Annotated in this window: 52 protein-coding genes and 1 pseudogene (1 of these 53 cut by a window edge); 28 read left to right on the top strand and 25 right to left on the bottom strand. The window is 71.2% G+C overall.

What is annotated here, in order from left to right; translation table 11 throughout:
• The 3 genes in view from uvrA to ACFWRT_RS00255 are tightly spaced (at most 55 nt apart) and all read right to left on the bottom strand, a layout consistent with a single transcriptional unit that may run on beyond the window.
• On the bottom strand, positions 1-1,944 hold the 5' portion of the coding sequence (gene uvrA, locus ACFWRT_RS00265; protein WP_380948758.1) for an excinuclease ABC subunit UvrA. It extends 480 nt beyond the left edge of the window; 1,944 of the gene's 2,424 nt are visible here — the first part of the coding sequence; its start codon is at positions 1,942-1,944; its stop codon lies beyond the left edge, outside the window.
• 55 nt (positions 1,945-1,999) lie between these two features.
• The gene (locus ACFWRT_RS00260) at positions 2,000-2,200 is read right to left on the bottom strand and encodes a hypothetical protein (protein WP_380948757.1); all 201 of its coding nucleotides are present in this window, start codon (positions 2,198-2,200) and stop codon (positions 2,000-2,002) included.
• Positions 2,201-2,237: 37 nt separating this feature from the next.
• A complete protein-coding gene (locus ACFWRT_RS00255) occupies positions 2,238-3,248 on the bottom strand; it encodes an MsnO8 family LLM class oxidoreductase (protein WP_380948756.1) in 1,011 nt (336 codons plus the stop codon).
• Positions 3,249-3,334: 86 nt separating this feature from the next.
• Here ACFWRT_RS00255 and ACFWRT_RS00250 point away from each other — a divergent pair, with 86 nt between their 5' ends.
• A complete protein-coding gene (locus ACFWRT_RS00250) occupies positions 3,335-3,823 on the top strand; it encodes a phosphatase domain-containing protein (protein ID WP_380948755.1) in 489 nt (162 codons plus the stop codon).
• On the opposite strand, the gene ACFWRT_RS00245 is transcribed toward ACFWRT_RS00250, so the two are convergent.
• Positions 3,824-4,039: a dodecin gene (locus ACFWRT_RS00245; RefSeq protein WP_380948754.1), complete on the bottom strand. Its 216-nt coding sequence runs from the start codon at positions 4,037-4,039 to the stop codon at positions 3,824-3,826.
• Between the two features lie 203 nt (positions 4,040-4,242).
• On the opposite strand from ACFWRT_RS00245, the gene ACFWRT_RS00240 reads away from it, so the two are divergent.
• The 3 genes from ACFWRT_RS00240 to ACFWRT_RS00230 all read left to right on the top strand — a co-directional run bounded on the left by ACFWRT_RS00240 (position 4,243) and on the right by ACFWRT_RS00230 (position 7,501).
• The gene (locus ACFWRT_RS00240; RefSeq protein WP_380948753.1) at positions 4,243-5,496 is read left to right on the top strand and encodes an extracellular solute-binding protein; all 1,254 of its coding nucleotides are present in this window, start codon (positions 4,243-4,245) and stop codon (positions 5,494-5,496) included.
• Between the two features lie 215 nt (positions 5,497-5,711).
• Positions 5,712-6,509: a GNAT family N-acetyltransferase gene (locus ACFWRT_RS00235; RefSeq protein WP_380948752.1), complete on the top strand. Its 798-nt coding sequence runs from the start codon at positions 5,712-5,714 to the stop codon at positions 6,507-6,509.
• A 92-nt stretch (positions 6,510-6,601) separates the two neighbouring features.
• Positions 6,602-7,501, top strand: a complete 900-nt coding sequence (locus ACFWRT_RS00230; protein WP_380949006.1) for a lysophospholipid acyltransferase family protein — start codon at positions 6,602-6,604, stop codon at positions 7,499-7,501.
• Here ACFWRT_RS00230 and egtD read toward each other — a convergent pair.
• The 5 genes from egtD to ACFWRT_RS00205 form a co-directional block, all read right to left on the bottom strand.
• A complete protein-coding gene (gene egtD / locus ACFWRT_RS00225; RefSeq protein ID WP_380948751.1) occupies positions 7,444-8,406 on the bottom strand; it encodes an L-histidine N(alpha)-methyltransferase in 963 nt (320 codons plus the stop codon). The two genes, ACFWRT_RS00230 and egtD, sit on opposite strands and share 58 nt — an antisense overlap.
• Positions 8,403-9,158: an ergothioneine biosynthesis protein EgtC gene (egtC, locus tag ACFWRT_RS00220; protein ID WP_380948750.1), complete on the bottom strand. Its 756-nt coding sequence runs from the start codon at positions 9,156-9,158 to the stop codon at positions 8,403-8,405. The genes egtD and egtC overlap by 4 nt, the downstream gene beginning before the upstream one ends.
• On the bottom strand, positions 9,158-10,525 hold the full coding sequence (gene egtB / locus ACFWRT_RS00215) for an ergothioneine biosynthesis protein EgtB (RefSeq protein ID WP_380948749.1): 1,368 nt from the start codon (positions 10,523-10,525) through the stop codon (positions 9,158-9,160). The genes egtC and egtB overlap by 1 nt, the downstream gene beginning before the upstream one ends.
• Positions 10,522-11,868: an ergothioneine biosynthesis glutamate--cysteine ligase EgtA gene (gene egtA / locus ACFWRT_RS00210; protein ID WP_380948748.1), complete on the bottom strand. Its 1,347-nt coding sequence runs from the start codon at positions 11,866-11,868 to the stop codon at positions 10,522-10,524. Before egtA ends, egtB begins: the two co-directional genes overlap by 4 nt.
• A gap of 217 nt (positions 11,869-12,085) precedes the next feature.
• Positions 12,086-12,553: a type II toxin-antitoxin system PemK/MazF family toxin gene (locus ACFWRT_RS00205; RefSeq protein WP_380948747.1), complete on the bottom strand. Its 468-nt coding sequence runs from the start codon at positions 12,551-12,553 to the stop codon at positions 12,086-12,088.
• A gap of 119 nt (positions 12,554-12,672) precedes the next feature.
• Between ACFWRT_RS00205 and ACFWRT_RS00200 the strand changes: the two genes are divergently transcribed.
• Together ACFWRT_RS00200 and ACFWRT_RS00195 are read left to right on the top strand one after the other, a co-directional pair.
• Positions 12,673-13,695 carry a LacI family DNA-binding transcriptional regulator gene (locus ACFWRT_RS00200; RefSeq protein ID WP_380948746.1) on the top strand — a complete coding sequence of 341 codons (1,023 nt, stop codon included), beginning with the start codon at positions 12,673-12,675 and terminating at the stop codon, positions 13,693-13,695.
• A gap of 142 nt (positions 13,696-13,837) precedes the next feature.
• Positions 13,838-14,104 carry a hypothetical protein gene (locus ACFWRT_RS00195; RefSeq protein ID WP_380948745.1) on the top strand — a complete coding sequence of 89 codons (267 nt, stop codon included), beginning with the start codon at positions 13,838-13,840 and terminating at the stop codon, positions 14,102-14,104.
• Positions 14,105-14,186: 82 nt separating this feature from the next.
• Here ACFWRT_RS00195 and trxA read toward each other — a convergent pair whose 3' ends face one another.
• Positions 14,187-14,585, bottom strand: coding sequence for a thioredoxin (gene trxA, locus ACFWRT_RS00190; RefSeq protein ID WP_073876374.1), 399 nt, complete (start codon positions 14,583-14,585; stop codon positions 14,187-14,189).
• Between the two features lie 116 nt (positions 14,586-14,701).
• Between trxA and ACFWRT_RS00185 the strand changes: the two genes are divergently transcribed.
• On the top strand, positions 14,702-16,141 hold the full coding sequence (locus ACFWRT_RS00185; protein ID WP_380948744.1) for a dihydrolipoyl dehydrogenase family protein: 1,440 nt from the start codon (positions 14,702-14,704) through the stop codon (positions 16,139-16,141).
• A gap of 691 nt (positions 16,142-16,832) precedes the next feature.
• On the opposite strand, the gene lysA is transcribed toward ACFWRT_RS00185, so the two are convergent.
• Both lysA and ACFWRT_RS00175 read right to left on the bottom strand, forming a co-directional pair.
• Positions 16,833-18,167 (bottom strand): diaminopimelate decarboxylase, encoded by a 1,335-nt coding sequence (gene lysA / locus ACFWRT_RS00180; protein ID WP_380948743.1) that lies wholly within the window; start codon positions 18,165-18,167, stop codon positions 16,833-16,835.
• 38 nt (positions 18,168-18,205) lie between these two features.
• Positions 18,206-18,538: an SAV_915 family protein gene (locus ACFWRT_RS00175; protein ID WP_380948742.1), complete on the bottom strand. Its 333-nt coding sequence runs from the start codon at positions 18,536-18,538 to the stop codon at positions 18,206-18,208.
• Between the two features lie 199 nt (positions 18,539-18,737).
• On the opposite strand from ACFWRT_RS00175, the gene ACFWRT_RS00170 reads away from it, so the two are divergent.
• Positions 18,738-19,250 (top strand): universal stress protein, encoded by a 513-nt coding sequence (locus ACFWRT_RS00170; protein ID WP_380948741.1) that lies wholly within the window; start codon positions 18,738-18,740, stop codon positions 19,248-19,250.
• Complete coding sequence (locus ACFWRT_RS00165) at positions 19,247-19,765, top strand: hypothetical protein (protein WP_380948740.1); 519 nt, start codon at positions 19,247-19,249, stop codon at positions 19,763-19,765. The genes ACFWRT_RS00170 and ACFWRT_RS00165 overlap by 4 nt, the downstream gene beginning before the upstream one ends.
• A 178-nt stretch (positions 19,766-19,943) precedes the next feature.
• Here ACFWRT_RS00165 and ACFWRT_RS00160 read toward each other — a convergent pair whose 3' ends face one another.
• Positions 19,944-20,228: a hypothetical protein gene (locus ACFWRT_RS00160; RefSeq protein ID WP_380948739.1), complete on the bottom strand. Its 285-nt coding sequence runs from the start codon at positions 20,226-20,228 to the stop codon at positions 19,944-19,946.
• 54 nt (positions 20,229-20,282) lie between these two features.
• Here ACFWRT_RS00160 and ACFWRT_RS00155 point away from each other — a divergent pair, with 54 nt between their 5' ends.
• Positions 20,283-21,014 (top strand): MerR family transcriptional regulator, encoded by a 732-nt coding sequence (locus ACFWRT_RS00155; RefSeq protein ID WP_380948738.1) that lies wholly within the window; start codon positions 20,283-20,285, stop codon positions 21,012-21,014.
• A gap of 413 nt (positions 21,015-21,427) precedes the next feature.
• Here the strand turns inward: ACFWRT_RS00155 and ACFWRT_RS00150 are convergent, their stop codons facing one another.
• Positions 21,428-23,308, bottom strand: coding sequence for an APC family permease (locus tag ACFWRT_RS00150; RefSeq protein WP_380948737.1), 1,881 nt, complete (start codon positions 23,306-23,308; stop codon positions 21,428-21,430).
• Positions 23,309-23,775: 467 nt separating this feature from the next.
• Here ACFWRT_RS00150 and ACFWRT_RS00145 point away from each other — a divergent pair, with 467 nt between their 5' ends.
• From ACFWRT_RS00145 to ACFWRT_RS00115, 7 genes are all read left to right on the top strand, one after another.
• Positions 23,776-24,015, top strand: coding sequence for a hypothetical protein (locus ACFWRT_RS00145; protein WP_380948736.1), 240 nt, complete (start codon positions 23,776-23,778; stop codon positions 24,013-24,015).
• Complete coding sequence (gene kdpF / locus ACFWRT_RS00140; protein WP_380948735.1) at positions 24,012-24,101, top strand: K(+)-transporting ATPase subunit F; 90 nt, start codon at positions 24,012-24,014, stop codon at positions 24,099-24,101. Before ACFWRT_RS00145 ends, kdpF begins: the two co-directional genes overlap by 4 nt.
• Positions 24,102-24,109: 8 nt before the next feature.
• A complete protein-coding gene (kdpA, locus tag ACFWRT_RS00135; RefSeq protein ID WP_380948734.1) occupies positions 24,110-25,774 on the top strand; it encodes a potassium-transporting ATPase subunit KdpA in 1,665 nt (554 codons plus the stop codon).
• A complete protein-coding gene (gene kdpB / locus ACFWRT_RS00130) occupies positions 25,771-27,879 on the top strand; it encodes a potassium-transporting ATPase subunit KdpB (RefSeq protein ID WP_380948733.1) in 2,109 nt (702 codons plus the stop codon). The genes kdpA and kdpB overlap by 4 nt, the downstream gene beginning before the upstream one ends.
• Positions 27,880-27,885: 6 nt before the next feature.
• Positions 27,886-28,557 (top strand): potassium-transporting ATPase subunit C, encoded by a 672-nt coding sequence (locus ACFWRT_RS00125; protein WP_380948732.1) that lies wholly within the window; start codon positions 27,886-27,888, stop codon positions 28,555-28,557.
• 98 nt (positions 28,558-28,655) lie between these two features.
• On the top strand, positions 28,656-29,339 hold the full coding sequence (locus ACFWRT_RS00120; protein WP_380948731.1) for a response regulator: 684 nt from the start codon (positions 28,656-28,658) through the stop codon (positions 29,337-29,339).
• 34 nt (positions 29,340-29,373) lie between these two features.
• Positions 29,374-31,896, top strand: coding sequence for a DUF4118 domain-containing protein (locus tag ACFWRT_RS00115; RefSeq protein WP_380948730.1), 2,523 nt, complete (start codon positions 29,374-29,376; stop codon positions 31,894-31,896).
• A gap of 169 nt (positions 31,897-32,065) precedes the next feature.
• Here ACFWRT_RS00115 and ACFWRT_RS00110 read toward each other — a convergent pair whose 3' ends face one another.
• A complete protein-coding gene (locus tag ACFWRT_RS00110) occupies positions 32,066-33,349 on the bottom strand; it encodes a glutaminase (RefSeq protein WP_380948729.1) in 1,284 nt (427 codons plus the stop codon).
• 293 nt (positions 33,350-33,642) lie between these two features.
• On the opposite strand from ACFWRT_RS00110, the gene glgA reads away from it, so the two are divergent.
• Together glgA and glgC are read left to right on the top strand one after the other, a co-directional pair.
• Positions 33,643-34,806: a glycogen synthase gene (gene glgA / locus ACFWRT_RS00105; protein ID WP_380948728.1), complete on the top strand. Its 1,164-nt coding sequence runs from the start codon at positions 33,643-33,645 to the stop codon at positions 34,804-34,806.
• Positions 34,807-34,843: 37 nt separating this feature from the next.
• Positions 34,844-36,061 carry a glucose-1-phosphate adenylyltransferase gene (gene glgC / locus ACFWRT_RS00100; protein WP_380948727.1) on the top strand — a complete coding sequence of 406 codons (1,218 nt, stop codon included), beginning with the start codon at positions 34,844-34,846 and terminating at the stop codon, positions 36,059-36,061.
• Positions 36,062-36,138: 77 nt separating this feature from the next.
• Here the strand turns inward: glgC and ACFWRT_RS00095 are convergent, their stop codons facing one another.
• Positions 36,139-39,495: a S8 family peptidase gene (locus ACFWRT_RS00095; protein WP_380948726.1), complete on the bottom strand. Its 3,357-nt coding sequence runs from the start codon at positions 39,493-39,495 to the stop codon at positions 36,139-36,141.
• Between the two features lie 89 nt (positions 39,496-39,584).
• Positions 39,585-39,893 carry an SCO4225 family membrane protein gene (locus tag ACFWRT_RS00090; protein WP_380948725.1) on the bottom strand — a complete coding sequence of 103 codons (309 nt, stop codon included), beginning with the start codon at positions 39,891-39,893 and terminating at the stop codon, positions 39,585-39,587.
• A gap of 344 nt (positions 39,894-40,237) precedes the next feature.
• On the opposite strand from ACFWRT_RS00090, the gene ACFWRT_RS00085 reads away from it, so the two are divergent.
• The 3 genes from ACFWRT_RS00085 to ACFWRT_RS00075 all read left to right on the top strand — a co-directional run bounded on the left by ACFWRT_RS00085 (position 40,238) and on the right by ACFWRT_RS00075 (position 43,637).
• Positions 40,238-42,526 (top strand): sensor histidine kinase, encoded by a 2,289-nt coding sequence (locus ACFWRT_RS00085; RefSeq protein ID WP_380948724.1) that lies wholly within the window; start codon positions 40,238-40,240, stop codon positions 42,524-42,526.
• Positions 42,523-43,203, top strand: coding sequence for a response regulator (locus ACFWRT_RS00080; RefSeq protein WP_380948723.1), 681 nt, complete (start codon positions 42,523-42,525; stop codon positions 43,201-43,203). The genes ACFWRT_RS00085 and ACFWRT_RS00080 overlap by 4 nt, the downstream gene beginning before the upstream one ends.
• A gap of 110 nt (positions 43,204-43,313) precedes the next feature.
• Entirely contained in the window at positions 43,314-43,637 is a 324-nt protein-coding gene (locus ACFWRT_RS00075; protein WP_380948722.1) for an SCO4225 family membrane protein, read from the top strand.
• Positions 43,638-43,655: 18 nt separating this feature from the next.
• On the opposite strand, the gene ACFWRT_RS00070 is transcribed toward ACFWRT_RS00075, so the two are convergent.
• The 3 genes and pseudogenes from ACFWRT_RS00070 to ACFWRT_RS00060 form a co-directional block, all read right to left on the bottom strand.
• On the bottom strand, positions 43,656-44,123 hold the full coding sequence (locus ACFWRT_RS00070; protein WP_380948721.1) for a hypothetical protein: 468 nt from the start codon (positions 44,121-44,123) through the stop codon (positions 43,656-43,658).
• 145 nt (positions 44,124-44,268) lie between these two features.
• Positions 44,269-44,841 carry a VOC family protein gene (locus tag ACFWRT_RS00065; RefSeq protein WP_109980583.1) on the bottom strand — a complete coding sequence of 191 codons (573 nt, stop codon included), beginning with the start codon at positions 44,839-44,841 and terminating at the stop codon, positions 44,269-44,271.
• Positions 44,838-45,209, bottom strand: a pseudogene (locus ACFWRT_RS00060) (fumarylacetoacetate hydrolase family protein); the annotation flags it as partial. The gene ACFWRT_RS00065 and the pseudogene ACFWRT_RS00060, both read right to left, overlap by 4 nt.
• Before the next feature lie 9 nt (positions 45,210-45,218).
• Here ACFWRT_RS00060 and ACFWRT_RS00055 point away from each other — a divergent pair.
• Together ACFWRT_RS00055 and ACFWRT_RS00050 are read left to right on the top strand one after the other, a co-directional pair.
• Positions 45,219-45,659 (top strand): hypothetical protein, encoded by a 441-nt coding sequence (locus ACFWRT_RS00055; RefSeq protein ID WP_380948720.1) that lies wholly within the window; start codon positions 45,219-45,221, stop codon positions 45,657-45,659.
• 176 nt (positions 45,660-45,835) lie between these two features.
• The gene (locus ACFWRT_RS00050; protein WP_380949005.1) at positions 45,836-46,594 is read left to right on the top strand and encodes an IclR family transcriptional regulator; all 759 of its coding nucleotides are present in this window, start codon (positions 45,836-45,838) and stop codon (positions 46,592-46,594) included.
• Between the two features lie 85 nt (positions 46,595-46,679).
• On the opposite strand, the gene ACFWRT_RS00045 is transcribed toward ACFWRT_RS00050, so the two are convergent.
• Together ACFWRT_RS00045 and ACFWRT_RS00040 are read right to left on the bottom strand one after the other, a co-directional pair.
• Positions 46,680-47,702, bottom strand: a complete 1,023-nt coding sequence (locus ACFWRT_RS00045) for a hemolysin family protein (RefSeq protein ID WP_380948719.1) — start codon at positions 47,700-47,702, stop codon at positions 46,680-46,682.
• Positions 47,699-49,000: a hemolysin family protein gene (locus ACFWRT_RS00040; protein WP_380948718.1), complete on the bottom strand. Its 1,302-nt coding sequence runs from the start codon at positions 48,998-49,000 to the stop codon at positions 47,699-47,701. Before ACFWRT_RS00040 ends, ACFWRT_RS00045 begins: the two co-directional genes overlap by 4 nt.
• A gap of 731 nt (positions 49,001-49,731) precedes the next feature.
• Here ACFWRT_RS00040 and ACFWRT_RS00035 point away from each other — a divergent pair.
• The gene (locus ACFWRT_RS00035) at positions 49,732-49,950 is read left to right on the top strand and encodes a hypothetical protein (RefSeq protein WP_380948717.1); all 219 of its coding nucleotides are present in this window, start codon (positions 49,732-49,734) and stop codon (positions 49,948-49,950) included.
• 142 nt (positions 49,951-50,092) lie between these two features.
• Here ACFWRT_RS00035 and ACFWRT_RS00030 read toward each other — a convergent pair whose 3' ends face one another.
• A complete protein-coding gene (locus tag ACFWRT_RS00030; RefSeq protein ID WP_380948716.1) occupies positions 50,093-51,565 on the bottom strand; it encodes an MFS transporter in 1,473 nt (490 codons plus the stop codon).
• 159 nt (positions 51,566-51,724) lie between these two features.
• Between ACFWRT_RS00030 and ACFWRT_RS00025 the strand changes: the two genes are divergently transcribed.
• Entirely contained in the window at positions 51,725-52,372 is a 648-nt protein-coding gene (locus tag ACFWRT_RS00025) for a TetR/AcrR family transcriptional regulator (protein ID WP_380949004.1), read from the top strand.
• Between the two features lie 28 nt (positions 52,373-52,400).
• Here ACFWRT_RS00025 and ACFWRT_RS00020 read toward each other — a convergent pair whose 3' ends face one another.
• Positions 52,401-53,645: a DUF6357 family protein gene (locus ACFWRT_RS00020; RefSeq protein ID WP_380948715.1), complete on the bottom strand. Its 1,245-nt coding sequence runs from the start codon at positions 53,643-53,645 to the stop codon at positions 52,401-52,403.
• Between the two features lie 120 nt (positions 53,646-53,765).
• Complete coding sequence (locus tag ACFWRT_RS00015) at positions 53,766-54,779, bottom strand: saccharopine dehydrogenase family protein (RefSeq protein WP_380948714.1); 1,014 nt, start codon at positions 54,777-54,779, stop codon at positions 53,766-53,768.
• Positions 54,780-54,864: 85 nt separating this feature from the next.
• On the opposite strand from ACFWRT_RS00015, the gene ACFWRT_RS00010 reads away from it, so the two are divergent.
• Both ACFWRT_RS00010 and ACFWRT_RS00005 read left to right on the top strand, forming a co-directional pair.
• Positions 54,865-55,446 carry a TetR/AcrR family transcriptional regulator gene (locus tag ACFWRT_RS00010; RefSeq protein ID WP_380948713.1) on the top strand — a complete coding sequence of 194 codons (582 nt, stop codon included), beginning with the start codon at positions 54,865-54,867 and terminating at the stop codon, positions 55,444-55,446.
• Between the two features lie 149 nt (positions 55,447-55,595).
• Positions 55,596-55,885 (top strand): FCD domain-containing protein (locus ACFWRT_RS00005; protein ID WP_381121204.1); only part of this gene is annotated, 290 nt, incomplete at its 3' end.

Genomic DNA, 55,885 nt, shown 5'->3' with positions numbered 1-55,885 from the left:
CAGCCCGCGCAGCGTGACCTCCAGCGTCTCCGGGTTGTAGCGCGCGCCGTGGCAGTCCGGGCAGGGCGCGTACGTGCTGGGCAGGAAGAGCAGCTCCACCGAGACGAACCCCTCGCCCTGGCACGTCTCGCACCGCCCGCCGCTCACATTGAACGAGAACCGTCCCGCCGTGTAGCCCCGCTCCCGCGCTGTTTCGGTCCGCGCGAACAACTTCCGTACGGTGTCGAAGAGGCCGGTGTACGTGGCCAGGTTGGACCGGGGTGTCCGCCCGATCGGCTTCTGGTCGACCTGGACGAGCCGGTCCACCGCCTCCAGTCCGCTGACGGAAGTGCAGAACTGCTCGCCCGCCCCGGCAGCCTCCTCACCCGCCTCCCGGTCCGCCAGCACCCCGGCGAGCACCTGCCCCACCAGGGTCGACTTGCCCGACCCGGACACGCCGGTCACCGCCGTGAACACCCCGAGCGGGAACGCCGCGTCGACCCCGCGCACATTGTGCCGCTCCACCCCGGAGAGCCGGATCCACCCGGTCGGGGTGCGCGGCTCGCGTACGGGCGGCGCCTCGGCCTCCGCCGGGAACAGGAACCGCCGCGTCGCCGACTCCGGCACCCCGGCCAGCCCCTCCGGCGGCCCGCTGTGCAGCACCCGCCCACCGTGCTCCCCGGCCAGCGGCCCCACATCCACCAGCCAGTCCGCCCGCCGCACCACATCCATCTGGTGCTCCACCACGAAGACCGAGTTCCCGGCCTCCTTCAGCCGGCCGAGCACCCCGAGCAGCGACTCCGTATCGGCGGGGTGCAGCCCGGCCGACGGCTCGTCCAGGACGTAGACCACCCCGAAGAGCCCCGAACGCAACTGGGTCGCCAGCCGCAGCCGCTGCAACTCGCCCGAGGAGAGCGTCGGGGCCGTCCGGTCCAGGCTCAGATAGCCGAGCCCCAGCTCCGTCACCGTCCCGATCCGGGCCAGCAGGTCACCCGTCAGCACCCGGGCGGTCTCCTCACCGCCCGCCCCGGCACCGGCCAGCACCTCCGCCAGCGCCGAGAGCGGCAGCGCGGCCAGCTCCGCGATGGTCCGCCCCGCGAAGGTCACCGCCATCGCCTCCGGCCGCAGCCTGCTTCCGCCGCACACCGGACACGGCACACTCGTCAGGAAGCGCTCGGCCTTCGCCCGCAGCGTGCGGCTCCTGGTGTCGGCGAAGGTGTGCAGCACATAGCGCCGGGCGCTCATGTACGTTCCCTGGTACGGGCGTTGGATCCGGCCCGCGTCCCGCACCGGGTGCACCGTCACCACCGGCTGCTCGTCGGTGAACAGGATCCACTCCCGGTCCTTCGCCGCCAGCTCACGCCACGGCCGGTCGACGTCGTATCCGAGTGTGTCCAGCACATCGCGCAGGTTCTTCCCCTGCCAGGCCCCCGGCCACGCGGCGATCGCCCCCTCCCGGATCGAGAGCGAGGGGTCGGGGACGAGCAGTTCCTCGTCCGTCCGGTGGATCCGCCCGAGCCCGTGGCACTCGGGGCAGGCTCCGGCCGCCGTGTTGGGGGAGAAGGCGTCGGAGTCGAGCCGCTCGGCGCCCGCCGGGTAGTCCCCGGCCCGGGAGAACAGCATCCGCAGCGAGTTGGAGAGCGTGGTCACCGTCCCCACCGAGGAGCGGGCGCCGGGCGCCGAGCGGCGCTGCTCCAGGGAGACGGCGGGCGGCAGCCCGGTGATCTCCCCGACGGCCGGCGCGCCCACCTGGTGGATGAGCCGGCGCGCGTAGGGGGCGACCGACTCGAAGTAGCGGCGCTGGGCCTCGGCGTAGATCGTGCCGAACGCCAGCGAGGACTTGCCGGAGCCGGAGACCCCGGTGAAGACCGTGAGGGTGTCGCGCGGGATGTCGACGTTCACGTCCTGGAGGTTGTGCTCGCGCGCGCCGCGCACCCGGACGTACGGATCGTGGGGGGAGTGCATGGGCTCGGCTCCGTACGGGGTGGGGGCGACACCTGAAGGGACAAACGGTTTGATTCTAGGCGCGGGTGTCCGGGCGGGCCGGTCGGGCGGGTCCGTCGGCCGTGCGGACCGCGAAGAAGGCCGGTACGGCAAGGGCCGCCGTGCCCGCCGCCACCAGGAAGGCGCCCGGCAGGCCGGCGGCCCTACCACCGTCCGGCTGCGTGAGGTGCGCTCCCGCCCCCGCCGGTGCGCGACCCGCGAGCGGGTGGCAGCCCACCGGCGGCAGGCGGCGGACCGGGGCTGAGCCGGGCGGGTCAGCCCTCGCGTCGTACGATCCCGGCCAGCCGCCGCAGCGACTCCGCCAGCGCCTCACGGTCGTACGTACTCGTCGTCACGAGCACCTCGTCCGCCCCGGTCTCCTTGATCGCCGTCTCCAACTGCTCCGTCACCTGCTCCTCGGTGCCGTGGATATGGCCCTCGAGGCCGCGCTCGTACAGGCCACGCTCCTTCGCCGTCATCGTGCGGCTCTCGATCTCCTCGGCGGGCGCCAGCGGGGGGAAGCTGCCGTGGGTGCGCGCGTACGCCATGGCCCAGGCCTCGGGGATCAGCAGGCGCCGGGCGGCCTCCTGGGTGGCGGCGACCGCGACCGTGCCGGAGACGATCACCTCGGGGCGCTCGGCGCGGGCGGAGGGCCGGAAGTCCCTGCGGTACACCTCGACGGCGCGGAGCACCTTCTCCCGGCCGCGCAGGTCGCCGATGACGAGGGGCAGGCCGGCGGCGGCCGCGACCGCGGCGCCCTCGCCGATCGCCAGGACGTACGCGGGGATGTCCAGGCCCTCCGCCGGGCGGGCGTGCACCTGAGGGTGGGCCTGCTGGGTGCCGTCGATCCAGCCGAGCAGCTCGGCGAGGCGGCCGGGGAAGTCCTCCGCGTCCTCCTTGCCGTGGCCGAGCGCCCGGCGTACGCCGTCGGTGAACCCCACGGAACGGCCGAGCCCCATGTCGATCCGGCCGGGGAAGAGCGAGGCGAGGACCCCGAACTGCTCGGCCACGACGAACGGCTGGTGGTTGGGGAGCATCACCCCGCCGGTCCCGACCCGGATGGTGGAGGTCGCGGCGGCGACGGCGGCGGCCAGGACCGTCGGCGCCGACCCCGCGACGCCCGGCACGCTGTGGTGCTCGGAGACCCAGACGCGGTGGTAGCCGAGGGACTCCACCTCCCGCGCCAGGGTCACGGTGTCGCGCAGCGCCTGGGGGCCGTCGTGCCCCTCACGGCTGCGGGAGCGGTCGAGGAACGAGAACCGGGTCGCGGCGATCAGAGAGCTCACACCCTGTTCAACGCCCTCGCCCGGTGGGGATTCCCGGATCCCGGCCTGCGGATGTGGTCGGCGCCGGGACTTCCTAAGCTGGCCGGGTGAACGACGACGCCCGGCCGCTGGCCGTATTCGATCTCGACGGGACCCTTGCCGACACGGCCCACCGGCAGCACTTCCTGGAGGGGGCGAAGCGCGACTGGAACGGCTTCTTCGCCGCGGCTCCGGACGATCCGCCGCTGGCCGAAGGGGTGGCCCTCGTGCTCGCGAGCGCCGAGGAGTGCGAGGTCGTCTATCTGACCGGGCGGCCCGAGCGCTGCCGCCGGGCCACCGTGGACTGGCTGAGCCGTCAGGGACTGCCCGGCGGGCAGTTGTTCATGCGGCGCGACGACGACCGGCGCCCGGCCCGCCGGACGAAGCTGGACATCCTCCGGCGGCTGGGCCGGTCGCGTGAGGTGCGCATGCTCGTCGACGACGACGAGCTGGTCTGCGATGCGGCCGAAGTGGCCGGATTCCCTGTGGTCCGGGCCCGCTGGTTCGACCCGTCACCGGCGCTGAAGGATGGACAGGAACGGGACGGGCGGACCTGATCAGGCGTTTTCGTCGAGCCGGAAGCCCACCTTCAGGCCGACTTGGTAGTGCGCGATTCGGCCATCCTCGATATGGCCGCGTACTTGGTTAATCTCGAACCAGTCGAGATTGTGCAACGTTTCCGCGGCTCTTGCGACGCCGTTCCGGATCGCCGCGTCGACGCCCTCCTCGGAGGTTCCTACGATTTCGGTGACCCGATAGGTGTGATTGGACATGTTTTGTCTCCTCTCTGCTGACCACGGTGCCTCAAACCCGGGTGTCGCGCGAGGGGGCGAGTGGGGCGAATGGGGGCGAGCACACGCCTTGACCTACTGATTGGTCCATACCAAAATTCAGCCAAACGCCCGTGCGAGCGCCGCCCGCAATCCCCCCACACCGGGTCCCGATTTCGTCGTGCCGTTTCGCAGAAGGTGACTACGTGAAGAACCGCATACTCGTCGGAGCCGTCGCGCTCGTTTCGTCCGTCACGCTCAGCGGATGTGGCTACTTCTCCGGCTCGGGTGGCGGAGACCGCACGGTGACGGTCTGGCTGATGAAGGACAGCGTCTCGCAGGGATTCCTGGAGAAGTTCACCAGCGCGTACGAGAAGGAGAATCCGTCCATCACGCTGGAGTTCAAGATCCAGGAGTGGGGCGGTATCGGCCCCAAGGTCCTGGACGCCCTGGAGAGCGACGACGCCCCCGACGTGATCGAGGTCGGAAACACCCAGGTCGCGCAGTACGCGGAGAGCGGCGGCCTCCGTGACCTCACCCTCGAATCGATGCGTGACCTGGGCAGCGAGGACTGGCTGCCCGGCCTCGCCCAGCCCGGCCAGATCAGCGGTGTGCAGTACGGCATCCCCTGGTACGCGGCCAACCGTGTGGTGATCTACAACAAGGACATCTTCAAGGCCGCCGGCGTGGACGACCTCCCCAAGACGCGCGCCGAGTGGATCGAGGAGACCGAGAAGCTCAACACCCAGGGCAAGCAGGGCATTTATCTGGCCGGTCAGAACTGGTACGTGCTGGCCGGATTCATCTGGGACGAGGGCGGCGAACTCGCCGAGGGCGGCGGCGGTGACTGGCGGGGCACGCTGGACACCCCCGAGGCGCTCGCCGGAATGAACTTCTACAAGGAACTCCAGGCGCTCGGCCAGGGGCCGGCGGACTCCGACGAGGAGAAGCCGCCGCAGAACGACGCATTCGCCAAGGGCGACGTCGCGCAGATCATCTCGCTCCCCGGCAGCGCCGCGCTCATCGAGCAGAAGAATCCCGAACTCAAGGGAAAGCTCGGCTACTTCCCCATTCCCGGCAAGACTGCCAAGGCCCCCGGCTCCGTCTTCACCGGCGGCTCGGACCTCATCGTCCCGAAGAAGGCCGACCAGCGCAGCGCCGGGATCGCCGTCGTCAAGGCGCTGGCCAGCGAGAAGTGGCAGACCGAACTCGCCCGCACCATGAGCTACGTCCCCAACAAGCCCAAGCTCGCCCACGTCGTCGAAGGGGAGGAGGGCACGGCCGCGATGGCGGAAGGCGCGAGCCAGGGCCGCGCCACGCCCAACTCCTCGCAGTGGGCCAAGGTCGAGGCGGAGAACCCGATCAAGCCGTACATGACGGCGGTGCTCACGGGCGGCGACCCCGCCCTGGCGGCGAAGAAGGCGTCGGAGCGCATCACGGCCATGCTTGCTGGTAGCTGAGCCCGTAGCTGAGCCGGTAGGCGGGTTGCGGGTCCGCCGCGGCTGAGCCGCAGCTGACGCTCCGCCGGTCCCTGGGGATTCAGCCGTCGCACATCCCCGCGCTCCACGGCGGTCACGTCGAATCCAGCCGGTGACGGAAGAAGTAAGGGGCCGGGCCTTCGCACCCCGCGAAGGCCCGGCAGGCACCCCTAGCCGATCCGTCCCCGGAGACTGCCATGACCGTGCTGCCCACCGCCCCGCCCGCCCTCGCTCTCACTGCCTCTCGTTCCCCGGAACCGGCCGCCTACCGCGTCTCCCTCGCCACCGGCCAGGAGGATGTCCGCGCCGCCCAGCGCCTGCGCCATCAGGTGTTCGCCGGAGAGCTGGGAGCCATGCTGGACGGGCCCGAACCGGGCATCGACAGCGACGCGTTCGACGCGTACTGCGACCACCTGCTGGTCCGCGAGACCGCCACGGGAGAGGTCGTCGCCACCTACCGCCTGCTGCCGCCGGACCGCGCCCGCATAGCCGGACGGCTCTACGCGGAGGGCGAGTTCGACCTCACCCGCCTCGGGCCCATCCGCGACGACCTCGTCGAGGTCGGCCGCTCCTGCGTCCACCCCGCCCACCGCGACGGCGCCGTCATCGCCCTCGTCTGGGCCGGGCTCGCCCGTTACATGGAGCGCTCGGGCCACACCTGGCTGGCGGGCTGCTGTTCCCTGCCGCTGGCCGACGGCGGCACGCTCGCCGCCCGTAGCTGGAACACCGTACGCACCGCGCACCTGGCACCCGAGGAGTTCTGGGTCTCCCCGCACCGCCTCTGGGACGCCTCCGCGCACCCGGAGGCCGGACCCGGCTCCCGGGCGGACCTGCCGCCCCTGCTCCGCGGCTATCTGCGGCTCGGCGCCTGGGTCTGCGGAGCCCCGGCGTACGACCCCGAGTTCAACGTGGCGGACCTGTACGTCCTGCTCTCGCTGCGCCGCACCGACCCGCGCTACCTGCGCCACTTCCTCTCGCTCGTCCCGCAGACGTGAGCGCCGCGCGTACGTCTGGCGTGAGCGCCGCTCGTCCCGCAGCCGTGAGAGCCTCGCGCGCGCCGGGCGTGAGCGCCGCCCGTCCCGCAGCCGTGAGCGCCTGGCTGCCCGTCGCCCCCTGCACCCCGCGAACCTGCGCCCGGCACACCGGCCCGGTCCGGGCCCCGCTCCCCGCCGTCCTGCGGCTGCTGGCCGGCTGCGCGTGGACGCTGCTGGGGGTGGCCTGTGCCCTGCCGGTCCGGCTGCTTCCACCAGCTCCGCGGGCGTGGCTGGTACGGCGCTGGGCCCGGGGTGTGCCGCGTGCCTTCGGCGTACGGGTGACGGTCCGGGTGCATCCGTACGCCCCGGGCACCGGCGGTGAGCTCGTCGTCGCCAACCACGTCTCCTGGCTGGACATCCCCCTCGTCGCCTCCGTACTGCCCGGCCGGATGCTCGCCAAGAGCGAGGTCGGACGCTGGCCGCTGCTCGGCCGGCTCGCCGGGCTCGGCTCCACGCTGTTCATCGACCGCGACCGGCTGCGCGCGCTGCCGGGCGCCGTGGACACGGTTGCCGGAGCCCTGCGTTCGGGCTCCCGCGTCGTGGCGTTCCCCGAGGGCAGCACCTGGTGCGGGCGGGGGAGCGGCGGGGTGTTCCGGCCGGCCCTGTTCCAGGCGGCGATCGACGCGGAGGTCTCCGTACGACCGGTCCGCATCACCTACCGCGCCCCGGGAGCCGTGGCGTTCGTGGGGGACGATCCGCTCGCCGTCTCGCTGTGGCGGGTGGTGCGGGCGGCGGGGCTCAGCGCCGAGGTCGACGTCCTCGCCCCGATCCCGGCACACGGTCACGCGGCAGCCTCCGCGAGTGGTGAGCCCGGCCGCCGGGCACTGGCCCGCACGGCGAGAGCCGCCGTCGCCGGTACGGACCGGGCGACGACGGCTCCTGGGACGGTCCTCGTTCAGACAGCGGTGGCCAGCGACAGGGCGAACCGCCCGGCCGCGTCCGTCCACCACTGAGCCAACTGGAGCCCGGCCGCCTCCAGTTCCTCGCGCACGTCCTCCTGGCGGAACTTCGCCGATACCTCCGTACGCAGCTCCTCACCGGCCTCGAACGGCACCACCAGGTCCAGCTCCCGGATCTTCACGGTCAGCGCCCGGCGGGCGCGCAGCCGCATCTCGATCCACCGCGTCTCCGGGTTCCACACCGCCACATGCTCGAAGTCCTCCAGCGGGAAGTCGGCGCCCAGCTCCCGGTTGACGACGTTCAGCACGTTCTTGTTGAACGCGGCCGTCACACCCGACGCGTCGTCGTACGCCGCGACCAGCGTCTCCTCGTCCTTGACCAGGTCCGTGCCGAGCAGCAGCGCGTCGCCGGGGGACAGCAGCGAGCGCACCGAGTGCAGGAAGCCGGCCCGCTCCTCGGGGAGCAGGTTGCCGATCGTGCCTCCGAGGAAGGCGACGAGCCGGGGCCCGGGCGTGCCGGGCAGCGCGAGTCCGCCGGTGAAGTCGGCGATCAGGGCGTGCACGGAGAGCCCGGGGTGCTCGGCGAGCAGCGACTCGGCGGCCCCGGTGAGCGCGCTCTCGCTCACGTCGACCGGTACGTAACTCTCCAGCCCGTCCAGGGCCTTCAGCAGATGACGGGTCTTCTCCGAGGAGCCCGAGCCCAGCTCGATCACGGTCCGGGCCCCCGAGGCGGCGGCGATCTCCCCTGCGCGCTCCTCCAGGATCTCCCGCTCGGCGCGGGTCGGGTAGTACTCGGGCAGCCGGGTGATGTCCTCGAACAGCTCGCTGCCGCGCGCGTCGTAGAACCACTTGGGCGGCAGCGTCTTGGGGTGCCGGGTCAGCCCGCTCAGTACGTCGGCGCGCAGCGCCGCGTCCGTGGCGTCCTCCGGCAGGGTGCGGGTCAGCAGGAATGGGCTCACGCGGCGGGCTCCTTGAGCGGTGTGGGGGTGACGTCTGCGGCGGTCGCGACCAGCAGGGTGTGGTCGGGGACCTCGCGCCAGCGGGGATCGTCGTCGTACGGCTCCGAGGCCACGGCGGTCGAGCGGCCGGGGGCGTGGAGGTACCAGAGGGTGTCGCCCCAGGCGGTGGCCACGATGGCGGTGCCGTCCGTGACCAGCAGGTTGAGCCGGGACCCGGGTGCCGCTTCGGCGACCTCCCGTACGGTCTCCGCGACCGCCGTCGGCAGGTCGTCCCCGGCGGCGACGCGGTGCAGGACCAGCGCCCAGACAAGCGCCGAGTCGTTGCGGGCGGCCAGCGAGAGCAGCTCCTCGGCGGGCAGCGCGGCGGCCGGGCCCGCGAGGGAGCCCGGCCAGCCCGGCACCGCGCCGTTGTGGCTGAAGAGCAGCCGCCCGGCGGCGTACGGAGCGGCCGCGGCCTCCCCGTCCGCACCCGCCTCGGTGGCGTCCCGTACGGCGGCGAGCAGCGCGGCCGACCGCACCACCCGGGCCAGATCGGTGAAGGTCCGGTCGTGCCAGATCGGGCCCTGGCGCCGGTAGCGGCCGGGTACCGGGTCGCCGTCCGCGTACCAGCCGACGCCGAAGCCGTCCGCGTTGACCGTCCCGTACCGCTGCCGGCGCGGCGCCCAGGACTGGCGTACCAGGGAGTGCGGCGGCTCGGACAGTACGGTCCCGAGAACCACCGGGTCGCCCACATAGGCGATATGACGGCACATCAGGCGTCCCTCGCGGTACGGAACCCGGAGAAGATCTGCCGCCGCACCGGCAGGTCCCAGTTGCGGAACGTGCCCCGGCAGGCGACCTGGTCCACGGCGAACGAGCCGCCGCGCAGCACCTTGTGGCCCGGGCCGAAGAACACGTCCGAGTACTCCCGGTAAGGGAACGCCACGAAGCCCGGATAGGGGAGGAAGTCGCTGGAGGTCCACTCCCATACATCGCCGATGAGCTGACCCGCGCCGGACGGCGCCCGGCCCGCCGGATACGCTCCGGCGCGTGCCGGACGCAGATGGCGCTGGCCCAGGTTGGCCCGCTCGGGGGTCGGGTCGGTGTCGCCCCAGGGGTAGCGCAGCGAACGCCCGGTGGCGGGATCGTGCCGGGCGGCCTTCTCCCACTCGGCCTCGGTGGGCAGCCGCCTCCCCGCCCAGCGCGCGTACGCATCCGCCTCGTACCAGCTGACGTGGAGCACCGGCTCGTCCTCCGGCACCGGCTCGGTCACCCCGAACCGGCGGCGCAGCCACTGCCCGGCGTCCCGGTGCCAGAACAGCGGGGCGGCCAGGTCGTGTTCGCGGACCAGGTCCCAGCCCTCGGGCGCCCACCAGCGGGGGTCGGTGTACCCGCCGTCCTCGATGAACCGGCGGTACGCGCCACAGGTCACGGGGGCGGTGTCCAGGTGGAAAGCGGCCACCTCCCGCCGGTGCGCGGGCCGTTCGTTGTCCAGGGCCCACGGTTCGGCGGAGGTGCCCATGGTGAACGGGCCGCCGGGGACGAGGACTTCGGCGGGCAACGCGCCGGCGTCGGTGGGTACGGGCGGTGTGGGCGCGGTCAGTGCGACCGGCCCCGTGCGCAACTGATGGGTGATCAGCATCGTCTCGTCGTGCTGCTGTTCGTGCTGGGCGATCATTCCGAAGGCGAACCCGGCCCGCTCCAGCGGGCGGCCCCCTTCGTGCAGCGGGGCGCCCTCCAGGATGTCCAGGGCCCTGCCCCGTACATCGGAGGCGTAGGTCCGCGCCTCGGCGGGCGCCAGCAGCGGCAGGGAGGGGCGGGCCGCGCGGGGGTGCTCGAAGGCGTCGTACAGCCCGTCGATCTCGGGTCGCAGCGCCTCCCGGCCGCCCAGGGCGCGGAGCAGCCACTGCTCCTCCTGGTTGCCGATGTGAGCCAGGTCCCAGACGAGCGGGGACATCAAGGGGGAGTGCTGGGCGGTGAGTTCACCGTCGTCGACGCTTTCGGTGAGGGTGGCGGTGCGCGCCCGGGCGGTCAGCAGCGCGTCGAGGGCCCGCTGCCGGAGCACCTCGGGGTCGTGGCCGCCGGGGCCCGGCGGGAAGCCGTCAGCGGCGGTGGCGGAGAGGTCACGGTCGTCGGTCATGCTGAGGCCACCCTTCCGGTGTGCGGGCCGTCCGGGGAGCCGACGGAGCCCGTCGGCCGGCTCAGTTCGGTGAGAGCTCCCGGTTCGAGCAGATCGTCGGCCGGACATCGGCCCCGGGCCACGTACCGGTCGTTGAAGGCCGCCACCGTGTCCCGTACCGCCTGGTCGGCGCCCATCCGGTCGAGCGCGGTGAGCGCCGTGTCGAAGCAGACGGTGGCCGCCGCCCGCAGCTCCGGATCGGCCAGACCCTCGCGGGCGGCCGTCGTCCACAGTGGGTTGCGCGGGGAGGGTGCGGATCCCGCCCACTCGGCCAGGGGCTTCACGGTGCGGTACACGGTCTCGGCGGCCTCCGGGTCGTCGTACAGGGCGGTGGCGACGGCGAGCGGCACCAGCCACCCGTCCGCGCCGCTCTGCGCGTCGATCATGCGCAGTTCGAGGTGCCCGCGCGGCCGGACCGGCGGGAACAGGGTGGTGAGGTGGTAGTCGAGATCGGCCCGGACCGGCGGCCGGGGCGCGCCGGTACGGATCCATTCACGGAAGGTGAGGCCCTCGGGCACGTCCCAGGGGCCCTCCTCACGGCGGACGCACATCACGGTCGTGTCGAGCACATGTGCCGCCCACGCCTCACGCGGCGGAAGCCCGCCGACCGGCGCCAGCGTCCGTACCGGGTCGAGATCGGCCCACAGGGCCTGCCGGGTGGACTTCCAGCCGGTCGGGCGGCCCTGCCGGAACGGCGAATTGGCGAACGCGGCCACCAGGACGGCACCGAGCAGATGGGTGAGCTGCCAGCGCCGGCCGTAGCCGAGCGGCCCCGGCTCCTCCTCGCCCGCGTCCAGGCAGACCTGCACGGAGGCGGAGGTGCACATCATCGCCCGCCCGGACGGGCCCGCCCGGTCGAGCGCCGCCTCCATCGCGTCGTACCGCGGCTCGCGCAGCCTGCGGTGCGGCGTCTGCCACGGGTCCACGCCGAGGCCGACCGGGGTGAGCCCGTCGCGGTCCAGCGAGGCGCGGACGGCGGCCAGGTCCGCCGCGGTCGTCCCGACGCACTCCATCAGGGAGCCGGCCGGCTGGGAGCTGAGCTCCAACTGCCCGCCCGGTTCGAACGTCAGTGCGGCGCTCAGGGGCAGCTCGCGGAGGGCCGCGACGGCGCTGTCCAGCCGCTCCTGGGCCACGGGGACGGCGGGATTCTCCTGGTCATGGATGAGCCATTCGAGTTCCACCCCCACGATGCGAGGGGGACCCGTCTTGAAACAGATGCCGCGCAGTAAATCCTGGGCCGCACCCTCGTCGAGGGTGGCGTCATCCGGGTGTGCGCCGGGGCCGCCGGGTGTGTCCGAGGACATGAGGCGCCTCCTTCTCAGTTGCGTACCTACCACCCAAACCCGTACCCCCAGATCGCACAAGAGTGCCCCTGAGCCACCGGAAAGCGGTCGTCGCCGCACCGCTACGGAACCAGCATGCGCCGTACGCCCCGCCCCGGCGAGCGGCGGTCACCGCCCGCCGTACCGCTTCCGCAGCCGTCCGGTCGGCTCCAGGGGTGCCGCTCCCGCAGCCGTCCGGTCAGCTCCAGCCGTACCGCTCCCGCAGCCGCCCGACGACGGAATCGAACCGGTCCCGGTCCAGGGCACTGGCCTCGCGCCGCATCCCGTCCTCGTGGACCCGCAGCACCCGGTCCAGATCCACCCAGGACTGCCGGCCGGAGCTGTCCCAGGGACCCGCCCCCAGCGCCACCCACTCGTGGTCCATGTCGTGCTGCCTGCTGGAGAGCTGGACGGCCAGCAGCGTGCCCGCCGCCTCCCGGGCGACGACGAGAACCGGTCGGTCCTTGCCCCGGCCGTCCATCTCCTCGAACGGCACCCAGGTCCAGACGATCTCGCCCGGATCGGGGTCGCCGTCGCGGTCGGGGGCGTACGAGGTGCGGACCGGGCCCACCTCGCGCGGATCGGCCTGGACGGTGGCGGTCGGACCGGTGCTGCCGGGCGGTACGGGCGGGCTGTCGGTGCGCTGTGCGCTGTGGTGGAACGTCATCGCAACACCGTAGGACCCGCACGGCCCCGTCCCGGGAGCGGGTCCGCCGAACGGGGGCCGCGGCGAGGCGCCCCCGGGGCGCGGCCCGGCCGGGCGGATCTGGAAGACTGCCGCACGCCATGAGCCAGTTACCCAAGCAGCCCGCCGAAGTCTCCGTACCGACCAGCGCCGATGTCGCGCGCCTCGCAGGAGTCTCCCGGGCCACCGTGTCGTACGTACTGAACAACAACGCCACCGTCCGGATCAGCGAACCCACCCGGCACCGCGTCAGGGAGGCCGCCACCCAACTCGGTTACGTCCCGCACGCGGCCGCCCGCAGCCTGCGCGCCGGACACAGCCGCCTGGTCCTGCTGCCCTCAGGCCATATACCGGCGGGCCCGCTCCACCAGCACTTCTTCCAGGAACTCCAGGCCGGACTGCGCCGTCTGGACTACACCGTCGTCCAGTACGGCAGCGCCGGCCTCGCCGACGACGAGGCGGTCCGGGCCTGGGCGGAACTGCGGCCCGTCGCCGTCGTCGTACCGCCGGGCATCACCCTCACTCCGCACGGCACGGAGATCCTCACCCGCTCCGGCGCCAAGGCGGTGATCACGCTGGGGCCGGAGCCGGTCGCGGGCGCGCACGGCCTGGTCATGGACCAGCGCCAGGTCGGGGCCAGCGCGGTCGGACACCTGCTGGCGCGGGGCCGCCGCCGCATCGGGGTGGTGATGCCTAGGGAGGCGGGCCTCACCCCGTTCTCCGAACCCCGCCTGGCCGGGGCCCGGCAGACGGCGGAACCGGCCGGGGCACAGGTACGCCCCCTCCCGCTCCACTACGAGGAGGAGTCCGCGGCGGAGCTGGCGCGCCGCTGGCCGGAGCTGGGTCTTGACGCGGTGTTCGCGTACAACGACGAGTACGCCATGCTGCTGATGCGGGCGCTCCAGGACGCGGGCGTCGTGATACCCGGGGACACGGCGGTCGTCGGCGCGGACGACCTCCTGCTCGGCAGACTGCTGCGGCCCCGCCTCTCCACGGTCCGCATGGAGCTCGCCATGCCGGACCCGCTGGCCGAGACGATCGACCGTCTCGTCCACCACCCGGGCACCGCACCCGTCCACCACGACCTGCTGCGCACGAGCGCGGTACACCGGGAGTCGAGCTGAGCACACACCGGGAGTCCGGCCAGCCGCACCCGCGAGTCCGGCGGCCGCACACCCGCGAGTCCGGCGGCCGCCCCGGCGCGACGACATGCGCGGAGTACGGGGGATGTCTAGCGTCGGGGCCATGAGTCATCCGCAGAATCCCATGAGTCATCCACAGAATTACGAGCTCCTCCTGATCCCCGACCACAGCAGGACGCGGACCGGAGCCCCCGGGCGGCCGATCCGTTCGGCGATCGTGACCGCCACCGGCGAGACGGGGGCCTCGGGCTACCCCCGGTACACGGGCCAGGGCATGGAGGCGGACATCGACCCGGAGACCCGCACGGTGGAGGCGGTGCTGATCGACGGCGAGGAACTGGACCCGGGCCTGTCGGTACAGGTCGCCGAGGGAGACCGCCGAGCGTCCTGACCGGACCGCACGCGGGCATGACTGAAGGGCCCCGACCGGGTGATCAGGGCCCTCCAGGCCGCGCCGTGCGCCGGTACGGCGGCTACTGGGGCTCCGGCTGTCCCTGCCCGGCCTCCGCCGCCCGCTTCTGCTCCTCGACGGACTTGCGGACCTCGTCCATGTCCAGATTCCGGGCCTGTCCGATGACGTCCTCCAGGGCCGCCTCGGGCAGCGCACCGGGCTGCGAGAAGACCGCGACGTTGTCCCGCACGATCATCAGCGTCGGGATGGACCGGATCTCGAAGGCCGCCGCCAGCTCCTGCTGCGCCTCCGTGTCGACCTTCGCGAAGACGAGGTCGGGGTGGCGCTCGGACGCCGAGTCGTAGACCGGCGCGAACTGTCGGCAGGGGCCGCACCAGGAAGCCCAGAAGTCGATCAGCACGAAGCCGTTGTCGCTGACGACCTGATCGAAGTTTTCCTTGGTCAGCTCTACGGTGCTCATACTCCAGATACCTCTTCCTGTGCCCGTTCGGACGTGTCCGGCACAACGGTGACTGCACGTGCGCTATTCCGCCTGCCCATGTGGCCCGGGCGCACACTCCCGAGGACACTGTTTCCATGACTGATGCAGTGGATGTTCTTGCGTACGACGTGGTGGTCATCGGCGCAGGTCCGGTGGGGGAGAACGTGGCCGACCGGGCCCGCGCGGCCGGGCTGAGCACGGCCGTGGTGGAGTCGGAGCTGATCGGCGGTGAGTGCTCGTACTGGGCCTGCATGCCGAGCAAGGCCCTGCTGCGCCCCGTGGTCGCCCGAGCGGACGCCCGCCGGGTCCCGGGCCTGAGTACCGCCGTTCAGGGTCCCCTCGACGTCCAGGCCGTCCTCGCCCACCGCGACGACAAGGCGAGCGACTGGAAGGATGACGGGCAGGTCGACTGGCTGGAGAGCGTCGGAGCGGACATCCACCGCGGTACGGGACGTCTCACCGGCCCCCGCGAGGTCACGGTCACGGCGCCCGACGGCACGGAACACCGGCTCACCGCCCGCCACGCCGTCGCCGTGTGCACCGGCACCAGGGCCGTCGTCCCCGACCTCCCCGGCATCGCCGAGGCCCGGCCCTGGACCAGCCGCGAGGCCACCAGCGCCAAGGAGGTCCCGGGCCGGCTCGTGGTGGTCGGCGGGGGAGTGGTCGGCGTGGAGATGGCGACCGTCTGGCAGGCGCTGGGCGCCGAGGTGACGCTGCTGATCCGCGGCGAGGGCCTGCTCCCGAAGATGGAGCCCTTCGCGGGCGAGCTGGTGGCCGAGGCGCTGGAGGAGGCCGGAGCCACCATCCGTACCGGCGTCTCCGTCACCGCCGTCGAGCGCCCCGCGCCGGACGGTCCGGTCACGGTCGTCCTGGACGACGGCGGCCGGATCGAGGCCGACGAGATCCTCTTCGCCACCGGCCGGGCACCGCGCACGGACGACCTGGGCCTGGAGACGGTCGGCCTGAAGCCCGGCTCCTGGCTCACGGTGGACGACACTTGCCGCGTCGAGGGCACCGACTGGCTGTACGGGGTCGGGGACGTCAACCACCGCGCCCTCCTCACCCACCAGGGCAAGTACCAGGCCCGCATCGCGGGCGCCGCGATCGCCGCCCGCGCCCGGCAGGACGCGCCCCTGGACACCTCACCCTGGGGCCCCCACGCGGCCACCGCCGACCACGCGGCCGTCCCCCAGGTCGTCTTCACCGACCCCGAGGCGGCCTCCGTCGGCCTCACCCTCGCCGAGGCGGAACGCGCGGGCAGGCGCGTCCGCGCGGTCGACTACGACCTCGCCTCGGTCGCCGGCTCCGGCCTGTACGCCGACGGCTACCGGGGCCGCGCCCGGATGATCGTGGACCTGGACCGCGAGATCCTGCTCGGCGTGACGTTCGTCGGCCCCGGCATCGGCGAACTCCTGCACTCCGCCACGGTGGCGGTCGCGGGCGAGGTCCCCATCGACCGGCTGTGGCACGCGGTTCCGGCGTACCCGACGATCAGCGAGGTGTGGCTGCGGCTGCTGGAGACTTTCAGGGGGTAGGGACCGCCGTTGAGTACACATACCGGGAAACGCCTCGATGGGCTGGGGAACTCGGAGGCTGTCGCAGGTTCCGGCCTCGCTGTTGTTGTGCCTTGTCGGGTGGGTCAGATCTTGTCAGGGTGCCGTTCCAGCGAGGGCGGTGGGCCTGGATGCCGAGTCACTGACGTTCGGCCGATGCCTTGCGGGACGGTGCGGTCCTGGGTCCTGACGCACGACGACTCCGCGGCCGCTCGTGGCAGAGAGCCGGCAGCGCTCATCAGCCCTCGGACGCCCCACAGTGAGAGGTCCGCCGCGCCGGGCCCGCAGTCGTGGCAATCCGTCCGCAGGGCGCGATTGTGTCGCCCCGCCGGGTGGGGCGCCCGTCCCCGGGGCCGTGCGCGGAAGATGAGGTGGGCACGGGCAGCCCTGGTCTGGATGGGGCCGATGACTCGCGGAGTGTCCTCCCGGCGCCGCTCGATCCTGCTCAGGTCGATCCGGCTCAGGTCGATCCGGCCTTGGGCGGTGTCTTGGAAGCGTTGCGGTCGACGGTGCGGAACATGCGTACTGTCTCCCGGGCCATGGCGTCAACTGATGGCCACGGTGCGGCGGGGGCAGTTCCGGCCGGAATCACTTCGCGTGCGTCACGTCGGCCCGCCCATGCTGAGCACCACGACGCAGCGGCCGGACAGCCGGACGATCCGCCGGACGCGGCCTAGTCGCCGACGTCACGGCCTCGCAGGTCCTGCAGTGTCTCGCGCCGCACCAGCAGGCGTGCTGTGCCCTCGCGCACCGCGACGATCGGGGGTCGGCCGACGAGGTTGTAACCCGAAGCCATGGACAGCTGATAGGCGCCTGCCACAGGTACGGCGAGCAGATCGCCGGGGCGTACGTCGCCGGGCAGTGGCACATCGGCTGCGAGGATGTCGCCGGCTTCGCAGTGCCGGCCCACGACCGTGGCCACCACGGGCTCGGCGGCCGGGCGAGCGCTGATCAGGTGTGGTGCGTAGCGGGCTCCGTACAGGGCCGGCCGGGGGTTGTCGCTCATGCCGCCGTCGACGGCCACGAACACCGTCTCTCCGGTGTGCTTGACGGCGAGCACGCGGTACAGCGCCACGCCGGCCGGACCCGCGATCGCCCGTCCCGGTTCGATGACGAGTCCGGGCACGGGCAGCCCCGCCGCCGAGCAGCTCGCGGTGAGTTCGGCGCGCAGTCGGCGGGCCAGGGAGGTCAGGTCCAGCGCGGGGTCTCCGGGCCGGTAGGCGATGCCGTGGCCGCCGCCCATGTCGAGTTCGGCGAACGTGGTGCCGTGGCTGTTCCTGATCCGGGCCATCAGCCCCACCATCCGCCGCACGGCCACCAGGTACGGCTTGACGTCCGATATCTGGGAGCCGATGTGGCAGTGCAGGCCGGTCAGTTCGAGCTGCGACTGGCCGAGCACGCGGGCGATGGCGTGCTGGGCGGACCCGTCGGTGAGGGACAGGCCGAACTTCTGGTTGTCCGTGCCGGTCCGGATCTTCTCGTGACCGCCGGCGGAGACGCCCGGAACCACCCGGACCATGACCTTCTGCCGCCCCCTGGGCCCGACCAGCGCGGCGATCCGCGCTATCTCCGAAGGGCTGTCGACGATGATCCGCCCGACCCCGATCCGCAGCGCGGTCTCAAGGTCGCGCGGGGACTTCGCGTTGCCGTGCAGAACCATGCGCTCGGGCGGGAACCCGGCGGCGTGGGCGAGTTCGAGTTCGCCGGCCGAGCAGACGTCGAGCCCCAGCCCCTCTTCCTCGATCCACCGGACCATGGCCCGGGAGAGGAACGCCTTGGCCGCGTACAGCACGTCGGCGTCGGGGAACGCCGCACGGTAGGTCCGGCAGCGCGTCCGCACCTCGTCCTCGTCCAGGACGTACGCGGGAGTGTCGAACCTGACGGCGATGTCGGTGAGTTGGACCCCGCCCACGGCCAGTTGCCCGTGCGGAAGGCGGGTGGTGGAGGCGGGCCAGACCGAGAGGTCGCTCAGGCCGGCGGCGAGCTCGGTGAGAGGGGGAGCGGACATCGGGACATCTCCTCGGAGGCCGGGGGGCAGCGGGCGGGTCACAGCGTGGCGACGGTCGTGTCGGCAGGCACCGGCTCCGCGGTGACGGCCGGCGCGGAGAGGACCGGGTCGAGCACGAGCCGGCTGATGCCAAGAGGTGATGCGAGGGAACGCAGGGCGGACTCGGCGAGCTTGATGGAGGGCTGACCGGTGCCGAGTGTCCGGGCCAGCAGGTCGCGGTCGGTGAAGGCGACCGCGGTGCGCTCGCCCAGCGGGGTGCGGAAGGTGCGCAGCACGAAGCCTGTCGCCACCCGGTGGACGGGCACGTGGAGGAGCCCGGCCGGGTCCTGTTCGTCGGGGTCGGGGTCGTCGTCGTACAGGAAGAGGCACATGGGTTTCCTCCGGGGGAGCCGCGGCCGGCGCTCTCGCCGACGCATGACGTCGAAGCTATGCCCGCCTTCTCGGCGAAAGCCCTCTCACCTGACGCAACCTTGATGGCCGGCGCCCAGTTCATACGGATTGCTGACGCTCGGAGCCCTCGGGCCACTCTTCAATGGAGGTCCGGAACAGGACGAGTCAGGAGGGCACCCGATGCGCCAGAGGATCGTGGTGGGCGTGAGTGGATCGCTGGGGAGCCTGACGGCTCTGCACCAGGCCGCGTCGGAGGCGAGGGAGCGCGGTGCGGAGCTGTACGCCGTACTGGCCTGGCAACTGCCCGGAGGAGGGCTCGGTAGTCGTACCACCCTCGGCGTCGATACGTTCAGGGAATGCCGTGCGGCGGCGCGGGATAAGTTGTGCACAGCCCTCGACCTGGCGTTCGCCGCCGGAAGACCGGGAGTCACCCTGTCCGGATTCACGGTGCGCGGCGAGCCGGGAGCGGTGCTCGTCGACGCGGTCCGGTCGGCCGACGATCTCCTGGTCGTCGGCACCGGACTACGAGGCCGGTGGCTCTCCGGGCTACGGGCACCGGTGGCACGGTACTGCCTGACACACGCACCGTGCCCCGTACTCGCCGTCCCTCCGAACCCGCTCGAAGCCGAACTCGCCGAGGTACGCCGTACGGGGTGGCACCTGCCGTTCATGGAGCGGGAGCCGGAACGGTGAGCGCTACACGGTTGCTTGCCCACGCCGAGAACCGGGAGTGGGCCGGCAGCGCCCGCTCGGCACTGGGCGTCGCGGCACTTCTTCCCCTGCTGCTGATCGGTGTCGACGCCGCGGGCGGGCAGTCAAGTCCGCGCCGAGCGCTGCTCTGGATCGCCCTCGGACTGCTCCTGCTTTCCGTCCTCTGGCCGACTCGGGTACGCGCCGCGCCCGGCCTGCTCACGACACACGGGTTGCTGCGCGAACGGCATGTCCGCACCGACCTCCTGGCATCGGTCGACCTGCTCGCCGGTATCTCCCCCCGTTTGTTGCTGGTGGACATCGAAGGCAACCGACTGGAGATCGACCCCCGTGTCTTCGTCTCCGATCCGCCCCTGTGGTATCTGGTGAACCAAGGCATCCGCACCAGTGTCAGCCGCGGAACGATCCCGGGAGGCCGGCAGTCTCTCCAACGGTTGTCCCACTTCGCCGATGGCGAAAACGTCCGTCTGATCTTCAAGTCCTCAGGACTCCTGTGACAGTTGTCCACCCCTGCACCCGACGTGCTCGGCGGCTGTGACGGCTTGTCGATCGAGATCGGGATGGACCTGGTGTCGGGTGGAGAAATTGTTCCGGGTTCCTGCGCCGAGTCCTGTGGGGGGACGATCCATCACAGGTACCGATCTCCTCATGCTTGGTCGCCTCGCGCTCGCCGGCTCAGGGGTTCTTCTCGTCGACCGGGGCGTTCAGCAGTCGCTCCATCTCGTCGGCGGTGTCGAACCCGGCGTCGGAGATCCGTTGCAGCTCGCGCAGGTCGCCACTGGCTGCCGCACGTCGAGTGAGCAGGAATCCGGCTCGTGCGGACCCCTCGTCGAGCAGCTCGCTCAGTTCCCGTGTGTCGCCGGTTTCGTCGGCGAGGTCGGCCAGCCTGTCCAGAGCGGCTTCGTTGCCCGCGTCCGCCAGCTCGCGCAGCGTCTCCCGATCGATACGTGTGTCTGCCATGGCGCCATGGTGCGACCCTGCCCTTGGGGAAAGGTCAAGTGGGACGATGGCTGGATGATCACCATCGGGCAACTGGCCAGGTACGTCAGGGTGTCGACCAAGACCATTCGGGTCTATCACGACAAGGGTCTGCTCCCCGAGCCGGACCGTGATGCTTCTGGCTACCGGCGGTACGGTGCGGACGACGCCATCCACCTGGTCAAGATCCGGACGCTCGCCGAGGCCGGCGTCCCTCTGGCACGGATCAGAGAACTGCGGTCGGCGACCGATGAGGAGTTCCAGCAGGCGCTGCATGAGATCGACGACGCGCTCTCTGTCCGCATCGCCGGCCTGCGGGCGACGCAGGGTCGCCTGCGTCAGCTCGCCGCCGGGCATCAGGCACCGCTGCCCGACGCCGTCGGTGACTATCTGGAGGACCTTGCCCGCTGGGGGTTCACCCCTCGGTGGGTGGATCTGCAACGCGACCTGTGGATCCTCGTGTTCGCCACACATCCGGAGCGGGCGACCGTGCTGTTCCGGGACCAGGCCGGCATCCTGTCCTCTCCCGCGCTGCGGCAGCTCTTCCTCGCCTACGACCAGGCGCACGACCTCGACGCCGACGACTCCCGTATCGAGGGCCTCGCCCACCGGATCGTCGATGCGACGCGAGAGCGCTACGGCCCCGGCACACTGCCCACGCTGGATGCAGCCTCAGAGATCCCCGCCCTCATCCAGGGAACGGTCAACGCAGCGTCCCCGGCGTGGCAGAGCCTGGACAGGCTGATTCGCGCACAACTGGGTGGGTGACACCGTGTTGCGGACAAGGTCTTGTCATCCCGGGAGCACGCAGCCTCAGCCCTGATCCGCCGGAGACCCCCTGACTCGGGTCGCGGTTGAACTGCGCTGTCCGACTCGGTCTTTGGCAAAGGTTCCCCGATGTCCGGAGAGGTACGGTCAATTGCGGCGCGAGACATGAGGAGGCCTTCTCGGGAGATCAGCGCGGCGCTTGCCGTGGTGATGGGCCGGTGAGCGCAAGAACGAGGGTGCCGCCGGTGGCCTCTGGGCACCGCCCCCCACGGGTTGTGCTTCCGCGATACGGGGCCACCGGCGGCCGAAAGAAACCTAGCGCCTGCACGCCGGAGTTCAGTGCGCCGGTGAAAGAAGTTGACGCTTTTCTTACGGCGGACGATTTATTGGGTCAGAGTGTCGCCAAGAACGCGTCAGGAGGAGGTGCTGCTGATTCGGAAGCGAAGTCGGCAGATAACAGCGTCGGTATCCCGACGCACGGCCCGTGCTACGACGGAGCCGCGCTGATTCTGCAGCAATCGTTGCCAGATGCGGGCCGGTTCGATTTCCGGGATGAGTACGGTGATCTGGACGTTCGGGTGTATCTCGGAGAGCTTCCTCACGTACAGCGAGAGCGGGCGGCCCAGGGCTCGGCGCTCCGAGTGGATTTCGATGAGTTCGACACCGGGCTTCCAGAGTTGCCAGTCGCGCCGCAGGGCGTCTGCTGCCTGCTGGTCCTCACGGCCCGAGTGGGTGACGGTGACGGCGAGGACGCCATCGCCCAGGGAGCGGGCGGCGGTCAGCGCCTGGGTGGTGAGCTTCGACAGGCCGGCGACGGGGACCACGACCAACGACGGCGAGCGGTACGGAGGCTGGGGGACCCGGCCGAGTTCGAGGCGGGCGCCGATCTGACCGTACGCGCGGTGGATCCTGCCGAAGGTGAGTACCAGCAGGGGGAGGGCCAGGACGATCAGCCATGCTCCCTCGGTGAACTTGGTGGCGGTGACCACGACGGCGGAGATGCCGGTGAGAAGTGCCCCGAGGCCGTTGAGGGAAGCCTTGACCCGCCAGCCGCCCGGCCGCAACTCGTTCCAGTGACGCACCATGCCGACCTGACAGATGGTGAAGCCCACGAAGACGCCGATGGCGAAGAGGGGAACGAGCGTGTTCGTGTCGCCGCCGGAGAACACCAGCAGAATGCCGGAGACGGCGGCCAGCCACACCACACCGTGCCGGTGCACCTGGCGGTCTCCCTTCAGGGCGAAGAAATGCGGCAGATAGTGGTCACGGGCCAGCAGACTCATGAGCACGGGCAGCCCGCCGAACGAGGTGTTGGCGGCCAGTGCCAGCAGGACCATGGTGGCGAACTGGACGACGTAGAAAGCGGCGTTGTGCCCCAAGGAGGCGTCCGCGAGCTGAGCCAGGACCGTGACGCCCTCGACCGGCTGGAGATGGAATCGGCCGATCAGCACGGAGAGCCCGATCAGCATCACCCCGAGCAGAGCGCCGAGCGCGACTTCGGTGTGCTGGGCCCGGCGTGCGGCCGGGGCCCGGAAGGACGGCACCGCGTTGGCCACTGCCTCGACGCCTGTGAGGGCGGAGCAGCCGGCCGCGAACGCTTTGAGCAGCAGCAAGGCGCCTACGGCGGTGGCACCCTCGCCGAGCGCGGAGGCATGGCCTGCGGCCGACGCGGTACTGACGGGCCCGTCCCGGAACAGGCCGACCGTGATCATCACGAGGATCGATCCTACGAAGACGGCGGTGGGCACCAGGAACGCCTTTGCGGAGTTCACCACCCCGCGCAGATTCACCGTGGTGACCAGGGCAAGCACGCCCAGGCAGATGCCTGTTCGCTGCCCGTACAGCTCCGGGAACGCCGATGTGAGGGCGGCCACGCCGGCGGTGACGGAAACCGCTACGTTCAGGACGTAGTCGAGGATCAGCGAAGCGGCCGCAACCAGGCTGGTCCGACGGCCCAGATGCCGCTTGGCGACCGCGTAGGAGCCACCGCCGTCCGGGAAGGCGGCGATCACCTGCCGGTAGGAGGCGACGAGCACGGCCAGCAGGACCGCGATCGCGAGGGTGACGGGAAGGGTGAAGCCCATGCCGTAGGCGCCGGCCGCGGCCAGGACGAGCACGATCGACTCCGGTCCATAGGCGACCGACGCCATCGCGTCCAGTGACAGGGCGGCCAGCCCTTGGAGCGCCGTGAGCTTGTGACGTTCTCCTGACGCCGCGGGGTTGGTATCAGGCGGCTCCTCGTGGCGCGGGGCGGGCCGGTCTGCAGTGATCGGTTCTCCTGGGTGCAGGGACATGGGAAGAGATCCTCGGAGTCGGTGGGTGGGTGAGGACAGCGTGGAGCTCCTCAGGGACCGTCGCCGACGAATTTGGTGTGATCCATACACCCGCGTCGACACTTTTCACGCCCTCGATACGAGGTGGTGCGGTGCGGCGTACGAGGTGTGTCAGGGGGCGTACGCCGACGTGCGTCCGGTCCCGTGGCCGGGAAGCATGGCGCCAAGGGCTCATCCGGCCCGCCCCGGTCGAGAGAGGCAATACCGATGGCCATGGAGAACGCTGCCGCCGTGATCGTCGCCCGGCGCCTGCTCTGGCATCGCGCAGCGGCTCTGATCAGGCCGGACAGGTTCTGAGCCGGAGCCCCGCAGAGCCACGGCCCCGCAGAGCCACGGCCTTGCGACGCTCGATGCCGCTGTGTACTCGACCCGTACGCAAGAACCAGAAGCGAGCGCCATCACTCTGAGTGAGATGATCGGTGCCTTGCGTGACGTTTCGTGGTCGCCTGCGTCAGGCTGGCGTCAAGGAATTCACGCTCCTCGTATGGACCTCGTCAAGGTGGCTTATCGCCTGGGTGAAGTCGAGGTTTGCTCGTATCGGCCAAACGGCCGATTCTCTTCCTCACGTCAATCAGGAGTTCGCGATGGCCGATCTGGCCTTCGTCGTCACCACGGTCGCGGTATTCGCGCTGGTGGCTCTCATCGCCCGGGGGGTGACCAAGCTGTGACCGTCGAGAACGTCGTCGGCCTCATCGTGGCCGTTTCCCTCCTGGGGTATCTCGTTCTGGCTCTCCTTTATCCGGAGAGGTTCTGAGTGCTGATATGAGTCCTCAGATCGCTGGTCTGCTCCAGCTCTTCGCTCTGATCTCCGCCCTCGCCCTGGCCTACCGTCCGTTGGGCGATTACATGGCCAGGGTCTATTCCTCCGAGAAGCACTACAAACCGGAGAAGTGGATATACAGGGTCATCGGCGCCAATCCGGCCGCCGAAATGCGCTGGCCCGCCTATCTGCGCGGAGTACTCGCGTTCTCGGCGGTGAGCGTCCTCTTCCTGTACCTGCTGCAACGGGTGCAGGGCTCGCTGCCCGGCTCGCTCGGCTTCTCCTCGATCGACCCGGACCAGGCGTTCAACACCGCCGCTTCCTTCGTCGCCAACACCAACTGGCAGTCCTACTACGGCGAACAGGCCATGGGCCACGTCGTCCAGACCGGCGGCCTGGCGGTGCAGAACTTCCTGTCCGCCGCCGTCGGCATGGCCGTCGCCGTGGCCCTCGTACGCGGCTTCTCCCGGTCCCGTACCGGTGAACTCGGCAACTTCTGGGCCGACCTGGTGCGCGGCACCGTACGCATCCTGATCCCCATCGCGGTGATCGGCGCGATCGTCCTGGTCGCCTGCGGCGCGATCCAGAACTTCTCCGGCATCCACCAGGTCGGCCAGTTCATGGGCGGCACGCAGGAGTGGAACGGCGGGGCGGTCGCCTCCCAGGAGGCCATCAAGGAGCTGGGCACCAACGGCGGCGGCTACTTCAACGCCAACTCCGCCCACCCCTTCGAGAACCCCAACCCGCTCTCCAACCTCTTCGAGATCTTCCTCATCCTGCTGATCCCGTTCGCGCTGACCCGGACCTTCGGCCGGATGGTCGGTTCGCTGAAGCAGGGGTACGCGATCCTCGGCGCGATGGCCGTCATCTGGATCGGTTTCACGGCCCTGATGATGTGGACCGAATTCGCCCATCGCGGGCCCGCGTTCGAGATCGCGGGCGGGGCCATGGAGGGCAAGGAGACCCGCTTCGGCATCGCCGGCTCGTCGATCTTCGCGGTCGCCACGACGCTGACCTCGACCGGCGCGGTGAACTCCTTCCACTCCTCGTACACCGGGTTCGGCGGCGGCATCGCGATGCTGGGCATGCAGCTCGGCGAGATCGCCCCCGGCGGCGTCGGCTCCGGCCTCTACGGCATGCTGATCATGGCGATCATCGCGGTGTTCATCGCCGGCCTGATGGTGGGACGCACCCCGGAGTACCTCGGCAAGAAGATCGGCACCCGGCAGATCAAGTTCGCCGCCTGCTACATCCTCATCACCCCGGCGCTCGTGCTCGGGTTCACCGCCGTGGCCATGGCCCTGCCGACGCCTCCCGATTCGATGACGAACACGGGCGCGCACGGCTTCTCCGAGATCCTGTACGCCTACACCTCCGGTGCCAACAACAACGGCTCCGCCTTCGCCGGGCTCAACGCCGACACCCAGTGGTTCAACACCACGATCGGCATCGCGATGCTGCTCGGCCGGTTCCTGCCGATGGTGTTCGTCCTGGCCCTGGCCGGTTCGCTCGCCGAGCAGAAGCCGGTGCCCGAGACCGCGGGCACGCTGCGCACCGACAAGCCGCTCTACGCGGGGCTGCTCGTCGGCACGATCCTCATCATCACCGGACTCACCTACTTCCCCGCCCTCGCGCTGGGCCCGCTTGCCGAAGGGCTCGCCTCATGAGCACCGTCACTCCCACCCGCGCTCCCCACGGGGACATCCCGCCGGCCGGCGGCCACGGGAACGCCAACCGTGTCGGCAGCGGGCTGTTCGACCCGAAGCAGTTGTTGAAGTCGTTCCCGGACGCGCTGCGCAAGCTCGACCCCCGCGTGATGGTCAAGTCGCCGGTGATGTTCGTCGTCCTGGTCGGTTCGGTGGTCACCACCGTGCTCGCGATCACGGACCCGACCGACTGGTTCGGCTGGGCGATCACCGCCTGGCTCTGGCTGACCACGATCTTCGCCAACCTCGCGGAAGCCGTGGCGGAAGGCCGGGGCAAGGCCCAGGCCGACACCCTCCGTCAGGCCAAGACCGGCACCATCGCCCGCCGCGTCGCCGGCCCGAACGAGGAACGGGTCGCCGGCACGGACCTGCGCATCGGGGACCTGGTGGTCTGCGAGGCCGGAGACGTCATCCCCGGCGACGGGGACGTGGTCGAAGGCGTCGCCTCTGTCGACGAGTCCGCGATCACCGGTGAGTCCGCTCCGGTCATCAGGGAGTCCGGCGGCGACCGCAGCGCGGTGACCGGTGGTACGAAGGTGCTGTCCGACCGCGTCGTCATCAGGATCACCACCAAGCCGGGCGAGACCTTCATCGACCGGATGATCAACCTGGTCGAGGGCGCCGCCCGGCAGAAGACGCCCAACGAGATCGCCCTGAACATCCTGCTGGCGTCCCTCACCATCGTCTTCCTGCTCGCCGTGGTCACCCTGAAGCCCTTCGCGATCTACGCGGGCGCCAACGACCAGACCTCACTCATCGTGCTCGCGGCGCTGCTCGTCTGCCTGATCCCCACCACCATCGGGGCCCTGCTGTCCGCGATCGGGATCGCCGGTATGGACCGCCTCGTCCAGCGCAACGTCCTGGCCATGTCCGGGCGCGCGGTCGAAGCCGCCGGCGACGTCTCCACACTGCTCCTCGACAAGACCGGCACCATCACCCTGGGCAACCGGCAGGCAGCCGAATTCCTGGCGGTCAAGGGCGTGACACAGACGGATCTCGCCGATGCCGCTCAGCTCTCCTCGCTCGCCGACGAGACCCCCGAAGGCCGGTCGATCGTCGTGCTGGCCAAGGAGAAGTACGGCCTGCGGGAGCGGGACCAGGGCGAGCTGGCGGACGCCGAGTGGGTCGCGTTCACCGCGCAGACCCGGATGTCAGGCGTCGACCTGCCCGCACGCAAGGTCCGCAAGGGCGCGACCGGATCCGTCGAGGCGTGGGTGAAGGAGCGGGGCGGGAGTGCCTCCGAGGACGCGCAGGCACTCAGCGAGCGGATTGCCCAGGCTGGTGGCACGCCGCTGCTGGTGGCTGTGGAAGACGCTCGCGGCGCGCGGGTTCTGGGGCTGATCCATCTCAAGGACGTGGTGAAGGAGGGCATGCGGGAGCGGTTCGAGGAGCTGCGCCGGATGGGCATCCGTACGGTCATGATCACGGGCGACAACCCGCTGACCGCGAAGGCGATCGCCGAGGAGGCCGGGGTCGACGACTTCCTGGCCGAGGCCACGCCCGAGGACAAGATGGCCCTCATCAAGCGGGAACAGGCCGGCGGCAAGCTCGTCGCGATGACCGGCGACGGCACGAACGACGCCCCCGCCCTCGCCCAGGCCGACGTCGGCGTCGCGATGAACACGGGCACCTCGGCCGCCAAGGAGGCCGGGAACATGGTCGACCTCGACTCCAACCCCACCAAACTCATCGAGATCGTCGAGATCGGCAAGCAACTCCTCATCACCCGAGGCGCGTTGACGACCTTCTCCATCGCCAACGATGTCGCGAAGTACTTCGCGATCATCCCGGCCATGTTCGCCGTGGCGTACCCATCGCTGGACAAGCTCAACATCATGGGCCTGGCCTCGCCCGAGTCCGCGATCCTCTCGGCGGTCATCTTCAACGCCCTGATCATCGTCGCCTTGGTGCCGCTCGCCCTCAAGGGCGTCAGCTACCGGCCCGCCAGTGCCGACAAGATGCTGCGCCGCAACCTCGCCGTCTACGGACTCGGCGGCATCGTCGCCCCGTTCATCGGCATCAAACTCATCGACCTGCTCCTCTCCCTCATCCCCGGAATCGGCTGATCCGCCATGACCAACAACACCGTCAGCAGCACCGCGCGCGTACTCGGGGCCGGGCTCCGCGCCCTGCTCGTCCTGACTCTGGTCTGCGGAGTGATCTACCCGCTGGCCATCACCGGAGTCGCCCAGGCCCTGTTCCACGACAAGGCCAATGGCTCCGAGATCAAGGACACGGGTGGGCAGGTCGTGGGCTCCTCCCTCATCGGCCAGCGCTACGACCTCCCGCTCAAGGACGGCCAGGAGTCACCCGCCCCGGACCTGAAGTGGTTCCAGCCGCGCCCCTCAAACGGCCTCGGCAGCAACAGCGTCAACACCCAGTACTCCCTGATCCTCTCCGGCGCCACCAACCGCGCCGGAGACAACGAGGAGCTCATCCAGTGGGTGAAGGACGCCAAGGCAGCCGTGGTCAAGGACAACTCCACCCCCACCTACAAGGTGAAGCCCGCAGACGTACCGGCCGACGCCGTCACGTCCTCCGGTTCCGGCCTCGACCCGGACATCTCACCGGCGTACGCGAAGCTCCAGGTCCACCGGGTCGCCGAGAAGAACGGCCTCGACCTCAAGAAGGTCGAGGACCTCGTCAAGGACCACACCACCGGCCGGCTTCTCGGCTTCATGGGCGAGCCCCGCGTGAACGTCCTCGAACTGAACACCGCGCTCAGGAACCTGACCCAGGACTGATGGATCCCAGCCTGGGGACCGGAAGCCGGTGGGATACGGAAGCGCCGTGTCCCACCGGCTCCTCAGCCGCCCGCGACCAAGGAGAGAGTGCACAGCCCATGCCCCGGGTGCTCGTGGTGGAAGATGATTCACAGCTGGTCCGCGCCCTCACGATCAATCTTCAGGCGCGTAGTTACGACGTCGAGGAAGCCTCCGACGGTGGTACGGCGCTACGGCTCGCCGCTACCCACAAGCCCGACGCCATCCTGCTCGACCTCGGGCTGCCGGACATGGACGGCGTCGAGGTCATCAAGGCGATCCGGGTGTGGAGCCGGATGCCGATCCTGGTGCTGTCGGCCCGTCACCTGTCCGAGGACAAAGTCCGCGCCCTGGACGCGGGCGCGGACGATTACGTCACCAAACCGTTCAGCATGGACGAATTGCTGGCCCGGCTGCGCGCTGCTACCCGGCGACGCCAGGAGACCACTGAGGAGGAAGGGCGGACCGCCGTCATCACGGACGAGTTCACCATCGACCTGGTGGCGAAGAAGGTGCAGCGCGGAGACGACACCGTCCGGCTGACACCGACCGAGTGGCACCTGCTCGAAATGCTGGTCAGCAGCCCCGGCCGCCTGGTGTCACAGCGCTCGCTCCTGCGGGAGGTGTGGGGCCCCACATACACGGAGAACACCAACTACCTCCGGGTCTACATGGCCCAGCTACGGCGCAAGCTCGAACCCGACCCCGCCCACCCGCGGTACCTGATCACCGAGGCGGGCATGGGCTACCGCTTCGAACCCTGATGCCCCATCCACCACGGAAGAACGAGAAGACATCATGGGACGCGGAAAGCTGCGGATCTACCTGGGAGCGGCGCCGGGCGTCGGCAAGACGTACGCGATGCTCTCCGAGGCCCACCGCAGGGCCGAGCGCGGCACCGACGTGGTCGTCGGGTTCGTGGAACACCATAAGAGGCCACGTACCGAGGTGATGCTGCACGGCCTGGAGCTCGTTCCCCGCCGCGAACTGGAGTACCGGCAAGCCATCTTCACCGAGATGGACGTCGACGCCGTCCTGGAGCGCGCCCCCGCCGTGGCCCTGGTGGACGAGCTGGCCCACACCAATGTCCCCGGCTCCCGCCACGCGAAGCGCTGGCAGGACGTCGAGGAACTCCTCAAGGCCGGGATCGACGTCATATCGACGGTCAACATCCAGCACCTGGAGTCGCTGGGCGATGTGGTGGAGTCGATCACGGGGGTGCGGCAACGGGAGACCGTCCCGGACGAGGTGGTGCGCCGGGCCGACCAGATCGAGCTGGTCGACATGTCGCCCCAGGCGCTGCGCCGCAGAATGGCGCACGGGAACATCTACCAGCCGGACAAGATGGACGCGGCGCTCGCGAACTACTTCCGGCCCGGCAACCTGACCGCCCTGCGCGAGCTGGCCCTGCTGTGGACCGCCGACCGGGTGGATGAGTACCTCCAGCAGTACCGGGGCGAGCACGACATCCGCACCACCTGGCAGGCCCGCGAACGCATCGTCGTCGGCCTCACCGGCGGCCCCGAGGGCCGCACCCTCATCCGCCGCGCCGCCCGCCTCGCGGAAAAGGGCGCCGGCGGCGAGGTGCTGGCGGTCTACATCGCCGCGAGCGACGGGCTGAAAGCGGTGTCACCCAAGGAGCTGGCGGTCCAGCGGACCCTGGTCGAGGACCTCGGCGGCACCTTCCATCACGTGATAGGCGACGACGTTTCCTCGGCCCTCCTGGAGTTCGCCCGAGGGGTCAACGCCACCCAGATCGTGCTGGGTGTCAGTCGCCGCCGCACCTGGCAGTACATGCTCGGCCCCGGCGTCAGCGCCACCGTCGCCCGCGAGTCCGGACCCGACCTCGACGTCCACATGGTCACCCACGACAACGTCGCCCAGGGCCGCGGGCTCCCGATCGCCCGCGGCGCCCGGCTGGGCCGGGCCCGCATCATCTGGGGCTGGCTCGCCGGCATCGCCGGACCCGCCCTCCTCACCCTGCTGCTCAGCACCGTCATCCCCGACATCGGTCTCGCCAACGACATGCTGCTGTTCCTCACCGCCACGGTCGCGGCAGCTCTTCTCGGCGGAATGCTCCCGGCCCTCGCGTCAGCGGCGTTCGGGTCCCTGCTGTTGAACTACTTCTTCACCACACCGCTTCACCGGTTCACCGTCTCCGACCCCAAGAACATCGTCGCCATCGTGATCTTCGTCGGTGTGGCCGTGTCCGTCGCCTCAGTCGTCGACCTGGCGGCCCGCCGCACCCACCAGGCGGCCCGCCTGCGCGCCGAGTCGGAGATCCTCTCCTTCCTGGCCGGCAGCATCCTGCGGGGCGAGAACTCCCTCGACGCGCTGCTGGAACGGCTCAGGGAAACCTTCACCATGAACTCCGTCGCCCTCTTGGAGCGGACCAGCGACGTCGAGCCCTGGACCTGCACGGCGGCAGTCGGAGCCCGACCCGTCGAACGTCCCGAGGACGCCGACGTCGACATACCCGTGGGGGAGAACCTGGCCCTGGTCCTGAGCGGCCGGGCCCTGCCCGCCGAGGACCGCCGGGTCCTCGGGGCCTTCGCCGCCCAGGCGGCCGTGGCACTGGACCGCCAGCGCCTGGTCGATCAGGCGGAGGAGGCACGCAAGCTCGCCGAGAGCGATCGCTTCCGTACCGCTCTGCTCGCCGCGGTCAGCCACGACCTCCGCACGCCCCTGGCGGGGATCAAGGCATCGGTCACCTCGCTCCGCTCCCACGACATCGACTGGTCGGAGACCGATCGCGAGGCTCTCCTCGAAGGCATCGAGGACGGGGCCGACCGGCTTTCCGCGCTGATCGGCAACCTCCTGGACATGTCCCGTCTCAACACGGGCACCGTCGTCCCGATGATCCGGGAGACGGACCTGGACGAAGTCGTCCCCATGGCGCTGGGCGGCGTCCCCGACGGCAGCGTGGTGCTGGACATCCCCGAAACCCTGCCCATGGTGGCCGTCGACCGCGGCCTCCTGGAGCGGGTGGTCGCCAACATCGTCGAGAACGCCGTCAAGTACAGCCCGGAAGGCCGCCCGGTGCTCGTTTCGGCCAGCAGTCTGCGCGACCGGGTCGAACTCCGCGTCGTCGACCGCGGTCCAGGCGTACCCGACGCGGCGAAAGAACACATCTTCGAGCCGTTCCAACGTCTCGGCGACGCCCCGCGCGGTGCTGGAGTGGGCCTTGGCCTTGCGGTCGCCCGCGGCTTTACCGAGGCGATCCGTGCGACCCTTACCGCCGAGGACACGCCCGGCGGCGGCCTGACCATGGTGCTCACCCTGCCCCGGACCACGGCGTCGGACCCACCGGCCGGGTGGTAGAGCGCATGGACGCACGCCCGGATCCACGGCTCTCGCCGCCCGCGGATCCGATGGTGGCGGTCTCCGCGAACACCACGTTCCTTCCTCCTGGCGAACCACAGCGGTCACCGCATCGACCACAACCGACCGGTGCGGAACCGCACAGCGGCCCGCGCCGGGAGCGCGGTGTTCATACGGCGGGGAGCACCGCCTGATCCACCTCGCGGATGACGGTGACCTGGCCGCCGTCGCCCGGTTCGGGATCGGGAATGACCGCTTCCGGGTCGACGAGGTAGACCTGCCGGCCGTCCAGCGTCAGCCGGCGCGCGATTTCCAGCACCATGCGCCGTGCCACGTCGTCGATCGCGTGGACCCGGGTGAGGTCGATGGCCACCCGCGTCTCCTGCGGATCGGTGTCCAGGACCTCCCGCACCACCCGCTCGGCTCCCGCGAAGCCGATGCCGCCCTGGAGTTCCAGAACGCGGAGCGCGTCCGGTCCGCTGCCGAGGACGTGGCTGGACCGCACGACCGCCCGCCCTGCGGAGGGGACCTCCATCACGTGCAGGCCCATGTCGGAGGAGAAGCGCTCGAACAGGGAGACCCCGCGGACGCTGTTTCCGTGGCTGTCCAGGCGAGGTGAGAAGGTCGCGATGCCGAGACGTCCGGGAAGGGCGCCGATCAGGCCTCCGGCCACCCCGCTCTTCGCGGGGATGCCGACCTGGGTCGTCCAGTCACCCGCGGCGTCGTACATGCCACAGCTGAACATGACGCTCAGGACCTGGCGCACCACCCCTTCCGGCACCACCTGTTCACCCGAGAGCGGGTTCACGCCGCGGTTGGCCAGGGTCGCCGCCATCATGGCCAGGTCCCGTGTCGTGACGAGGACCGAGCACTGCCGGGTGTAGCCGTCGACGACCGCCCCCGCGTCCTCGGTCAGGATGTCGTGGCTGCGCAGCATGTGCGCGATGGCGAGGTTGCGGTGCGCGTGCTCCATCTCGGAGGCGCACACCTTCTCGTCCATCTCCAGCCGGCGGCCGGCGAAGGCCGAGAGGCCGTCGAGCACCCGTCGCACCCGCTCGGCGGGGCCGGATCCCGTCTCCGCGACCAGGGAGTGAACGGTGATCGCACCAGCGTTGATCATGGGATTGAGCGGGCGTCCGGTGCCGCTCTCCAGAGAGATCTCGTTGAACGCCTCACCGGAAGGCTCGACGCCCACCTTGGCGAGCACCGGGCCGAAACCGCGGTCGGCCAGTGCCAGGGCATACGCGAACGGCTTCGAGATCGACTGGATCGTGAACGGGACGTCGATGTCACCCGCACCGTGCACCTGCCCGTCGACGGTGGCGAAGGCCGCGCCGAGGCGCTCGGGATCCGCCGCCGCCAGCTCAGGGATGTAGGAGGCCGGTTCCCCGGAGGCGTCCGGCTCCACCTGCCCCAGCACCTCGGCCAGATAGTCGGGAATGATGGGCCGCATTCTTCACCTCTCCGATCGCGCCACCGATGTCCGGCGCGGGGCGCGTCCTGACTGTGTGCCGTGTCCTGCCGCCGGGGCGCCTTCGCGACGCTGTCGGTTGCCTGGCCAGGCTACCCACCGCCGCCGGTGCGGACCGGCCGGTGCTGGACCGCCGGTCACCCGCGGGCGTGTCCCGGAAGACCTGGACCACGCGAGCCGGCGCACGACAGGGGTGCGCACATCCGAGTCCCTCGCAGAGGCATGTGGGTGGCCATCAGGGGAAGAGAATCATCGATGACACGAGGGGGTCAGACGTGAAGGTGGGACTGCTGAGTCGTGAGTACCCGCCGGACGTCTACGGCGGCGCCGGTGTCCATGTCGAGTTCCTGGCAAGGGAGTTGCGCGCGCTCACCGATCTGCAGGTCCACTCCTGGGGCGAAGGTGCCGCGGACGGGCTGGTCCGGCACCGGCCCGGCCGGGAGCTGGACGGTGCCAACGACGCGCTGCGCGCCTTCTCCGTGGACCTGTCCATCGCCGCCGCGCTCGAAGGCCGCGACCTCGTCCACTCGCACACCTGGTACGCCAACCTCGCGGGCCACCTCGCCGGACTGCTGTACGGCATCCCGCACGTGGTGACCGCCCATTCGCTGGAGCCCCTGCGGCCCTGGAAGGCCGAACAGCTCGGCGGCGGCTACGCGTTGTCCAGTTGGGCCGAGCGCACCGCCATGGAATCCGCCGACGCGGTGATCGCCGTCTCGCACGGAATGCGGGCCGACATCCTCGGCTGCTACCCGCAGCTTGATCCCGGCCGGGTCAGGGTCGTCCACAACGGCATCGACACCCGCCTGTACCGGCCCGTTCCCGGAGTCGACGTACTGCGCCGCCTGGGTATCGACCCGGACCGCCCCTTCGTCCTGTTCGTCGGCCGTATCACGCGCCAGAAGGGTGTCCCGCACCTGCTGCGCGCCGCCCACCGGCTCGACCCCTCCGCACAGCTCCTGCTCTGCGCGGGCGCGCCCGACACCCCGGAGATCGAGGCCGAGTTCCGCGAACTCGTCGGCGAACTCAAGGGCTCGCGCGACGGGGTCCACTGGATCCCGGACATGCTCCCGCGCCCCGACGTCATCCAACTCCTGAGCCGGGCGGCGGTGTTCGTCTGCCCTTCGGTGTACGAGCCCCTGGGCATCGTCAATCTCGAAGCGATGGCCTGCGGCACCCCGGTGGTCGCCTCCGCGGTCGGAGGCATCCCCGAGGTCGTGTCCGACGGCGGTACGGGACTGCTCGTACCGTACGAGGCCGGCGAACCGGCCCGGTTCGAGGCGGATCTCGCCGAAGCGGTCAACCAGGTGCTCGCCGATCGTTCGGCGGCCCGGCGGATGGGTGAGGCGGGCCGGGAACGTGCGGTGCGGGAGTTCGGCTGGGACATGGTCGCCCGGCGGACCGTCGAGGTGTACGAGGAGACCGTCACAAAGGTGTAGCCGGAAACGGTCCGGTGTTTCAGGAGGGGGAGTGGCCATGCGCGCTGGACCTTCGGTGCTCGGGATCGTCCTTGCGGGAGGAGAGGGCAAACGGCTGATGCCGCTGACGGCCGACCGGGCGAAACCCGCGGTGACCTTCGGCGGGACCTACCGGCTGGTCGACTTCGTCCTGTCGAACCTCGTCAACGCGGACATCACGAGGATCTGTGTCCTCACCCAGTACAAGTCCCACTCGCTGGACCGCCATGTGACCACCACCTGGCGGATGTCCAGTCTGCTCGGCAACTACGTCACGCCGGTCCCGGCCCAGCAGCGTCTCGGCCCGCGCTGGTATCTCGGCAGCGCGGACGCCATCCTGCAGTCGCTCAACCTCGTCCATGACGAACAGCCGGACTACATAGCGGTGTTCGGGGCCGACCACGTCTACCGCATGGACGCACGCCAGATGCTGGAGCGGCACATCGAGAGCGGTGCCGGCGTCACCGTCGCCGGGATCAAGGTGCCCCGTGCGGAAGCCTCCGCCTTCGGCGTCATCACCCCGGCCTCCGACGGCTCCCGCGTGGAACGCTTCCTGGAGAAGCCCTCCGACCCGCCCGGCCTGCCCGACGACCCGACCAAGGTCTTCGCGTCGATGGGCAACTACCTCTTCTCCACGAAGGTTCTCGTGGACGCCCTCCACCAGGACGCCGAGGACGACAGCTCCGTCCACGACATGGGCGGATCCATCCTGCCCATGCTCACCGAGCGCGGAGTCGCGCACGTCTACGACTTCGACGACAACCACGTGCCGGGCGAGACCCGGCGCGAGCGCGGGTACTGGCGGGACGTGGGCTCCCTGGACAGTTACTACGAAGCCCACATGGACCTCATCTCCGAGCAGCCACTGTTCAGCCTCTACAACGATCGCTGGCCCATGTACACCCATGCGGGCCACCAGGCCCCGGCCCGGTTCGTCTCCGGAGGCATCGCCGGCGAGTCGATCGTCAGCCCGGGCTGCGTGATCCGCGGCCAGGTCACCGGGTCCGTGCTCTCGCCCGGTGTGATCGTCGAGCAGGGTGCGGTGGTCCAGGGCTCCGTGCTGCACCACGGTGTGCGCGTCGGCAGGGGAGCGGTCGTGCGCAACGCGATCCTCGACAAGAACGTCGATGTCCCGCCCAGGGCGACGATAGGCGTCAACCCGGAACGGGACCGTGAGCTGTACACCGTCTCGCAGAACGGCGTCATCGCCCTCGGCAAGGGTCAGGCGGTGTCGTAGCGTCCGTCGGCTGCGTCCCGCCCGGGAGACTCCCGGGCGGGACACGGTGCTTGCTGGTGAGCGGCGCCTCGGATCGGCTACTTGAGCAGGTACGCCTTCACGATGGTGACCTTGTAGGTGTTGCCCTGCTTGTCGGTGAGCGCCGCCTTGAGCGAGACCGAGGTGGCCTTCGCGGGGTGGCTGAGGGAGAGCGTCCGCTTGCCCTTCTTCGTGAGAACCGGGGCCTTGGACCACTTCTTGCCACCGTTGTAGGAGACCTGGACGGACAGGCTCCGCAGGCTCTTGGCCGCCGGGCCCTGGAGGGTGAGCGGGACCGTGAGCTTCCTGCCCGCCGCGGCCCTGCTGTACAGGTCGAGCTTCGGGGCGAACCGGACCGAGGAGAGGGGAAGCACCGTGTAGTCATCGGCCGGCGTCTTCCGGGAACGGAAGGTCCAGGCGGCGGCGAGGCGGGTGGTGACGCCGGCGACCTCGGTGGGGCGGGTCGCCTCCGTGCTGATCCGGTAGGCCGCACTCTTCGACGGCAGACCGAAGACGTCCTCGCAGAGCCCCTCCGCGGAGCCGAGGAGCTTCTTGCCGTCGACGGTGACCCGGGTCCGCTGCTCCGTCACCGCCGACAGGCCGACATGGCCGGCGCCGTCGGCGTACTCCCCGATGCAGAAGCTGAGGTCGTTGCCCATGCGCCGGGCGGTGTTGTACCTGTTGATCCTGGGGCTGAACACCCCGACGTTGAACGTCTGTGCGTAGGTCTTCCCCCGCTGGTAGGTCTTGAGGTTCGGCTCGTTGAAGATGATCTCCAGGCCGTCGTCGCCGCTGCCGGACCGATGCTGCCCGACGGAGAAGCCCCACGTGACGCCCTTGCGGGTGTTGACGTAGGTGTTCGCCGTGGCGGGCAGGGCGAAGGGCCTGCTGACGGTCTCGTGTCCGATCCCCGCCGCGGTCTCCCAGACGGGGCTGACCGCGCCCGTCCGCTTCTTGGCGGAGACGCCGATACGGTTCTTCACCAGGGCCAGTTCACTCCTGGCCACCTTGTGGGCCAGCCCGGTGTGCAGGGAGCGGGTGCGGTCGTAGAGCAGGTTGTAGGTGGTGCTGCCCCTCTGCCAGGTCCCGCCGATGTGCGAGCTGAACTCCTTTGCCGGCAGCGCGGAGCCCACGTGACCCGTGCGGAACCCGTTGAAGGAGCTCTGCTGCCAGACCGAGCCGTAGACGGTCTCGTCGGTCTCCAGGACGTACTTCAGGTAGGTGTCCACGCTCCTGGCCCCCTCGGGCACGGTGATGTCCACCGGCCTGGCCCTGCGGGCGTCGAACGTGACCGTGGTGGCCTGGGTGACGGAGAGCTCGGGCTGGACCATCAGCGCGACGTCCGGGGCGGCCCGGGTGCCCTTGCGGGTCTGTACCGGCGTCTCCAGGAGGTAGGTGCCCCGCGGCACCCGGATGCGGACGATGCCGTCACCCTCGGTGTCGTACGCGTTGAGCAGGACGTCGCCGTGGCCGAGGACGAGCGTGCCCGACTGCGAGGGCCTGCCGTCGGTGCCGATGTACTTGAGGGTGAGGTCGTACGCCTCCGCCTCCCGCTGCACCCCGAAGGTGGTGCGTACGCTCTGTCCGCCCTCGGCGGCCCGGGCGACGAGCACTCCGGTGAACGCGCCGTCCTGACGGCCGATCCGGGTGTCCGCGGTGAGGTCCACCCCGGCGGTGCCACCCGCGGGGACGGTGACACGGTCGGTGCCGACGGTGAAGAAGTCGGCCGGGGCGGCCTTCCCCTCGGGCCCGGTCGTCTCCGTCGACAGGGCGAGGGTGACCGGCTCCGTTCCGTCGTTGCGGTAGGTGATCCGCCGGACGAGCGGCTTGTCGTCGCCGTGCGGCCACAGTTGGGTGCCGAAGTTCACCGACACCTGCTCGGTGACCACGCTCTGCGTGATCGCCCGCGTCAGATCCGTCCGGCCGGTGCCCTGCTGGAGGGGCGACAGCCCGGTGCCGGGCCTGGCCGAGGCGGTCAGCGCCTGCTTGATCCGCTGACCGGTCCAGTCGGGGTGCTGCTGGGCGAGGACGGCCGCCGCGCCCGCCACGTGCGGCGTGGCCATGGACGTACCGGACATCGACACATAGCCGGGGGCGGCAGGGGTGCCCTCGACACCCTTGGCCGCCTTCGCCGCGACGATGCCGACACCGGGTGCGGTGATGTCCGGCTTCAGGGAGCCGTCGGCCGTGGGGCCGGTGCTGGAGAAGTCCGCGATCCGGTCCTTGCGGTCGACCGCTCCGACGGTGAGCGCCGAGGACGCGCTGCCGGGGGAGCCGACGGTCGACGCGTCCGGGCCCTCGTTGCCCGCCGCGATCACGAAGAGCATGCCGCTCTCGGCGGATATCCGGTCGACCGCCGCCTCCAGCGGGTCGTGCTCGGCGGTGTCCTCGCCTCCCAGGGAGAGGTTGGCGATGCGGGCGCCGTTGTCGGCGGCCCACTGCATCCCCGCGATGATGCCGGAGTCCGCGCCGCTGCCCTCGTCATCCAGGACCTTGGCGTCCAGGATCCTCGCGCCCGGGGCGACTCCTCTGTGCTTGCCGGACTTCGCCCCCGATCCGGCCAGCGTCGAGGCCACGTGGGTGCCGTGGCCGACATGGTCGACGGTGTTCTTGGAACCGGAGAAGTCCCGCTGGGCGATCTCCACCCCCTTGAGGTCGGGGTGCGTTCCGTCGACGCCGGTGTCCAGGACGGCGACCTTGACCCCGGCGCCGTCGAAGCCGGCCTTCCAGGCCGTCGGGGCGCCGATCTGCGCGGCACTCCGGTCCAGAGCCGCCTTGCGCCGGCCGTCCAGCCACACCCGGGTGATGCCCGGCGCGGCCGTTCTGGCCTCGTCCCCCCGCCGGCCGGCGGAGGTCAGCGCCTCCCAGACCTCGGCCGAGCCGCGCTTGGGCGCGGTCAGCGCCTGCCCGGAGACGGCGGGCAGGCTACGGCGCACGCTGACGTCCGCTGCGGACAGGGCGGCCTCGGCGGCCGGCCGCCCCTTCCTGGCGTACGAGACGATCAGAGGCACCGTGCCCCGGTGCGCGTCGTCGTACCTGGCCCTCAACAGCCCCGTGATGTTGAACAGGCGGCGGTCCAGGGTGCCCTGCCCGACCAGGGACAGGGCATCGGAGGGCACGACGTAGGTGTCGGTCCCGACCTGCTGGACGGACATCGCGATGTGCTCGCGTCCCCGGCCGGGCTGGACACGGACCACCTTCCCACGGCGATCGACATGGGCCCGGTCGCCGGAGATCAGGGTGACGACGGTCCGGGCGCTCCCGTCCGAGGACGTCGGCGTTCTGAAGGCCTCAGAGGCCGGTGCCTCCTTCGCAACCGGCCCGGGGGAGGTCCCCGACGCGGTGCCGGCCGTCAGGGAGGCCGTGAGCAGAGCGGCCACCATGGCGGCACCCAGGTATCTCTTGTTCGGCAGCAAGACTGTTCCGTCCTTGGAAGTGGGGTGAGCTGAAGGTGCGGTGCGTCGCGATAGCAGCCGGTGCGAGGGCGACAGGAACCGGTGCGGTGTCAGGCGCTGACGGCGCGTCGTGCCCGCCAGGCGCGGATCCCGTGGTGGGCGGCGCCGAGCGCCACCGCCTGGACGAGGGCCCCGACCACCACACCGGCCCACGGAAGGGCGCCGGGCAGAGCCACGAAGAGGAACGAGGTCGGGGCGGTGAGGAAGAACAGCCAGACCCCCGCCATGCTGCCGTCCGAGGAGGCGGTCAGCGCGATGTCCGTCCCCAACCAGACCACCACCGCCAGATATCCCACGGCGGCGGGGCTCGTCAGGTAGCGGCGAAGCGACCGGGGCATGGCACGTGAGGAAGCGGACATCTCTGACTCCGTCGTGAGGAAGAGGAAGGGGATGGCGTGACGTGGAACAGCCAGGGGTACCGAGGCGACGAACGCCGCCCGAGTGCCCGTAGGTTGGTGCGGCGATCGGCCTCGTAACCACGACTCGTGGACACAAGGCCCCCTGATGGAAGGGGTGTTGGCCGGTCGCCGATCGCGCTCTCGATGTGATCGAGCCTAGGGGCGGGTGACCGCCGCCGTCCTCGCGCTGCGGGACGATCAGCGAGGTGGACCACAGGTGGAGACTCTGTATCCCAGGTAAGAGACCGGAGTCCGTCTCCCGTTCGATCCGGACCGCTCACCTGCGGCGATAGCCTTCCTCCACCATGAACCGAACCGACGACCGGCTGGTGCCGGTCCTGCTGCTCTGCGCCCAGGCCGTGGTGTGGCCCGGGGTGCCGCTCGTGCGCGGGGACGTCCCGCCCGCGTCCGCTCTCCTGACGGCAACCCTGGTCGCCGGAGTGGTGGCGGCCGCGCTCGTCCTGCGCCGTACCCGGCCGGTAGCGTCTCTCACCGTCGTCGCCGCGGCGTGCGCGTTGGGGGCGGGGCCGCTGCCCGCCGGGGCGATGGCCGTGCTGGGCACCGCGGGTGTCGCCCTGGCGGTGTTCACCGTGGCGATCGCACGCGACGCCTTCACCGCCGTGCTGTGCGTGACGGCGCTCGCCCTCTGGCAGCTCATGCAGGGCATCAGCCTGCACGGGCTCAGCGAGCGTGACGGGCTCGACATGGTCCTGACCGCCGTCCTGTACGCGGCCTCGTGCGGTGCCGGCCTGTTCACGCGCCGAGCCCGTCGCGCAAGGCAGGCGGCCGATCGCCTGCTGGAGCGTGCCGAGACCGAGCGCCACCGGCTTCCCGCGGCCGAACGGCGCCGGATGGAATGGGAGCTGCACGACATCAGCGCCCACCATCTGACCGCCGTGGTCGTCACCGTGGGCGCGGCCCTCGGCTTGCGGGACCGCCGTCCCGAACTGGCGTCCGAGGCATTGGAGTTCGCGGCCGAGACCGGCCATGAAGTCGTCCGCGCGCTCGGCGCGGTTCGAGCCCCGGCGCCCTCCCACGCGGAATCGTCCCCACCGGAGGATCGGCTTGAGGACCTGGTCGCCGGATTCCGGCGCCTGGGCCAGCGGGTGGACTGCGAGATCGACCCCCTGCCGGACGGAGCCGTCGCGGAGGCGGCGTACGGGATCGTGCGCGAGGCGCTGACCAACGTCGCACGGTACGCCCCCGGCGCACACACCACTCTGCTGTGCCGGTACGGGGAGACCCGCACCGAGATCGCGGTCACCAGCACCGCTCCGCCCGCCGGTGCCGTGGCGTACGGTGCGGGACTCGGCGGCGGCCGTGGGCAGGGTCTCCTCCGCTCCCGGGCGCGGGAGGCGGGCGGCACCGTGCACAGCGGCCCGACGGCGGACGGCGGCTGGGAGGTACGGGCGCTACTCCCCGGCCGGACGGCCACGGCGGTGGAACCGCCGGCGCCCAGCTCCTACCGCGTGGCTCAGGTGGTGGCGGCGGCCGGCCTGATCCTGCAACCGCTGCTCCCCGCGCTGATCATCAGGCCCGAGGAACTCTCCGGCGGAACGCCGGTGTCCGCGGGCGTCTTCTTCGCTCTGCTGGCGGCCGGCCAGGCGATGACCCTGCTGTGGCTGCGGAGGGCTCCACGGACGGCGTACGCGATGCTGCTGGGGCTGGCGTTGCTGTGGCCGGTGGCGATGGAGGTGGGGAACTACCGGGGCCCAGCCCTCCTCCCCTCCGCACTGAGCCTGCTCGCCACCTGCGTGGCCCTCGCGATGGCGCCCGCCCGATCGGCGACGTACCGCGACCCGACCGTCCTCCTCGTGGTGCTGGTGCACGCGGCCGCCGCCACCACCGCCGTGCTGGTCAGAGGTGCGACAGCCCCCACCTGGACGGTCATCGTGGGCATCACGACGGGGGTGGCCCTCACCGCCGCGGCGGCCCGGCTGGCCGGAGTCCGCAGGACCCGCCACCGGCAGGCCGACGACCGCGCCCACGACGAACGCCTCGCCGCCTGGACCGAGGAGGCCGTCCGCGACGCCTGGATCGAGCGCCACCGTATCGCCGCCGGACTCGAAGGCACGGTCTTCGCCCGCACCGCCGACATGGTCGCCGAGGCCGAGGCGGGCCGGCTCGACGCGACGGCGGCCCGCGCCCGCGAGGCGCTGGCGGCCATGCGCGCCCTGCTCGACACCGTGCCGCGGGGCGGGGCCGGGCCCGAACTCCGCCCGCAGCCCACCCTCCAGGCGCTCGACCTGCTCGCCCACCATCTGCGGGCCACCGGCCGCGACATCGGCATACGGCTGGCCGACCGGGTACCGCGACACCTGCCCACCGCCGTCGACCTGGCCGCCTACCACGCCGCTGAGACGCTCCTCACCGCCGGCGGTGAGGAGCCCTCCCTGCTCGAACTCGACGTGGAGGCCGATACCTTGACCCTCAGGGCCACCGGGATTCCCCGCGCTGCGGCCACAGCGGTACGGGAAAGGCTGACGGCGCGGGTCGCCCCGCTCGGCGGCACCCTGACCGGCGGCTCAGGAGGGACGGTCCACCTCCGGCTGCCACTCACCACCGCGCGGGCCGACGAGGAGGGACAACGATGAGCCTGAAGGTGCTGGTCGTCGACGACCAGGGCATCGTGCGGGCGGGATTCGCCGCCGTGATCGACGCCGAGGAGGACATGACGGTCGTCGGCGAGGCCGCCGACGGTGTCTGTGCCGTACGGCTCGCCGAGGAACTGGCTCCCGACGTCATCATCATGGACGTACGCATGCCTCACCTGGACGGCATAGCCGCCACCCGCATCATCACCGGCCGGGAGAACCCGCCCCGAGTCCTCGTCCTCACCACCTTCGACCTCGACGCCTACGTCTTCGAGGCGCTTCGGGCCGGCGCCTCGGGCTTCCTCCTCAAAGACGTACACCCTGCCAAGCTGCTCCAGGGGATCCGGGAGGTCGCGATCGGCGAAAGCGTCCTCGCCCCCTCCGCGACACGCCACCTCATCGGCCACTACGCGTCCCGCTCACCCACCGCGGCCTTCGTGCGGAGCACTCCCGGACTGGACAGCCTCACCGCTAGCCAGCGGCGCGTCCTCACCCTGGTCGCGGCCGGACTCACCAACGCCGAGGTCGCCGAGCAACTCGGCATCGCCGTGGGCACCGTGAAGTCCCATGTGACGGCGCTGCTCCGCAAGCTCGGCCTGCGCGACCGGGTGCAGGCGACCATCCTGGCGTACGACCTCGGCCTCGCCACTCCGAACCCACCCGGCGCCCACCTCTGACCGGCCCGGCGCCCACCCCCGACCGCTCAGCGCCCCGACACGCAGGCCCCCGACCGCTCAGCGCCCCCCAGCAGAGCCGGCCCGACCATCCGACGGAGGAGTCCACCACCATGCCCGGCACCGCTGCCGACCCCGGCAGATCGTTCCCGCGCCGACTGTACGACCGCCTGGGCGCCGTCGGCCTCGTCTACCTCGGTATCTGTGCCGCGCTCCTCGTGTGGGCCTGGGCGGTGACCGTCGCGGACAGTTCGGACGAGTCCATGGCCGGCGTCGTCCCGTTCCTTGCCACCGCCCCCGTCAGTCTCCTGTTCCTCATGCTGCCGACCGACGGGGTCGTGTTCGTCATCGCCATCGTCGTCGGAGCCGCTGTCAACGCGACGATCATCGGGTGGTGCGCCCGCACCCTGCGCCGGGGCGGACGCCCGGACCACTGAACCGCGGCTTGTCCTCCGTCAGGCGCCGACCGGGCGTGCCTCGTTCGCGGCCAGGCGCTCATAGGCGCGGCGGACCCGGGGAACGAGACGGGCGGCCAACTCCGCGTCGGCGTACTCCGTCCGCAGCTTCAGGATGTCCCCGCTCCGCCGGCCCTCGGGGACGTGTGCGCCGCGCGCCGTGATCAGCGCGTGGAAGTGCGGGTGGTTCTCGCCGAAGACGAGGAGGTACGTCGCCGGCGCACCGGTCACCTCCGTCACCGCCGCCACCAGGTCGCGGGCGCGGCGGCCGAACGAGGCCAGTTCCTCATCGTCGAGCCCGGTGACGCGCTCGGCGTGGCGGCGGGCCCGCAGCACGAACCACCCCGGCACGTCATAGCCGGGCACCGACTCTCCCGACCACAGGGGGTCGCGGAAGACGACGGAGGCCTCGTCGTTCTCTTCCAGGCCGCACATGAAGCAGTCGGGCTGGTGGCGGGGTGTGCTCAACGGAATCCTGCGGGCTGGTGGTGAGTGATCGGGGGGTCGGGCGGGGCGGGGCGCGACCGCCGGGCGGTGGCGCGCCGAAGGGCCTACGGGTCGACGGGGTGCCGGGCGAGACCCCGGCACCCCGTCGGCGGTCCCGGCCCCGTGCTCAGACGGCTCCGGTGAGGACCAGCATCGGGTCGGGCAGATCGCTCCTGAGCGCCCAGGAACGGTGGATCAGCTCCTCGACGGTCGCGCCGGAGCGGCGGGCGGCGAGCATGGCCTCCGGATCGAAGGCGGGGCCGACGGCGTCCGCCCCGTACTCCGGTCCGTTCATGTAACCCGTGGCCTCGTCCGGGTCGGCGAAGTTGTCGATCTGCATCTCGACGAAGCCACCGTCCGGGTCCTGGTAGTACAGGGACGTGGTGACGCCGTGGGCGATGCACACCGCCGGGTCGACGCCCTTGTCACGCAGGAGTTCGTACCGTGCGAGGAGGTCGTCGAGGTGCGCGAAGGTGTAGGCGACGTGGTGCGCGCCGGCCGTCGTGGGCTTCTTGCGCTCCAGCGGGACGGGCGGGGTGAGCAGGGCGACGCGGTGGTGCTCCTCGTCGTACGTGATGAAACACAGGGTGTCGTTCTGGAACACCACATGTCCGTCGAGCACGGCGCAGTACCAGTCCCGCATGGCGGCCGGGTTGCTGGTCTGGAAGACGACATGGGCGAACTTCGGTGCGGCGGTCATCCGATCCTCCTTGAGGGGGTGGTGGCTCCTGGTGGCGGTGGGACGTGATCCCCTTGGCTGTGGTCGGTGAAGCGCTGGCGCAGCTCGCCGATGCCCTCGACCGTGCTGACCAGTTCGTCGCCGGGCGCGAGCCAGCGCTGCGGATCCCGGGCGATACCGACGCCGGCCGGGGTCCCGGTGAAGATCACGTCTCCGGGGAGCAGGGGCATGACGGAGGAGAGGCGCGCGATGAGCTCGGGGACCGGGAAGATCATGTCGCTGGTGCGGCTCTTCTGGACCTCCTCGCCGTTCACCGTGCAGCGCAGCGCCAGGTCTCCGGGGTCGCCGAACTCGTCCGGTGTGACGAGCCAGGGGCCGGTGGGAGCGAACCGGAGGCGATGCGGCTGCCGGGCCTCGACCACGGCCTCTTCGCCCGGACCTCGGCGACCGGCCGGGGGCAGTTGTCGGTCCAGGGCCTGGTGGACGACGGGACGCGCCGCGACCGCTTGGACCAGATCGCGGGCGGCGGCTTCCATCTCCTCGTACGGGAGGAGGAGTTGGGCGCACTGGACGCGGCCCACCTGCTCGACGACCTGGCGTCGGCGGGCGTCCGGGTCGTCGTACCGGGTGAGCGGACCACCGGAGACCCGGGGGCGCTCTTGGTCCAGGACGTCGACGGCACCTACCGCGACTGGTTCACCGAGCTGAGCTGCTCCGCCGTCGTGGTCCGTCCTGACTTCTACGTCTTCGGCACCGCGAGCACCCCCGATACGGCGGTCGCCCTCGCCGGTGAACTGCTGGGAACGCTGCGGAAGGAAGCCGCCCTGCCCTGCGGCTGAGCCGCCTCGCCGCAGCGGCCGCCCCTCCCGCGCTCACCGGAGACCGGTCGCCGCCCGAGGTGTGGCCCGCACGGCCGGAGCCGCGCCGGCCGTGGGCGGGCAGTCACTATGGTCGCCCCTGTGACTCAGCGCCCTTCCGAACCGACAACAACGAGGCCTCACCGGCACGGCAGGGCATCCAGTCCGTCGAACTGGCGATGACGGTGCTCCAGGCCCTGGAAGGGGGGCGCGGCCCGATGAGCCTGACGCAGATAGCGGCGGCCAGCGGCATGCAGCCGAGCAGGGCGCACCGCTGTCCGGTCAGCCTGGCCAGGGTCGGTCTGGTCGCCCAGTCGCCCAGTTCCGGCCGGTACGACATGGGCCCGGCCATGCGGCGGCTCGGCATCGAGTCGCTGCGCAGGATGGACGAGGTGGCGCTGGTGAGCGAACGCCTGCCCGGCCTCCGGGACCGGACCTCGCACCCGGTCAACCTGGCCGTGTGGGGCGACCACGGACCCGTCGTCGTCCGCTGGGAGTACGGCGCCCACGCGCTGCCGATCACCGTGCGCGTCGGCGCCACGATGCCGCTGCTGGACAGCGCGATCGGCGGCGTCTTCCTGGCCCATCTGCCGCAGCAGCTCACCGAGCCGGTGCTCCGCCTCCAACTGGAGACGGAGCACCTGGACAGGGTCACCGAGGAGCGCGTCGACACGGTGCGCTCCGAGGTCCTGGCCGACGGAGTGGCCACCACGTTCGGCAGCGTGATTCCCGGCGTCACCTCGCTGGCGGCACCGGTGTTCACCGCCGGCGAGTCGCTGCCGCTGGTCGTCACCCTCGTCATGCCCGCCCGCGGCACCACCGAGGAGTCGCTGGTCGGCCTCTCGGCGGAGCTGCTGCGCTCGACCTGGGCCATGTCCGAGGAGCTGGGGTACGCGCCGCGCGACGACGATGCGTAGTGCGCGGCGCGTCCTGGGTGCGCGCCCGGCCTTGGTGGGTCCGTCACGGCGGCTGCCGGAAACGCACCGGGCTGAGTACGGACCCCTAACCGGCAGCCGGGGGGTGGAGCAGCCGGGCGAGGAGGTCGTCGAGGCTGACCAGTCCGGAGAGCCGGCCCTGCTCGTCCCGTACGACGGCGATCGTCGCGCGGCGCTCGCGCAGCCGCTCCACGGCATGGGCGACCGTCGCGTCCGGTGCCAGTTCCGGTACGGGGCGGGCCAGGTCCCGTGCCGACGCCTGCCGGCCGGCGGCGCGGGCCACCAGGGCGTCGCGGGCGTGGACGGATCCGAGGACGCGTTCCCCGTCCCGGACGAGCAGCCGGGTGCGGTCGGCGGCGGTGGCGACGGCCAGGATCCGGTCGAGGTCCGCGTCCGCCGGTACGGTCACGATCCGCTCGGCGGGGATCGCCAGTTCGGCCACCGGGGTCTGCGGCTCGGTCAGTGACCGGGTCACCAGCCCGGAGTCGCCCTTGCTGATCAGCCCGAGCCGCTCGGACTCCTCGATGAGGTGGGTGAGCTGGTCGCGGTTGTGCACGGAGGTGAGCTCGTCGCGCGGGGTCACCCGGCAGAGCCGTACCAGCGCGTTGCTGACCGCGTTCAGCACCTGGATCAGCGGGCGCACCACCTTGACCACGGCGCGGAACGCCGGGCTCAGGAGCATCGCGGAGCGCTCCGGGTGGGCGATCGCCCAGGACTTGGGCGCCATCTCACCGACCACCATGTGCAGGAAGACGACGAGGGCCATCGCCAGGGCGAAGGCGATGCCGTAGCTCAGCCCGGCGGGCAGCCCGAGCCGTTCCAGCAGCGGGTCCAGCTCGTGCGAGATGGCGGGCTTGGAGACGGCGCCGAGGCCCAGGGTGCAGAGGGTGATGCCGAGCTGGGCGCCCGCGAGCATGAGGGACAGCTCGCGCATCCCGGCGAGAGCCGCCTTGGCGCCGCGCTCTCCGGCGAGGACCGCCTGCTCCATGCGGTGGCGCTTGGAGGCGACCAGGGCGAACTCGGCGGCGACGAAGAAGCCGCTGCCGATCAGCAGCAGGACGGTGACGAAGAGCGCCATGGGAAAGCTCATGCCTGCGGCTCCTGTTCGATGCGGACGTACTCGGCCACGTGCCGGTCGAGGGTGCGGACCTCGATCCGGACACCGGAGACGGTGAGGCGGTCCCCGACGGTGGGGAAGCGGCCGAGCCGGTCGATGATCAGACCGGCGAGGGTGTCGTAGCCGCCCTCCTCGGGGAGCACGATGCCGGTGGCCTCCTCGATCTCGTCCAGGCGGCGTCCCGCGTCGACCACCCAGCCGGCGCCGTCGGCGACCGCGGGTTCGTCGACCGGGTCGGACTCGTCGGCGATCTCCCCGACCAGCTCCTCGGCGATGTCCTCGTACGTGACGATGCCCGCGACACCGCCGTGCTCGTCCAGTACGACGGCGAACTCGTCGTCCCGCTCCCGCATCTGCGCCACCGCCGCCGGGAGCTTCAGGATCTCGGGAAGCAGGAGCGGGCGGCGGGCCAGCTCCCCGGCGGTGGTGCGGCCGACCTCGGCGGCGGGCAGCGCCATCAGCTCCCGTACGCCCAGCACTCCGGCGGGGTCGTCGGGGTGGTCGCCGAGCACGGGGTAGTTCGAGTGGCCGTAACGGGCGATCAGCTCGACGGCCTCCAGGGCCATGGCGTCGCGCCGTACGAAGGTGACGTCGGCCCGCACCACCATGACCTCGCCGAGCGTGCGCTCGGAGAAATCCAGTGCGTGGTCGACGAGTTCGGCCGTGGCGGCGGGCAGCTCGCCCTGCTCGTGGGACTCGCCGATCAGATGGCCGAGCTCCTCCAGGGTGGCGCCGTGGTGGAGCTCCTCGACCGGTTCGATCCCGATCCGGCGCAGCAGCCGGTTGGCGGCGCTGTCGAAGACGTGGATGACCGGGCCGACGATCCGCAGGTAGATGAGGGTGGAGGTGGCCAGGGACTTCGCCAGCCGCTCGGGGACGGCGAGGGCGAGGTTCTTGGGCGCGAGTTCGCCCAGCACCATCTGGATGACGGTCGCCACGACGAACGAGAGCGTCACGGAGATCGCCGAGACCACTCCGCCGGGCAGCCCCGTGCCGTCGAGGGCCGGCCTCAGGAGCGCGGAGACGGACGGTTCGGCGAGGAAGCCGACGACCAGGCCGGTGACGGTGATGCCGAGCTGGGCGCCCGAGAGCATGAAGGAGAGCCGCTCCAGGACCTTCACGGCCTTGGCGGCCCGCTTGTCACCGGCCGCCGCCTCCCGGGAGAGCGTCAGGCGGTCGGCGGACACATAGGCGAACTCCTGGGCCACGAAGTAGCCCGTTCCCGCGGTCAGGACGAACACGGCCAGGAGGCCGAGCAGGGCGGCGGTCATCGCCCACCCGCCCGGTGCGGGGCCGGTTCACCACTCGATGGAGTCCGGGGACCGGACTCCGAAGGCCCCGAAGGGCCCGTACTGGCGGACAACGCGTAACTCCTCATCCGGCCGGGGGTTCCGGCCAACGACGGTGATCGGGATGCGCCGCGGTTCGGCGGAGCCGCGGCTGCGGCTCCGGCCGACGGCAGGGGGAAGGCGTCAGGTTGCAGGGGGAAGGTGTCAGGCGGCCGGACGGTCCGGACCGGCGACCGGGGTGAGGATCCGGTCCGCACCGCGCCCGTTCCGAGCCGTTGGGGCTCCGTCCTGGCGCGATGTGAGCGCCCGCGCATGATTCTCCATGCTCGGCGGGTGCGGCACGGCCGTACGCACCGCCGGAGCACGCGCGTCGCGTGGCGCGGCCTCGCGGCCCTTCTCCTCCCGCGTCCACTCTGTCCTCCGAAAGTCCCGGACCACGTTGCCCCCCGCGCACGTCGGTCCGGGGCGCCGTGCCGTGCGTCCGGTAGAACTTTACATTTCTGTAGACCGACGGCCGGGCCGGGGCCGCCCTCGGGGGACAGGCGGCGGCTTTCGGACTTTCGTGTCCGATCTCTGGTGTGTGCGCTCCGCGGCCATCTCCTCTCTCCTATGCTCTACAAGCCTGTAGATGATGTCGGGGTGGCAGGGAAATCCGTGCCGGTCCGACGAACACGCGCTTCGTGGGTAAGCGCGACCTGAAGAGGGGAACGAGCGTGGCTTCGATCGATCTGGGCAACGTGCTGGACAAGGCCTGGGCGGACAAGAGCGTGTCCGAGGTGCTGTCGGCCCCGGTGTCGGCGCTCAAGGGGGTTTCGGACCGTCAGGGGGATCTGCTGAACGAGGCGTTCGGCATCAAGACCGTCGCCGACCTGGCGAAACTGAAGTACGTCGGCTGGGCGCAGGCCCTGGCCGAGCTGGACGCGGCGAAGTAGCGCAGCGTCCGCAGAGCGGGGGTCGCGGAGAAGGGATTTCTCCGCGACCCCGCTCTCCTGTGAGCCACCTGTGCCCCGTCGCCCACACGAACCTTGAGGCGTTCACGCGGCCTCAGCGGGCGCCGCACGAACCTTGAGGCGTTCAGGCGGCCTCCGCGGGCGCCGCCTCCTCCACACTGCGGGAGTCCGTGAGGCTCAGCGCGCCGACCGTCGCGATCAGGCCGACGGCGACGGCGAGCACGGCGTAGGCGATCCGCTCGCCGTGGAAGAAGGAGGCGACGAGGTCGCTGCTCCACAGCCCGGCCGGGAGCTGGGTGGTGACCAGCGCGGCGATCAGCGTGCCGACCACGGCGGTGCCGACGCTGGTGCCGACCTCCTGCGCGGTGTCGTTGAGCGCGGTGCCCATCGAGGTGCGGTTGGCGGGCATCGCGTCGACGAGCGCGACCGCGCAGATCGTCATGACGGTCCGCAGTCCGATCGTCATGAGCACCATGCAGAGCGCGATCACGAGATATCCGTGCTCGACACCCCAGGACAGCCCCGCCAGCGCCACGGCCAGACAGGCCGCGCCCACCAGGCAGGCGATGCGGTGGCCGTAGCGGCGGGCCAGTCCCTCGGACACGGGCGTCGCGAGCAGCATGGTCACGATCAGCGGCAGGTTGGCGAGGCCGGCCCGTACGGGGCTCCAGCCGTACGCGTACTGGAAGTGCAGGATGAGCCCGAACATGACGCCGGCCATCGCGATGGACGTACCGATCTGGGCCACGGCGGCTCCGCGGACCGTGCCGTCGGAGAACAGGCGCAGATCCAGCATGGGCGCCCGGCTGCGGCGCTCGTGGCGGACGAAGGCGGTCGCGGCGAGGACCGCGCCCGCGACCGAGCCGAGGGTGAGGACGGAGAGCCAGCCGTTCTCGACACCGCTGGTCAGCGCGTAGCAGGCGAGCCCGATGGTGGCGACGCTCAGCGCGGCGCCCGGTACGTCGAGCCGGTCGCGGGTCAGGTCCTCGGGCCGGTCGGCCGGGACGCCCAGGCGGACCCCGATCCAGGCGATCACCGCGATCGGGGCGTTGACGACGAGCAGCCACTCCCAGCGGACATGGGCCAGGGCCGTGCCGCCGATCAGCGGTCCGAGGATGAAACCGGACATGCCGACGACGATCATCACCGTCATGGCGCGCATCCGCAGCGCCTTGTCGTCGAAGAGGCGGAACACCAGCGAGTTGGTGATCGGGGCCATCGCCGCGGCGGCGATGCCGAGCGCCGCGCGCAGGGCGATGAGTTCGCCCGCGGTGGTGACCCAGACGGCGCACAGGCTCAGCGCGCCGAACACGGAGAGCCCGACGAGCAGGACGCGGCGGCGGCCCAGCCGGTCGGCCATGGAGCCCGCGGTGAGCAGCAGCCCGCCGAAGGTCAGCGAGTACGCACCGGTGATCCACTGCAGCGCGGTGGTCCCGCCGCCGAGGTCGCGCCCGATGGTGGGCAGCGCGATCGACAGCAGAGTGTTGTCGACCATCTCCACGAAGAAGGCCAGGCAGAGGGCGGCCAGCGGGATCCACGCGGCGCGCAGGGAGGGATAGGTGCGGGATGAGGGGGGTTTCAGTATCGCGGTCGTCATAGCGGCGCTCCTTTTCATCGAACGCCGCTCGGTTATCGAACGGTGTTCCATGAGGTACGATAGAACAGCGTTCGATAGAGATGCAAGCGAAGGGTAGAGGGCATGCCGCGCCACCAGGACCGGGCCGCCGCGAGCGGCCGCCGCCGGGCTTCGCACTCGATGGAGTCCGTGCTCACCGAGGCGGTGGCGCTGCTCGACGAGGCGGGACCCTCGGCCCTGACGTTCCGGGCGCTCGCGCAGCGCCTCGGGGGCGGTGTGGCCAGCATCTACTGGTACGTCGCGAGCAAGGACGAGCTGCTCGACCGCGCCACCGACCACGTCATCGGCACCGTCCTCGCCGAGATCGAGGCCAGCGAGCCCGGCGAGGACCCGATCGACGACCTGCGCGCGATGTCACTGACCCTGTTCGACGCGATCCTGGTGCGGCCCTGGCTCGGGAACTACTTCATGCGCAACACCGACGTCCAGGGCAACGCCCTGCGCCTGTACGAGAAGTTGGGGCAGCCGACCCTGCGGCTGAAGCTCACCGCGCGCCAGCGGTTCCACGCCGTCTCGGCGATCACGACGGTCGTCGTCGGCTCCGCGGTCGACCTGGGGCAGGAACCGCCTCAGGAGGTCCTCGACGGTGCCCTCGGCCGTGACGAGTTCCTCGGCCGCTTCGCCGCGACGTGGCGGGGGCTCGACGCCGACGCCTTCCCCTTCGTGCACGAGATCGTCGACGAGTTCGAGGGGCACGACGACATCGAGCAGTTCCGCGCCGCGCTGGACCTGACCCTGGCGGGGTTGCGGCTCCAGGCCGGCGCCTGAGCGCTCCGGGAGTACGGGGGTACGGGGACTACTCGGCGGCGCGCCGTCGGCGCGCGCGCTCGAACTCGGCGACATCCGTCATCCAGGAGCCGTGCCCGTCGAGTGCGGCGCAGCCGCCGAGGGCGAAGGTGCTCACCAGCTTCCGGTACCCGCCCATCCCGTCGACGAGGCTGTACTCGACCCGGTACTCCGGCTCCGACCCGCCGGTCCCCTCGCGCACCGTGGTGACCCGGGCGATGGAGTCCGCGTAGAAGTGGAGCTGAACCCCTTCACCCATCTCCTTGTCCTCGATGGTGAACACCTCGTTGTCCCCTGCGGAGCGATCGCCGACGAACTCCCAGAACTCCGCGGCGGCGGTACGGGGGCCGCCCTGGACCCACTTCTTCTCGGCGCCCTTGTCGTCGGTGAAGGACAGGGCTGTCTTCCTCGCGCGCCCGCCGACAGCTTGCTCGTCGTCCTCCATGGGCGCGTTCCTGGAGCGGTCCGCGGCCTCCGAGCACATCAGGAAGCTCACGGAACGCACCGCGTCATCGGCGAGTTGGGCGTGTGCGCGACGTACGGCGGTCTCCACCGCCGTCGCCATCCGCTCCCAGTCGCGCTTGTCCGTGGCGCGCTTCCCCCGTCGTGGATCGCGCCCGATCCGCATTCCGGCGCACGCCTGCTCGGCGGTGGCGACCACCCGTACGACCTCGGGCAGCAGGGCGGGATCGACGGCGTCGGGCGTCCGCCTCGGGATCGTCGAGCCGTGCAGGTACTGGCCCGTGTAGCGCAGAATCGCGGCGTCGAGCGGACCGAGTACGGTCCCGCGTTCGGCGCGGCGGCGGTTCGCCCGGTACTCCTGAGCCCGCTTCCCGTCGGACGTCTCCGTCGCCGTGCGCAGGGCCGCGCAGACCTGACCGCGCTCCAGCAGATCGATGCCGGCGCCGTGCGCGATGAGCCGCCCCCGGTCCCACGGGATGCGCCGGAAGAGCGCGTCGACGTCCCCGGGCGCGGAGAGGAGGATCGGGTCCAGGAGCGCGACAGCGGCGTCCTCGTCGAGCCTGCCCCGGGTTCCGGCGGCGTCGCACAGCGGAAGGACCGCACTCCACAGCAGCAGGTGCCGGGCCAGATCCTCCTGGATCACCGCGAGGTGGGCTTCCCCGATCGGGAACGTGAACGTGCGGGGGTCGTGGTTGGCGTCGGCCCCGGCGCCCAGCATCAGCTTCAGTTCACCGTCCTCGCGGATCACGTTCGGTATCCAGCCGCTCCGGCGCGAGAAGACGATGTCGCTCATGGGCCCAGTCTTCCCTATCGGACGGTGGGTCTGAGGGTCGGCCCTCAGCGTCGGGGCGGGCGACCGGGAGGCCGCGAGGGCCGCCGCCCACCTCCGGCGCGGGACCATGCCGGGAGCAGGTCAGTTGTCGCCCGGCGCGCCGGTGAAGGCGGCGCCGGACTCCGCCATCCGGTCGACCGCGTAGGCCGGGTCAAGCAGTGCCTCGGGGGTGTGGATGCCCGGTGTGACGGGCTCGCCGCGCAGCCCGAGCAACCGCTCGACGCCGAGGGCGATGCCGGTCGCGGTCAGGGGGCGCTGCCCTGCCGGGTGGACCAGGTGGCGGCTCGTACGGATCGGCGCACCCTCTCGGTCTGTTCCGTCGAGGTCGATCCGGACCTCGAAGGAAGGGGAGCCGCCGCTACGTCGGCCCGCGGATGTGCCGACGGCGAAGTCGAAGCGGACGTCGGGTGCGCCCGTCGCGAGGGCGAGGCTCGGCACGTCGAGGATGGCGATGCTCCGGGCGGGCAGAGCGGTGCCGTCGCCGCTGCGCACCTCCGCCTCCGCGCCGGGGCCGGTGACCCAGGTGAAGACGCCGTCCCGGCGTAACAGTCCCGCCGAGGTGGCCGTGGACCACCGTTGCAGATCCGCTATGCCTGCCGGTCCGCCGGTGTCCAGTTCGTCCAGTACGGCACTGATCCGGATGGTGTCGATCCGGTCGAACCGCCGGGCCGAATGCAGCGCCGCGAGGACGACGGTCCCGGCGCAGAAGTGGCTGGCGACCAGGATCGGCGCCGGGTTCGCCCGCTGCGCACCCGCGACGACCTCAGGCGCGATGTCCACCAGGCCGCTGGAGATGCTGAGGTAGGGCAGCCCGCGGTGCTGTGCGTAGCGCAGTCCGTGCAGGTGGTCGTCCCAGAGCGCGGCGACCACCGCCGAGTGGTCGCTGTCGGCGGGGAGGCCGAGATCGCCGCGCCGCAGATCGATGGTCGCGGCCGTTGCGGCGCCGAGTCCGTCGGCCACCCGCTGTGCGCGACCGAGGTCACGGCCCGCGATCGTCAGCGGCAGTTCCGGGTGCCATCGGCGCAGGAGGGCGGCGGCCCCCGAGCCCGCCTGTCCCGTACCGCCCAAGATCAGTACTGATTCCGGCTGTCCCACGGTGGGTTCCCCTCACATCCATGAAGCTACGTTTTGTAGCCTACGTTTTGTAGCTTAGGTTGGGAGAGGAACGCAAGGGAGGACCATGGCCACCACACCGACCCGCCTGTCCAAGCAGGCCAGACGGGAGCAACTGCTCGACACCGCCGTGGCGATCGTGCGCACCCGGGGGGCCGACGCCCTGACGCTGGTCACCCTCGCGGAGGAGGCCGGGGTGAGCAGACCGATCGCCTACGACCACTTCGCCACCCGCCCCGGCCTGCTGCTCGCGCTCCACCGGCGACTCGACGAACGCCACCGGGCCGCGATCACCCGGGCGTTGCGGAACGCCGCACCCGGCGCCGGCGAGGTCGCCCACGTCATCAGCACCGCCTACTTCGCCTGCGCCACCGACATGCCCGAGCTCAGCGCCGTCTCCGCCGCGCTGAAGGGAAGCCCGGAGATGGACGCGGTCCAGCACGAGTCGACCGACAGCTATGCGCACCTGATGGCCACCGCGCTGCTCCCGTACTCCGGCCTCGCGCCCGGGGCCCTCCAGCTCCGGTGTGTCGGCGTGCTGGGTGCGGCCGAGGCGATCGCCGCCGAGCTGAACCGGGAGCGGACGACCGGCAGCGAGGCGGTCATCGCGCTGACCGGCCTGATCGTGGGCGGCCTCGACGCCCGGTGATCAGGCGGATGGGTGCTGCGGCGCGGAGGCGGGGGCCGAGGGCCGCGCGAACCGGGTGAAGTACCGCAGCGCGACGATGTCGTCGACGGCCTCGCGCCCGGCGACCTGGTCCAGGCCGGCGCCCTGAAGCAGCCGTTTGCGTCCTCGCCCTGGACGCGCAGCAGAGCGACGTCGCCAACGCCGTACGGATCCGCGACGCCCTCGACCCGCTTCTGATCGAGGACGCCCTGTGGCACGCCTCGCCCGCCGACATCTTTGGCCTCAAGGAACACATCGCGGCCATGGAGCGGGCCGTGGGCGCCGCCGACCCCGTGGCGTTCGTCCACGCGAACTGGCGGCTGCACGCCGCGATCGCGGCGTGCAGCCCCCACGCCCAGCTCAGCAACCACAAAACCAGCCATCTTGACCAGATAGAGGCCCACAACCAGAACGTGCACCC

The sequence above is a fragment of the Streptomyces cyaneofuscatus genome (assembly GCF_042718795.1).
Taxonomy (GTDB): domain Bacteria; phylum Actinomycetota; class Actinomycetes; order Streptomycetales; family Streptomycetaceae; genus Streptomyces; species Streptomyces cyaneofuscatus_A.
This window is presented reverse-complemented; position numbering and strand designations above follow the sequence as displayed.

Bases quoted from the DNA above. Each gene is read 5' to 3' on its own strand.
- ACFWRT_RS00125 (WP_380948732.1), top strand. From the start codon at position 27,886: ATGACCAACAACACCGTCAGCAGCACCGCGCGCGTACTCGGGGCCGGG.
- ACFWRT_RS00110 (WP_380948729.1), bottom strand. From the start codon at position 33,349: ATGCGGCCCATCATTCCCGACTATCTGGCCGAGGTGCTGGGGCAGGTG.
- ACFWRT_RS00170 (WP_380948741.1), top strand. From the start codon at position 18,738: ATGCGCCAGAGGATCGTGGTGGGCGTGAGTGGATCGCTGGGGAGCCTG.
- kdpA (WP_380948734.1), top strand. From the start codon at position 24,110: ATGAGTCCTCAGATCGCTGGTCTGCTCCAGCTCTTCGCTCTGATCTCC.
- ACFWRT_RS00065 (WP_109980583.1), bottom strand. From the start codon at position 44,841: ATGACCGCCGCACCGAAGTTCGCCCATGTCGTCTTCCAGACCAGCAAC.
- ACFWRT_RS00245 (WP_380948754.1), bottom strand. From the start codon at position 4,039: ATGTCCAATCACACCTATCGGGTCACCGAAATCGTAGGAACCTCCGAG.
- ACFWRT_RS00115 (WP_380948730.1), top strand. From the start codon at position 29,374: ATGGGACGCGGAAAGCTGCGGATCTACCTGGGAGCGGCGCCGGGCGTC.
- ACFWRT_RS00185 (WP_380948744.1), top strand. From the start codon at position 14,702: ATGACTGATGCAGTGGATGTTCTTGCGTACGACGTGGTGGTCATCGGC.
- ACFWRT_RS00155 (WP_380948738.1), top strand. From the start codon at position 20,283: ATGATCACCATCGGGCAACTGGCCAGGTACGTCAGGGTGTCGACCAAG.
- ACFWRT_RS00030 (WP_380948716.1), bottom strand. From the start codon at position 51,565: ATGACGACCGCGATACTGAAACCCCCCTCATCCCGCACCTATCCCTCC.
- ACFWRT_RS00175 (WP_380948742.1), bottom strand. From the start codon at position 18,538: ATGTGCCTCTTCCTGTACGACGACGACCCCGACCCCGACGAACAGGAC.
- ACFWRT_RS00080 (WP_380948723.1), top strand. From the start codon at position 42,523: ATGAGCCTGAAGGTGCTGGTCGTCGACGACCAGGGCATCGTGCGGGCG.
- glgC (WP_380948727.1), top strand. From the start codon at position 34,844: ATGCGCGCTGGACCTTCGGTGCTCGGGATCGTCCTTGCGGGAGGAGAG.
- ACFWRT_RS00010 (WP_380948713.1), top strand. From the start codon at position 54,865: ATGGCCACCACACCGACCCGCCTGTCCAAGCAGGCCAGACGGGAGCAA.
- ACFWRT_RS00195 (WP_380948745.1), top strand. From the start codon at position 13,838: ATGAGTCATCCACAGAATTACGAGCTCCTCCTGATCCCCGACCACAGC.
- ACFWRT_RS00150 (WP_380948737.1), bottom strand. From the start codon at position 23,308: ATGTCCCTGCACCCAGGAGAACCGATCACTGCAGACCGGCCCGCCCCG.
- kdpB (WP_380948733.1), top strand. From the start codon at position 25,771: ATGAGCACCGTCACTCCCACCCGCGCTCCCCACGGGGACATCCCGCCG.
- ACFWRT_RS00020 (WP_380948715.1), bottom strand. From the start codon at position 53,645: ATGAGCGACATCGTCTTCTCGCGCCGGAGCGGCTGGATACCGAACGTG.
- ACFWRT_RS00075 (WP_380948722.1), top strand. From the start codon at position 43,314: ATGCCCGGCACCGCTGCCGACCCCGGCAGATCGTTCCCGCGCCGACTG.
- ACFWRT_RS00045 (WP_380948719.1), bottom strand. From the start codon at position 47,702: ATGAGCTTTCCCATGGCGCTCTTCGTCACCGTCCTGCTGCTGATCGGC.
- egtC (WP_380948750.1), bottom strand. From the start codon at position 9,158: ATGTGCCGTCATATCGCCTATGTGGGCGACCCGGTGGTTCTCGGGACC.
- egtA (WP_380948748.1), bottom strand. From the start codon at position 11,868: ATGTCCTCGGACACACCCGGCGGCCCCGGCGCACACCCGGATGACGCC.
- ACFWRT_RS00160 (WP_380948739.1), bottom strand. From the start codon at position 20,228: ATGGCAGACACACGTATCGATCGGGAGACGCTGCGCGAGCTGGCGGAC.
- trxA (WP_073876374.1), bottom strand. From the start codon at position 14,585: ATGAGCACCGTAGAGCTGACCAAGGAAAACTTCGATCAGGTCGTCAGC.
- ACFWRT_RS00090 (WP_380948725.1), bottom strand. From the start codon at position 39,893: ATGTCCGCTTCCTCACGTGCCATGCCCCGGTCGCTTCGCCGCTACCTG.
- ACFWRT_RS00025 (WP_380949004.1), top strand. From the start codon at position 51,725: ATGGAGTCCGTGCTCACCGAGGCGGTGGCGCTGCTCGACGAGGCGGGA.
- ACFWRT_RS00055 (WP_380948720.1), top strand. From the start codon at position 45,219: ATGCGGCTGCCGGGCCTCGACCACGGCCTCTTCGCCCGGACCTCGGCG.
- ACFWRT_RS00205 (WP_380948747.1), bottom strand. From the start codon at position 12,553: ATGACGTTCCACCACAGCGCACAGCGCACCGACAGCCCGCCCGTACCG.
- lysA (WP_380948743.1), bottom strand. From the start codon at position 18,167: ATGTCCGCTCCCCCTCTCACCGAGCTCGCCGCCGGCCTGAGCGACCTC.
- ACFWRT_RS00235 (WP_380948752.1), top strand. From the start codon at position 5,712: ATGACCGTGCTGCCCACCGCCCCGCCCGCCCTCGCTCTCACTGCCTCT.
- ACFWRT_RS00120 (WP_380948731.1), top strand. From the start codon at position 28,656: ATGCCCCGGGTGCTCGTGGTGGAAGATGATTCACAGCTGGTCCGCGCC.
- ACFWRT_RS00040 (WP_380948718.1), bottom strand. From the start codon at position 49,000: ATGACCGCCGCCCTGCTCGGCCTCCTGGCCGTGTTCGTCCTGACCGCG.
- egtB (WP_380948749.1), bottom strand. From the start codon at position 10,525: ATGACCGACGACCGTGACCTCTCCGCCACCGCCGCTGACGGCTTCCCG.
- ACFWRT_RS00200 (WP_380948746.1), top strand. From the start codon at position 12,673: ATGAGCCAGTTACCCAAGCAGCCCGCCGAAGTCTCCGTACCGACCAGC.
- ACFWRT_RS00085 (WP_380948724.1), top strand. From the start codon at position 40,238: ATGAACCGAACCGACGACCGGCTGGTGCCGGTCCTGCTGCTCTGCGCC.